Here is a 55,049-nt window from a genome sequence, read left to right as displayed (position 1 = left end):
ACGCTAGGACGGACAGTCGATAAACTCCAATGAGATAAATTCAGTATTCGATAACTTGCGGTTATTACCTGTGCGAGGCGTGTTCATGTCAGATCTGTCCTTCTCCAGTTTCTGCGGTTGGCTCAAGTTCAGGCATTTGCTGCTGATCGACACGTTGGGGCGCACCCGTAACATGCACCTGGCGGCGCAACAGATGAACCTCAGCCAGCCGGCCATCAGCAAGATGCTCAAAGAGATCGAAAGCCTGCTCGGTTTCGCCTTGTTCGAGCGCCAACCACGGGCCATGCCGCCCACGGCGCTGGGCGAGCATGTGCTGCGCTATGCGCAAATTGCCTTGAACGATGCGCGCTCGTTCGTCGAGCAAATCAGCAGCCTGCGCGAAGGGGGGCACGGTCACCTCAAGGTCGGCGGAATATTTGCCGCTACGGCGGTGGCCCTGCCCGAGGCGATCTTGCAGATCAAACAGCGTTGGCCATTGCTGTCGATCGAGGTGGTGGAGCAAACCAGTAACCACCTGATGGAAATGCTTGAAGAGAAGAAGCTGGACCTGGCCATCGCCCGTTTCACCGATCAGAGCCAGCAACAGCGGTACGACTTTCAACCGCTGGCTCCCGAACCGTTCTGCATTGTGGTCAACGACCGGCACCCGCTGGCAGGTGTCGGCCCCATCTCGTTGGAGCAACTGGTGGACTTGCCATGGATTCTTTACCCGGTGGGTACGCCGATTCGCGGGCGCATGGAACTCGCGTTCGCCGAAGCCGGCGTGGGCATGCCCCGCAACACCGTCGACACCATTTCGATGCAGACCTTCCTCCAGGTGCTGCAGCGTGGGCCGATGATCGGGATGCTGCCCAATGCCATGGTCAACCCACTGCTCGAAAGCGGTCAGCTCAAGACGCTGGATACGCCTTTGCATTTGGTCCCGCAGGACTACGGCATCCTCACCCGCAAGGGCGAGCAACTGGTGGGAGCGGCTCTGGAGTTTGCCGAAATACTCAAGGACAACGCCCGTTTGAACAACGATTCGGCGAGTTAAATACGATGGGGTTTATCGGTCATTTCGATAACGGATCGTTATCGGTTAATCCAAAAATGCCATTGGGAAAGAATCGATTCGCGACAGTACAGTAGCGACCAGCTTTCAATCAGGGTCAGGAGACTGTCATGCCCGAACTGTCCGGACACAATTTCATCGCGGGAGGCCGCAGCGCCGCCGGATCGGTGGTGTTGCACAGCGTTGATGCGACGACCGGGCAACCTTTGCCCACGGCCTTCATTCAGGCCACGGTCGAGGAAGTGGACGCCGCGGCAACGGCCGCCGCCCAGGCCTATCCGGTTTATCGCAATCTGCCGGCCGCCCGTCGTGCCGAGTTCCTTGAGGCCATTGCCACAGAGCTGGATGCACTGGGCGATGATTTCGTTGCCCTGGTCTGCCAGGAAACCGCTTTGCCAGCGGCACGCATCCAGGGCGAACGCGCTCGCACCAGCGGCCAGATGCGCCTGTTCGCCCAGACCCTGCGTCGCGGTGACTTCTACGGTGCACGCATCGATCTGCCACTCCCGGCACGCCAACCCTTGCCGCGCGTCGATCTGCGTCAGTGTCGCCTGGGTGTCGGCCCGGTGGCGGTGTTCGGCGCCAGTAACTTTCCGTTGGCATTTTCTACCGCTGGAGGTGACACCGCGGCTGCGCTCGCTGCCGGTTGCCCGGTGGTGTTCAAAGCCCACAGCGGACACATGGCGACCGCCGAACGAGTGGCCGAAGCCATCGTTCGCGCCGCCGAGCATACCAGCATGCCCGAGGGCGTGTTCAACATGATCTTCGGGGCTGGTGTGGGTGAAACGCTGGTCAAGCATCCGCTGATTCAGGCCGTCGGTTTCACCGGTTCACTCAAGGGCGGCAGGGCGCTGTGCGACATGGCCGCCGCCCGCCCGCAACCGATCCCGGTATTTGCCGAGATGAGCAGCATCAACCCGGTACTGGTCCTGCCCGAGGCACTGCAAGTGCGCGGCGAGCGCATCGCTACCGAACTGGCGGCGTCGGTGGTCATGGGCGCGGGGCAGTTCTGCACCAATCCCGGTCTGGTCATCGGCATTCGCTCACCGGCCTTCAGCCACTTTGTGCAGACGCTCAGTGCCTTGATGGCTGATCAGCCCGCGCAAACCATGCTCAATGCGGGCGGCCTGCGCAGTTACGTTCACGGTTGCGAAACGTTGCTGGCGCATCCGCAGATCATTCATCTGGCAGGGCCGGCTCAGCAGGGTAACAAGGCGCAGGCGCAATTGTTCCAGGCCGATGCCAGCCTGCTGCTGACGGGCAACGAGTTGCTGCAGGAAGAAATCTTCGGTCCGGCCACCGTGGTGGTCGAGGTGGCCGATCGGGCCGAACTGTTGGCGGCCTTGCACGGTTTACGCGGCCAACTGACCGCGACCTTGCTGGGGGAGCCGGCAGAGCTGGAACAGTCCGCCGACCTGGTGGCGCTGCTTGAGCAAAAAGTCGGTCGCGTACTGGTCAATGGTTACCCCACCGGTGTGGAAGTCTGCGATGCCATGGTCCACGGCGGTCCTTGGCCGGCGACATCCGATGCCCGTGGCACCTCGGTTGGCACATTGGCCATCGATCGCTTCCTGCGTCCGGTGTGCTACCAGAACTTCCCGGACGCCTTGCTTCCTGACGCGCTGAAAAACCGCAATCCATTGGGACTGACGCGCCTGGTCAACGGAGAAAAAACCACCGAAGCACTCTAGTCATTGCGCTATGCCGAGTGAACGGTTCACTCGGCCTGACCCATTCGATAAAAACAATCAGGCATGTCCACATGCCCAGGGGTTACCTCATGCAAACGATATCCGAGCAATTGCCCGCGCAGGCGCAGGCCAGCGCACTCGAATTTGAAGACCGGACCTACCGCAAGGTGATCTGGCGAATTCTTCCTGTCCTGCTCCTGTGTTACATGGCGGCTTACCTGGACCGGGTCAATATCGGCTTTGCCAAGCTCGACATGCTCAACGAGCTGCAGTTCAGCAACACCGTCTATGCCTTGGGCGCCAGTATGTTCTTCTGGGGCTACTTCCTGTTTGAAGTGCCAAGCAACCTGTTGCTTCATCGCTACGGCGCGCGCTTCTGGATTGCCCGGATCATGTTGACCTGGGCCGTGATCTCCATGGCCGTGGCGTTCACCGTACCGCTGGCGGGTTTCTTCCACATCGAATCGAGCACGATGTTCTACGTGCTGCGCTTCTTGTTGGGCATCTGTGAAGCCGGCTTTTTCCCGGGTGTGATTCTGTACCTCAACTACTGGTTTCCGACCCATCGGCAAAGCCGGGTGATGTCCGGGTTCCTGATGGCATTGCCGGTCAGCCTGACCCTGGGCGGGATCCTTTCCGGTTGGTTGATGAGCAGCATGCAAGGCGTGCAGGGCATGTCCGGATGGCAATGGATGCTGATCATCGAAGGCATTCCCTCGATCATCATGGCGTTCGTCGTCATCGTCTGCCTGGCCAACAACATCGACTCCGCCAAATGGCTGTCCGCTGCGGAGAAAGCCTTGCTCAAGGCCAATCTGCAAACCGATAACCAGGGCAAGGCTTCGCGCCTGAGCGAGGTGTTTTTCAATCCGCGGGTGTGGTTGCTGGTGCTCATTCTGCTGACCTTCAACACCGGCTTCTACGGCCTGGCGTTCTGGATGCCTTCGATCATCAAGAGCACGGGCATCACCAACAGCTTGCACATTGGCCTCCTGACCGCCATTCCCTATTCGATTGCCACGGTTGCGATGCTGCTCAACGCACGGCACTCCAACCGGACCGGTGAGCGTCGTATGCACGCGGCGATTCCGGCCTTCATCGGTGGTTTGGGGTTGATTCTGAGCGCGTATTTCGCCGACAACCTGGTGTTGTCCGTGTTGTTCCTCAGCGTATCTGCCTCGGGGATCCTCAGCCTGATGCCGATTTACTGGACCCTGCCAGGGACCGTGCTTTCCGGCGTCGCCGCTGCGGCGGGTATCGGCATGATCAACGCCTTCGGCAACCTCTCCGGTTTCACCGGCTCGATGATCACCGCCGTCGCTGAAAACCTGACCGGCAATATCAACAACGGCACCTACGTTCTGGCGCTGTGCTTGTTCGTCAGCGGCGGGCTGATCCTCGCCATTCCCGCGTCGATGCTCGGCAGAACCCCTAAAACAGCACCCCTCACCGCGAAGCTGGAGGCTGCATGAACCTGCAGAACAAACGGGTGCTGATCACGGCGGCGGGGCAGGGTATCGGCATGGCCAGCGCCATTGCCTTTGCCCGGGCCGGTGCCGAAGTGTTTGCCACGGACCTCGATATCAGCAGGCTGGAAGGGCTTGAAGGCATAACGGCGATTACCCTGGACGTGACCTCGACCACCGCCATCAGCGAAATCAGTGAGCGCATCGGCGCACTGGACGTGCTGTTCAACTGCGCGGGCTACGTGCACAGTGGCAACATTCTCGAATGCGATGAAGCGGACTGGGCGCGGTCGATGGACATCAACGTCACCGCCATGTACCGCATGATCCGCGCGTTCCTGCCGGGCATGCTGGAACGCGGAGGTGGATCAGTCATCAACATGTCATCGGTGGTTTCCAGCATCAAGGGCGTGCCCAACCGTTTTGCCTATGCTGCCAGCAAAGCGGCGGTGGTAGGGCTGACCAAGGCGGTTGCCGCCGACTTCATCAGTCAGGGCATTCGCTGCAACGCCATTTGCCCCGGTACCGTGGAATCGCCGTCGCTGCGTCAGCGCATTGCCGCACAGGCTGCACAACAAGGCGTCGACGAAGCACGGGTCTACCAGCAATTCCTTGACCGCCAACCCATGGGTCGCATCGGCAGTGCCGACGAGATCGCCCAGTTGGCTTTGTACCTGGGCAGCGATGCGTCCGCCTATACCACAGGCGGTGTGCATGTCATCGATGGCGGCATGAGCATCTGAAACCCGCTTCGCACTTTCGGTTTGAGCAGGAGAACTAAATGAAACTGTTGCGTTATGGCGAAAAAGGTTCGGAAAAACCGGGCCTGCTGGATGCCGATAATCAGATCCGCGACCTCTCGGCGCATGTACCGGATATCGCCGGACTGGCCCTGAGCCCGGAAAGCCTGGCAACGCTTGCCGCCATCGATCCGTCCAGCCTGCCCATCGTTGCCGGTAAGCCACGGATAGGCGCCTGCGTCGGCCAGGTCGGCAAATTCGTCTGCATTGGTCTGAACTACGCCGACCATGCGGCCGAGTCGAACATGGAAGTGCCGAAAGAGCCGATCATCTTCAACAAATGGACCAGTGCCATCTGTGGTCCGAACGACAACATCGAGATCCCGCGCGGTTCAAAGAAGACCGATTGGGAAGTCGAACTCGGCGTGGTCATCGGCAAAGGCGGGCGCAACATCGATGAAGCCAACGCCATGGAGCATGTCGCCGGCTACTGCGTGATCAACGATGTCTCTGAGCGCGAATGGCAACTGGAGCGGGGCGGCACCTGGGACAAGGGCAAAGGCTTCGACACCTTCGGTCCGCTCGGCCCGTGGCTGGTAACCCGCGATGAAATCGCCGATCCGCATGCGCTGGACCTGTGGCTCGATGTCGACGGACACCGCTACCAGCAAGGGAATACGCGGACGCTGATCTTCAACGTGCCGCAACTGATTGCTTACCTGAGTCGTTGCATGAGCCTGCAACCTGGCGATGTGATTTCGACGGGTACGCCACCGGGCGTTGGGCTGGGCATCAAGCCACAGCCGGTTTTCCTGCGTCCGGGGCAGACCATTCGCCTGGGCATCGCGGGGTTGGGTGAACAGCAGCAAGTCACCGTGCAGGCGGATTGAGGCAAGCAAATGCCGGGCGATTGCTGAACTCGTTTCCTTTCTGATGAGCGGCGTGGGCTGGCAGCTTTCCCAAACACCAGAAATGACAAAGCCCCGAGCAATCGGGGCTTTGTCGTTTTTCTCGCCGGTTACATCGCAGATGTCTCTCAGGAAAACGCATCCTCGACAAATGCCTCCAGCGCCTTTTCTTCCAGAATTTCGATAGAGAAATGCCCGAAGCGCTTGGGTAGCCAGATGATGCGAGCCCCGGACGGGGATTGCAGGTTTGCGCGGGCCAATGGCTGTCCGTTTTCGTCTTCAGGCTGAACACCGGCGACCATCAATTCGTCATAGGCTTTCTCGATGTCCGGTGTCGAGTAGCAGTGGCGATAAATCATCCCTTCGCCCGAGGCGTCCAATAGCTCTTTCAGGTTTCCCGCCAACGGCTGTACCAGCATGAAGCGCTCTTGACCGATCAGCGCAATCGCGTAGCGCACGTGCAGACCACCGCGCTCCCAGACGAGCGTTCTGGAGATTCTGGCTTTCAGTATGTGTGCGTAGTACGTGCAGGCTTCATCGAGATTGTTGACGAGTACATCGACGTGGCTGAATTTCAATTCCATTGCATGCCTCCTTCCGAACCGGCCTCCATGATAATCACCGTATCCTCGGAATTCGAGGGGGTGTCATGAGGCGTTGTCGCAGTGGCGTCTATTGAGCAATGGCTGAGAAAATGGGGTGATCTGAATCTTGAACCCAATTGCGATCTTTTAATGCGTTACCCGTATTCGTCCATCCTGTAAGACTGGTTTCAGGTTATTCAACCTTAAAAGACTGTTCAATATGGTGGCAAAGCTGATCCTGAAGAGATCGATAGTGAGATTCCAGGCGTTCAATTTCGCCCATTTTCGAAAGCCAGACATCATCGCAGGCATTGGCAAACAGACTGGCCGTATTCTGCCAGTTCTCTCTGGCGATCTTTATTTCCTTCACCAAGTTCAAGATGGTTGTATCTGCTGAATGTGATGTCGTTCCATCCGGAAATCTCGGCATTCAATCGATCTTCACTGTTCGAATTGGACTTTAATGTACTGGGTTGGAATCGGTTGGCGATATACGACCAATGGCTAATGCAGGGAATCAAGTTCGGATCGATATCTATCTGGTCGCTTTCTTGCGCCTATATCAGTGAGTCGGAGTAATTATGTTTGGCTGGATTAGCAATGTCCGTGTCGGGGCGAAACTTGGGTTGGGCTTTGGTGCTGTATTAGTAGCTGCGTTGCTATTGGTTGCGGCCGGTTGGCATGCCCTTGATACCCTGATTGATCGCGGTATTAAAGTTAAGGAAATTACCCTGGTAAGTGATGATACGCGGGACCTGCGAATCCAGCGCTTGCGTTTAGGCTCAAACAGGCAAGCTGAGTCATTACAGTCTCTTCAGCAAATACTAGATCGAATGGCCGAGCACCTCGCGAATCTTAAGGGAAGTTTAGCTTCAGCCTATGATCTCGAGTTAGTTGAACGGCAGATTAAGTCGGCTGAGCACTATCAACGTATCCTCCGGGAACTAAGCATTCCGGATGCCAATGTGGGGCCTCTGTATGAGCAGATGGCTCAGTTGGGCGATGATTTGCTTAATACCGCTCAAAAATTAATCGACTCTCAGGACACTAAGCGCAATGCAGATGCGAACTCTGCTAAAGCATTGTTGAGTTTTGTAGCGGCCATAGCATTTTTAATGGGGGCGCTGATTGCTTGGGTTATTTACCAACAAATCGTCACGCCGTTGCGACAGACGCTCAAAGTCATGGAGGCACTTGCGAAGGGGGATTTGAGCCAGGATTTAGTCGTTGAACGGCGTGACGAACTAGGCCAGCTGCAGTCAGGCCTGAAGCAGCTGATACTCAGCCTTCGCGAATTGATTGGCGGTATTCACACGGGTGTTGTTCAGGTTGCCAGCGCTGCTGAACAGTTGTCGGCGGTCACTGAGCAGACAAGTGCAGGCGTCAATAATCAGAAATCGGAGACCGATCGCGTTGCAACAGCGATGCATGAAATGGCCGCAACCGTGCAGGATGTTGCTCGAAATGCCGAAGAAGCTGCGCAGGCAGCCGCGACTACCGATCAACATGCTCAAGCAGGAGAAAAAGTGGTTGCAGACGCTATTGTCCAGATTCAGCACCTTGCTCTGGAAGTCGGTCACTCCGCGGACGCGGTCGGAAAATTGAAGGAGCAAAGCGATAAGATCGGCGGTGTGTTGGACGTTATCAAGGCGGTAGCGCAGCAAACTAACCTGCTCGCGTTGAACGCTGCGATAGAGGCTGCCCGAGCGGGGGAAGCCGGGAGAGGTTTTGCTGTAGTGGCGGATGAAGTGCGCAACCTCGCTTTGCGCACTCAGCAATCCACTGAAGAAATTGAAAGCCTTGTAGTGGGCATTCAAACCAGTACGAATACAGTTTTCCTTAGCATGGAAAGCAGCCTTGAAATGAGTAAAAGTAGCGTCGAATTTACACGCAGTGCGGTCAGCTCGTTGGAGGATATTACTCGCTCGGTATCCACTATTCAGTTGATGAATCAACAGATTGCCGCAGCATCAGAACAGCAAAGTGCGGTGGCCGAAGAAATAAATCGAAGTGTAATCAATGTGCGTGATATATCCGATCAAACCGCTGAAGCGAGCGAAGAAACTGCGTCTTCGAGTGTCGAGCTGGCTCGTCTTGGGCACGAGTTAGAGGGGCTTGTTACACGCTTCAAGTTGTGAATCGATTAGGGTTTGTCTGGCGTTCGCAACCATTACGCTGTCGCAGTGCATGTAGGTAAGTATTGTGGCGAATTGCAACAGGGAGCGCTCCCGGATAGGGGCCGCTCCCTTGCGCCCCAACCGGTCTTGCTAATTCAAACTCAACTTAGCGAGGACAAATCACTAACGTCGCACGGGTCCCCGTTGGCGTTCGATTTTCCAGCTTGATTTCCCCTCCCGTACGATCTGCGATTGCCTTGACGATGGCCAGCCCCAGGCCTGCCCCTTGGCCATTGCCACGGCTGTAAAAACGCTCAAGGAGCCGATTGCGCTCCGACTCTTCGATTCCCGGGCCTTCGTCCTCGACGGATAACTCATAGCGATCTTCTTTTCTTTCCAGGCGCACGCTGATCAAACCGTGAGCCGGTGAAAAGTTTGCTGCATTCGTCACTAAATTGTTCAAGGCAATATGGATGTCGGCCGAATCGATCCTGACCGGGCCGATGTCATCATCCGCATCGAAAACCAGTTCAAGTCCTTTGCTCAAAAGCCAGGGAGTCAACTGCACCAGGCTTTCTCGAACGGTGGCTGTCAGGTCAATGGGGGGCGGGATTTTGGCTCCCGTTTTCGGTTCGAGACGCGCCATGGTCAGCAATTGGTTGACCAGCCGGCTGGTACGATCGACGCCGGCGATCAGGTGTTCAAGTGATTCGCGTCGGTCATTTTCGGTGCCGGCCTCCAGCAGGTTTTGTGCGTGCACCCGCAAGACGGCCAAGGGCGTGCGCATTTCGTGGGCGGCGTCGGCAATGAAGCGCCGCTCACGTCCGAGTACGTCCTGAATTTGCGCAAGCATACGGTTGAGTGCCGCCTGCATCGGTTCCAGTTCGCTGGGCAGCGGTGTCATTTGCAGCGGCTCCAGCGAGCCGCTATGGCGTGCGCGCAGGGTCGCGGCCATATCGGCTAACGGCTTGAGCCCCCAGCCGATTGCCAGCCAAACCATCGCCGCGAGGATCAGGCTGCCCAGCATGTTCGGCCACAGGGTGTGGCGGACGATGCGATCGACCAGATCCGCCCGCACATCGTCGCGTTCACCGACCCAGATACGCAGGCCATTTTGTTTGTCTTCAAGGACAAAGGCACGCCAGTGACGATTGTTCAAATCCACCACGTCACTGAAACCGGGTGTGTTCGGTGGAGTGCCGAACGAGGGCGCACTGGCGGTGTGCACCAGCACTTCACCTTTGGGATTCCACACCTGAAAGGCGATTTTCCTTTCGTACGGATGACCATCGCCGCGAGGCACTGCCTCGCCCAGCGCCGCATTGAACGCCTGGTACAGATCCGCATGTTCCTGACTCGCCAAAGGCATGCGCATCACGCCTTGCAGCAGGCGGGCATTCTGCGCCAGCTGCGCATCGTAGACCTCGGCGATTTCGTGGTTGCTGTCGTGCACGTTAAACAGGCTGATCACCGCCAGCCCGGCGAGCATCAAGCCGATGATCAGCGTCAGCGTACGGCGACGGATCGACGTCATTGACGTTCCTCTACCAGGTAGCCCACACCACGAACGGTGCGGATCAAGTCGGTGGAGAATTTCTTGCGCAGGTGATGGATGTGCACTTCCAGGGTGTTGCTTTCCGCTTCTTCATTCCAGCCGTACAGCAATTGCATCAAATGATCGCGGGTCATGACGCGACCCGGTGGCGAGAGCAATTCGTGCAACAACTGGTATTCCTTGGGTGTCAGCCCCACGGGCTGGCCAAGATAGCTGACCTGCTGCGTGCCGGGGTTGAGGCTGATGCCGGCGTGCTCGATCAGCATTTGAGCGCGTCCGGCGCTGCGCCGCAGCAGGGCGCGCAACCGGGCTTTGAGTTCGGCCAGGTCGAACGGTTTGATCAAATAGTCATCGGCGCCGGCATCCAGCCCGGCGATGCGGTCTTCGGTGGCATCGCGGGCGGTGAGTATCAGCACCGGCAAGTTGGAGCCGCTGTCGCGCAGGCGTCGCAGCACTTCGAGACCGTCCATGCGCGGCAGGCCGAGATCAAGCACGGCCAGGTCGAAGGTTTCACTGAGCAGGGCATGCAGGGCGCTGCTGCCGTCCTTGATCCAGTCGACGGTGTAGCCTTCGCGCCCGAGGGCCTGGTGAATGCCTTCGCCGAGGGCGACGTCATCCTCGATCAGTAATAAACGCACGCGAACTCCTGTCAGTCGAGTTTTCTGTTTACGTCCACCAGCAACGTCTCGATCTCTTTGCGGCGCCCGGCGTCGGCCGTTTCGCGGTTGGGGCGAGGGGCGGCCAGCAGCGCCTTTTGCAACGCTGCCTTGGCCTCAGAGTAGCGCTTTTGACGGTAAAGGTGATCGCCCCAAAAGTACAGGCTGTCGATGCCATTGGGGTTCATCTGCAAGGCAAGCTTGAGCAGTTGTTCGGCCTTGTCTGAATCACCAAAACCGATGGGCCAGCCGGGTACGCGGTCATACAGTGCGCCGAGGCTGGTGTAAGCCGAGCCTTGCAGGGCTTTGGGGTCCAGAGTCAGGGATTTTTCCAGGTCAGCCTTGGCGTCTTTGGCTTTGCCCAATGCTCCGAGTCCGCCTTGGGCGCCGGCCCAACTGCTGGTGACAATGCCTTTCCAGATCCACGCTTCGGCCACGGCCGGGCGTTCCTGGCTGAAGGCGGAGGCTTGCGCGGCCAGTTGTTCGAAGGCTTGCTCGCGTTGTTTTTCCGGCATTTCGTATTGAATGTGCGCCCAACTCTGCTGGAGGGCAGAGAGGCGTTGCTGGTCGGCGCTGTCGAGGGCCCAGGTGATCTGGCTGAAGGCGCCTATCAAAAGGCAGGCAAAGATTTTTTTCATGGTTTTTGCTCGTTCTCGGGTTTGTGGCTCAGACGGCGGATCAGTGGCAATTGCTTGCGCAGGCCTCGATCCACCAGGTTGGGCAACAGGCTGTTGAGACGCACGAAAAAACGTTCCGGCCAGCCCAGGTAAAGGTCGCGGTGGTCGCCGGCGATTGCGTGGAGGACGGCCGAGGCCACGGTTTTCGGGTCGTCGACATTGGTCTTGAGGGCATCGTTCAGGGCTTGGGCCGCCGCGCTGTTCATCGATGTGCGGGTGGCGCGGGGTGCCACGTACAGAACACTGACCCGGGTATCCGCCAATTCCCGGCGCAGGGCTTCGGAAAAACCGCGCAGGGCAAACTTGGTGGCGCAGTAACTGGCATAACCGGGGTAGCCGATCGAACCGTAGGTCGAGCCGACATTCACCACCATGGCACTGTCGGCTTGCTTGAGCTGCGGCAACAGCAGCTTGGTCATGCAAATCGGTGCACTGACGTTGACCGCCAACATGGCGTTGATGTCGCTGTCATCGAGCTGTTCCAGCATGGCGAAATGATTGACGCCGGCGGCATTGATCAACAGGTTGATGCCGCCGATGGCCTCAACGGCGGCCAGTACCTTGTGCCGGTCAAAGGGCAACGTCAGGTCGGCGGCCACCCAGTGCATGTTCTGCGGATAGCGCGCGAGCAGCGGCAGCAGTGACTCCTGGTGACGAGCCACGGCCAGGACCCGGGCACCGGCGGCGCACAGTGCGCTGGCGATCTCCATGCCGATACCGCCACTCGCGCCGGTCAGGACCACACGGGCCTCATGCAGCTGCATGTTGGACTTCCAGGCGGCCCGGCAAACCGCGGAACATGTCGGCGTAAAGCCGGTACACCACTTTCGAGGCATGGATCACGGCGGCCTGGTCAGCGCTGTCGTCGAGTTGATTCATGAGCCGGCGATAGGTCTGCATATGCTCGATGTCCAGCGAACCGTGGGAGCTCAAATAACTGAAGGCGCTTTCCGGCAAGGCCAAGTGCTCACGGATGCTGCCTGCCGCGTGAGTCGCCAGGGCGATGCTGGTGCCTTCCAGCACGTTGACCATGCCGAACAGCCCCACCGGGTTGCCCCGGGCAATCAGGTCATAGAGAAAACCGACCATCAGTTCAATCGGCAGCGAGGGCTGGCCGTTGCGCACCGCTTCGCGATCACCGCCACAGGCGGCTATGTCGTCGAGCACCCACTGTTCGTGGCCGTATTCATCCTCGATGTATTCACACACCGCCTTGCGCAGCCATTCCAGGCGTGTGGGCAGGCGCGCGCCGCACGCCATCATCAGCGGCACGGTATGGCGCACGTGGTAGTACGCCTGAGCGAGAAACGCCCGATAGCTTTCAAGACTGACCTGGCCTTGCAGCGCATCGAGGATGATCGGCAGGTTGAACAGTTCGTGGCGCTCTTGTTGAGTGGCTTCTTGCAGAGTGTCGAAAAACGTCATGATGCGGGCTCCTCGGAATGGGGGAATTCGGTCAGTTGTGCGCGGTATAACGCGACGATGGCGTCCCGGCGCGGGCGGCCATTGGCGGTCAGCAGGCCATTGGCGGCAGTGAAGGGTTCATTCAGGCGCGTCCAGTGATGCACCTGGGCATAATCGGGTAACGCGTCGTTGGCTTCGGCAACGGCAGCAGCCAGTTGTTCGTCCGTGCAGTCCGGGCGGTTGGGCCACAGCAGTGCGTGATTTCGCGGCAGGGCCTCGCCATACACAAAAGCCTGGGCGATGTGTTGGCGTTGGGTGAGTTCCGCTTCGACCCATTCCGGGTTGACGTTGCGCCCGTAGCTGGTGATGAATTGATGCTTTTTGCGACCGTTGAGGAAGAGGAAACCCTGCGCGTCGAACTCCCCCAGATCGCCGCTGTGCCACCACTCGTCGGTGTAGGCCGGCTCACCCAGGTAACCGAGCAAGAGCGAGCCCTTGATCAGTACCTCACCGTCTTCGGCCAGTTTCACTTCGACGTGGGGCAGGGGCCGGCCGACGCTACCTGCACGGTACGCTGCAGGGCGATTGAGGCAGACGACCGAAGCGCATTCGGACAGGCCGTAACCTTCATAGACCGGTAGGCCGACGTGCCGGGCGCGTTGCAATAAGTCCTTAGAGACCCGTGCGCCACCGACGGCGGCAAAGCGCAGTGTTTGCGGATTGAACGCGTTCTGTTCGGTTGCGCTGACCAGCATCAGCAGCAGTTGCGGCACCAGAATCAGGCTCTCGGGCGAACGACTGGCCAGGCAACCGAGCAGGCGTGGTACATCGACGCCGCTGGCGCCCCGGATGCCCAGGGTTTTCTGGCTCGGCAGGCTCAGGGTGGCACCGGCGTAAAGCGCGGCGTAGCAGCCCAGGTTTTCCAGCAGGATCGCCAGCGGCAACAGCGCCAGGTGATGCTGTGGTTCAGTGGGTTTGCTGGCCTGATCCAGTTCCCGCGCTACCCGCAACAAGCTGTCGGCGCTCAGGCACACGCCTTTGGGAGTCCCGGTGGTGCCGGAGGTGAAGGTCAGTTTGGCCGTGCCGGGGTGCATCGGGCTTGGGCCGGCAAACGGGCGTCGCCAGAACTCGGCGCTTTTCTCATACCCGGCAACGAGCAGTTCGGCTTCGAATTCCGGTTCGGCAATCACTCGCTCTGCCTGGCTCTGTTCCAGGCAGTGGGCACGTTGTGCGGGGCTGAAGAAGGGGGGCAAGGTCACGCAAGCAAGGCCTTCGAACAGCGCGGCCAAGTCCCAGAGTATGGCCTCGACGCCGTTGTCCAGAGCCAGGGCGATGACGCTTGCCTGTTCATCGCGCAGACGTTGCTGGCGGTACTTCACTTCAGCGTACAGCGTGGCGTAATCGATTTTCAGGGTGTCGCCCCACAGGGCAATGACGTTGCTCTTGCGCTCGGCATGGCTGCGCAAGGCCTGCTCGAATCGTTGGCATTCAGGCGACATGGCAGGCTCCGTCAAGGGACGATGGCAAGCCCAGCCGGCTGAACAGACCGATGTTGCGCAAATGAATGAAGCCGGCGCGGATGTTGCCGACGTGAACCCAGGGTTTGCTTTCGTAGTAGCTGCCCCAACTGTGCCGGTCGTCGCCCAGCCGCTGCGGGTCGGCGGCGCAGAGGGTCACCGGTTTCAGGCCCAGTCGGTGAAAGCTGTTGACCAGGCCCATGTTGCCGGTGAAGGCCACCCATTCCAGCCCGCCCATGGCCAGCAGGTAGGTGATGGCAATGATGCTCATCCGGGCATTGCCGGTGTCGGTGGCGGCCAGATTGCCGACCTCGACAATGCCGGCAGGGTCCACCGGACGCTCCACCACGGCGCTGATCAATGTCTGGATCGGTTTGTCCAGATAACGCTCCAGAAACAACGGCTCGTCACGGCCCAGGCGTACCCCGGCGACCGCGCACAGTTCGCCGTCGCTGCTGCTTATGCCGAACAACTGCGGCATGAAATGACGAATGTCTGCACCGTGAACCTTGCGAAAGCGTTGCTGGATAAAGTTCTCGAATACCGGTCTCTGTTCATCGCCCGGTAAGGCGCGGGACAGGACAATCTGTGGCGTTTCTGCCTGGCCGAAGTGCAGCGGCAATGCAATGTTCCAGTCGAAATCGGGCATGGGCGGAACGCCTCCCTCTGTAAGTTTGAGGGGAGTATCCAAGGCATTTCTTAATGAAGTCTGAAGGTGGAAAAAGGTTCGTTGAGCGCTGTTCTTCAGACTGTCTTAAGTTTTGACCGACAGGCTGCGTGCCGCCGGTTCAAAGCAACCGCTCAGAGGCTGTCGCACGGCAGTCGTCCCAAAATTTGATGAGGCGTGTTTATGACCCGCGAGATAGTCACAGATCGTTATGCAAAGCTGTCGATCACCCTGCACTGGCTGATGTTGGCGCTGTTCGTCGGCGTGTATGCGTGCATTGAGATCAAAGGACTGCTGCCGCGCGGCAGCGACGCACGAGCTCTGTTCCTGGGGTTGCATGGGCTGTTTGGGATAAGCATTTTTGCTCTGGTCTGGGTTCGCCTGCTCGGGCGTCTGACGCCGCGTCCGCCGATCACTCCCACGCCGCCGGCCTGGCAGACCGGCCTGTCACACCTGATGCACCTGGCGCTGTATGGCTTGATGATTGTGACGCCACTGATGGCCTGGTTGATGCTGGCTGCGGGGGGCAAGCCCTTGCCGTATTTCGACTTCTATCTGTCGGCACCGGTGTCGGTGGATCCGGATCTGGCCAAGCGATTCAAGTACTGGCACGAATGGCTTGGCAGCAGCGGCTATTGGCTGATCGGCCTGCATGCGCTCGCTGGCCTGTTCCATCACTATTGGGTCGGTGATAACACCCTTGCCCGGATGTTGTCTGGACGAAGCAGGTCATGAATTCAGTGGGCTCTTGACCCTGACGGCGTCCTGGAGAGACACGAGTCAGTCAGCCCAGTACTTCTGGCGAAACCACCCAGACGCTGCAGGGAATCTTGTACAGCAGATGTTCCACGGTGCTGCCGACTAATCGCTCCATGGCGCGGTGACCTATGCGCCCCATGACAATCACATCGGTGTCATAAGCCTCGGCATAGCTGGAAAGCACTTTGGCCGGATTGCCCATGATCATGTGCTGGTGCTCCGGCGCAATACCGTTGCGCTCCGAAAGCTCGCGGAACGCGTCCGCTTGCGCGTCGAACAGGGTCTTGGCTTTGCTCGAAGAAAAAAATGCCGAACCATTGCTGAAACCGAATTCATCTGCACTGATGGATGAAAGGTCATGGGCGTAGATCACTTCGAGTTCGGCGTTGCAGGTAGTGGCCAGTTTTGACGCCTCGCGCAAAATCCTGTCGTTGAAACCTTTGTATTGGTCATCACAGTGGAAAGGGTCGACGGCGGCGACGATTTTTCGTGGCAAAGCATGGTGCATATGGCTGACAAAATGCAGCGGTACAGGGCATTCACGTAGCAGATGGATATCCAGCGGGGTAAACATCAGGCGTGATAGCAGGGATTCGTGTTCTAGCGCCTTGATCAATACGGCCATCGGCTGTTCTTTGAGATGAACGAGGATTTCCTGCAACGGCCGCTCCACCCAGACCACTTCAGTAGTGACGTGAACCCCGATTTTGCGCAACGGTCTAGCCTGGTCTTCAAGCCATTGACGATGGCGCTCGACATAGCCCAGCCGCATCTGTTCCAGCGCTTGTTCGTTGACCATTCCAGCCGTCGCCAGGCCTTCGAGGTAATCGAACGCCACGATGTGCAGTGCCGCGTCTGCAGCCTTGGCCAGTGCGGCGGCCCGGTCGAAGGCGGGGCTATTTTCCATCAACGGCGAGACGATCAGCATGAAACGTGATTGATCAGACATGACAACTCTCCGGTAGGTAATCGCGCTGTTTCTTGCCCCAATGGCTGAGGCATTGGGCAGTGAAGCCTTGCACTTATCCTGCTGTGGAACGGTGCATCGGGTTTGATCTTTGTCAAATGAAGGAGAGACCGACGATGTGGTCCGACGTGCGGTTGTCCGGGGCTTGTCCAGTCACGAAATTGTTGACCATTATCAATCTTTCGTCCGTCAACCCAGCGCAGTCTTTGGACTCGAACTGAACGTTGGCTCGGCATAAGAGGGATCACCATGGGAACCATGAAAGCGGCTGTTTTCGTTGAGCAGAACCGGATCGTGCTGGAAGACAAACCCATCCCTGAAGTCGGGCCGCAGGATGCATTGATCCGTATCACCACCACGACCATTTGTGGCACCGACGTGCATATCCTGCGTGGTGAGTATCCAGTGGCCAAGGGCCTGACCGTGGGCCACGAGCCGGTGGGCATCATTGAACGCTTGGGTTCCCAGGTGCGTGGCTTTGTTGAAGGCCAGCGGGTGATTGCCGGTGCCATTACGCCCAGCGGACAGAGTTATGCCTGTCTCTGTGGTTGCGGTTCACAGGACGGCCCGGACACCCGCCATGGTTTTCGCGCCATCGGGGGTTGGAAGTTCGGCAACATTATTGACGGCTGCCAGGCCGAGTACGTGCTGGTACCGGACGCCATTGCCAATTTGTGCCCGATTCCCGACGGGCTTAGTGACGAGCAGGTGTTGATGTGCCCGGACATTATGTCCACCGGATTTTCCGGGGCAGAGCGGGGTGAAGTGACCATCGGCGATACAGTTGCCGTGTTTGCCCTTGGGCCAATAGGCCTCTGCGCGGTGGCTGGTGCACGCCTCAAAGGCGCGACGACGATCATTGGCGTCGATGCCGTGGCCGAGCGGATGAGCGTCGCGCGACGGTTGGGCGCGACCCATGTCGTCAATTTCAAGGACGGTAACGTGGTCGAGCAGATCATGGCCTTGACCGATGGTCGGGGTGTCGATGTGTCTATCGAGGCACTGGGGACCCAGGGGACGTTCGAGTCCGCACTGCGGGTGCTACGTCCGGGCGGTCGACTGTCCAGCCTCGGCGTTTACTCCAGCGATCTGCGCATCCCCCTCGATGCCTTTGCTGCAGGGTTGGGGGACTACAGCATCGTCACCACCCTGTGCCCCGGCGGCAAGGAGCGCATGCGCCGCTTGATGGCGGTGGTGCAAAGCGGTGGTGTGGACCTGTCACCGCTCGTGACACACCGTTTCAAGCTCGATGATATCGAGGCGGCTTATGAGTTGTTTGCCCACCAACAGGACGGTGTGATGAAGATCGCGATTACGCCGTGAGGCTGTCCGGCTTTATTCTCGAAGTAGAACGGAGGTATCTATGATCATTGATATCACGGAGAAACCGGCAAGCCATTGCTGGGTCGTGTGCATGGATGCCCTGGAAGTGAACTTCAATAGCCTGAGCGAAGCGCAGGCTTTCGTTGGCCAACTCAAGGCCCGTATCGAAGCGCCGCACGCCTGGCCGATTCCCCCTGGCCCGGCAGCTTTTACCAGACGGATGCCCGACCCTCGAACGGACTGTCCCAAGGGCGAACAGGTTCGCGCCGACCTCGTGGAGTAACGCTTTGGGCCAGCACCGGGCGGGCTTCGTGCGAATGACAACCCAATGAACGAAACCATTGGGCTGACAGGTGCAGCTGCGGCGCTGGGAATTGGCATGCTCATCGGTCTTGAACGCGAACGGCACAAGGGGCAGGGGGAAACCCGCGCTTGTGCCGGTTTACGGACGTACGCGATTACGGCGTTGTTGGGTTATGTGACGATGCAGGTCGGTGGCAGCCTGCTGGTGGGCATCATGGCGATCGCCTTGGGGTTACTCGTCACCGTGGCGTATTGGCGAAGCCTGAGCGACGACCCCGGCGTGACCAGCGAGGTGGCGTTATTTACGGTGTTGGTACTGGGCGCGTTGTGTGGCACGAACCCCGAGCTGGCGATTGCCATCGGCGTGGTGATCGCGGGCTGCTGGCCTATCGAAAGAAGCTGCATTACTTTGCCCGTAGCCAATTGACCGAAGCGGAATTGGGTGACGGCCTGATCCTGCTGACTGCTGCGCTGGTCGTGCTGCCCTTGGCGCCGGACCGCTTTATCGGCCCCTACGCGGCCATCAATTTTCGTACCATTTGCACCCTGACCGTATTGCTTATGGCCGTGGGGGCGATTGGACACATTGCTGTTCGTACCTTGGGCACCCGTTACGGTTACGCCATTAGCGCCATTGCCTCCGGGTTTGCCTCCAGCACCGTAACGATTGCCGCCATGGGCCACCTCGTCGCCCGACAGCCCGACAACATAAAGCTCCTGAGCGCGGCCGCGATCCTGTCCAATATGGCCACTGTCACTCAGGTCGGCCTGATCCTGGGGGCGGTCGATCCCGGTTTGCTCCACCACATGTGGGGGCCGCTGGTATCCGGAGCCGCCGTCACAGCATTGTATGGCGTGTGCCTGATGTTTCCCAAGACCGCTTCCGGGGCTAACGAGTCAATCAAGGTCGGTGGTGCGTTCAAGCTCAAACTGGCCCTGATCGTCACGTTGACCATGACCGGCATCACTTTTGTTTCGTCCATGATGCTCAGCCATTTCGGCCAGTTGGGGGTAATGCTGACGGCCACGTTCAGCGGTTTTGCCGATGCGCATGCCTCGACGGCGTCGATTGCTACGTTGGCCAAGTCCGGCCAATTGCCGTTCGATGCCGTTGTCGGCCCTGTGCTGATTGCGATCAGCAGCAACTCCGTCAGCAAATGCGTGGTGGCGTGGGTCAGCGGCGGGCGACGGTTTGCCGCTTATGTGATTCCCGGCCAAGTGTTGCTGACACTGGCAATGTGGGCGGGCATGGGGGTGTCCTGACGGACATCGCGCGAGTAACTGATAAAAATCAAGTGGTCGGAACGGGGAGCAATCAATCTGTGGTTCTACTCCTGGATTGAAATGGCCGCGTGCCGAGGTGTCCCATGTCGCAGACTCAACGTTTACTCTTGATCGCTCCTTCAGCCATGACTCGGACACCGGCATTCGACCGGGCCGCTGCGTTGGCGCTGGCGATGCAATTGCCGTTGCACATCGTGGCGTTCGACTATTCACAAGCTCTGGCGGTGGCGGGGCTTTTCGCCCCGGAACAATTCAGTCTGGCCCGGGACGGCTATCTGCAAACCCATCGGCAATGGCTCGCCGATCAGGCCGGATTGATGAGCAAGCACGGCGTCGAGGTCTCCAGCGAGGTGGTGTGGGTACAGCATCCTTACGAAGAGATCCTGAACTTCATCAATGAGATGCCGCTGACGCTGATCATCAAGGACGCCCAGGAAGAGTCGGTGCTGAAACGTGTGTTTTTCACGCCGCTGGATTGGCAGCTGCTGCGTGATTGTCCGGTACCGGTGCATCTGGTGACCACGCCTCTAAATCCCCGGCCGCGCAACGTACTGGCCATTATTGATGTGTTGCGCGATGAGGATCAGGACCATGTGTTCAATGACCAGATTATCGACGCAGCAACGAAACTGGCTGCGGTCTGTGATGCCAGTCTTGAACTGCTGCATGTGTATGACTGGACGGTTGTATACGCTCAGGACATGGGCTTTGCCGCCTTACCGCTGGCCACCGGTCTATATGAAATGTTGGGAACGGCTCAGCATGACGCGTTTGCGGCCATCGCTGAACGCCATGGCGTGCCTCCGGAGCGTCGTCACTTTTACGAGGGGTCACCTGTGCCGCGTATTTGTGAGTTCGTCTCGGACCACAATACCGATGTCATCGTCATGGGCACTGTGCAGCACAAAGGCTTGAGAAAACTTCTAGGAACCACGGCCGAGCAACTCTTGCATCGGGCGCCGTGCAGTGTGCTGGCGATCAAGCCGGGACGAATGCTGTAATCCTGAGGACTGGATCGCCCCGCGATGGACCGTTGGCCGGAACATCGCGGGGTGATTTTTTACAGGTAAAGACGATGGATGACCTGACGGGTGTCGTTGGGGTCATTGTTCGTCGCGAAACCCAATGCCTTGGCCAGGTCGCGCATGGGCGCATTGTTGGCGGCGTCCACCGAATACATATGGCGAAAACCGTTCTTGCGGGCGGCCTTGATTAAATGCTCCATCAGCAACGTACCCAGCCCCAGGTGCGTCCATTCATCGGCGACCGTGACGGCGCATTCACATTCATGTTCGCCGGTGGCCGCGTAACGACTGATGCCGATCTCGATCAGTTGACCATTGTCGTGGACCAGGGCGATGTAGGCCACGCGTTGTTTGTTGTCTGTGTCCATCAACTGATCGAGCATCGCAGCGCCGGGCTCGTTGATCTGCGCGAGAAAGCGCATGTGCCGGGACTCCGGAGACAGCCGCTTGATGAAGGCATATTCACGGTCGCGATCCTTTTTCGCCAGCGGCCGGATCAGCACGTGGCGGCCGTCCCTGAGCGCTTCGATCCAGTATTGGCCGTCGACCGCGGCATACGCGGCCGCGGCTCGATCATTGTGGTCTTTGACGGTGAGCATGGGGTATTCCTCCAGTACGGTTTGAAGGGGGACGAGTCAGAAAAAGCAACCGCGTTTGATGCCTTTCTACGCCGCTGTCTACGCTGGAGTTTGATCTGGATCAGAGACTGGTGCCGGAGGCGTCAATTCACCTGTGTTTGATGTAAATCAACTCGCACGAGGTACCAGAGCGCAGTGTTGAAGCATGCCGGCACGTGAAGACCGGGGTCGAACGGAGGTGTGTGATGAGTCAATATCAACGGTTGCTACTGATCGTCGATAAAAGCCTTCAGCAGTCGCCCGCCATGCAGCGCGCCGTCGCTCTGGCTGGGGCCACAGGGGCAGTTCTGGATGTGCGGGCCTTTGTTGAGCCAACACCGGTGGTGCATTTGTGGGAGGAAAAAATCGACGACGCAGAGCAGCAGCGCTATTTGCGTCGCTATCGCCGCTGGGAGGCCGAAGAATTCGATCGGCTCAGCGACCTGGATTTGGAGGTCACGGTCAAAGCCGTCTTCACCACCCATCCGTTACTGGACATTTTGAGGACGGTCGAAGATCTGAAGCCTGATCTGCTGATCAAGGATGTAACCCTTGAACCCGCGCTCAAGCGAGTGTTCATTACTCCGCTCGATTGTCACTTGTTGCGTGAATGCCCAATCCCCATGCACTTGGTCAACCACGTCCGTTACAGCTTGCCACACCGGATCGTGGCAGCAGTGGACCCGTTCGATTCGTCGACACAAATCAGTGGTTTGAACGACACCATCATTCAGACGGCCAATACCCTGGCTCTTCAATGCGATGCGCCGTTACACCTGCTGTACGCCTATGACTTGTCGCCCGTCTTCAACAGCGATGCGCCACTGGCCGGGGGCGGTTGGGGCGTGGACTATATTGAGGAGCTGCGTCAATCCTTGCATGAAGCGTTTATTACTCTGGCGGAGCGCCACGGCGTGCCGCCAGAACGACGCCATTTCGTTATGGGGCTGCCGGTGCCTGTGATCAGTGGATTCGTCGAGGAGTACTTGGCCGACGTGGTGGTAATGGGTGCTGTGCATCGGGAGGGAATCGACCGGCTTATCGGCAGCAATACTGAGCGGGCGCTGTACTCGGTGCCGGGGAGTCTTCTGGCCGTCAGGCAGCGCGTCAGGGAGTGAGCACGATTGCGCCGTTGAACTGCCCGTTCCGTAACCGTTTCAGCGCCTGATTGGCATCGAGCAGGTGTCGCGGAGGCTGATCCGAAGCCCCGGCCAATTCGGCACCCGGTGATCAGGCATAAGCCTGACCCTCGCTGTCGTCTGGACGGGTGCCGGATGGTGGGCGTCCTTGACCATTTGCAGGGCCCGAAAGCTGTAACGGCTGGCCGGGGCGATTCAGGACCATGGCACGCCTGAAGACGCTCCAGACGTCAGGTTTCACCTCAAGTGGCGATGGCAGCCCACGATCAGTTGCTTGAGCCCGTCCAGATCCATGATGTTAACGTCGCGGCCGGTTATTTCCACCAACCCCTGGTCACGCAAGTGTGCGATGCCCCGACAGATGGTTTCGAGGCGAAGGCCTAGGTAAGAGCCGATTTCCTCCCGACGCATTTTCAGCACAAAGTTGCTGGACGAATATCCGCGCGTATTCAAGCGTTGCGACATATTCATCAGAAAAGCGGCCAAGCGTTCATCCGAGTTCATGTTGCCCAGCATCATCAGCATGTCGTGATCGCGAACGATTTCCCGGCTGAGGATTTTGTTCAGGTTGTGCTGCAGTGAAGGCAGTTCTCGGGCCAGTTTTTCCAGGTGGGAAAAATGAATGGGGCAGACCTCGCTGTCCTCCAGAGCAACCGCATTGCATGCATGCAATGCGGTGCTGATGGCGTCCAGGCCGAGCATTTCGCCGGGTATCTGGAACCCTGTGACTTGTTCGCGACCATCGACCGAAACCACGCTGGTCTTGAACGAACCGATTCGCACGGCGTAAAGCGAGCGCAACGGATCGCCTGCGCGGTAGAGTGCCGCGCCTTTTTTGACCTTGAATCTTTGCACGATCAGCGTGTCCAGACGTTCGATCTCCAGGACCGTCAGGCCAAGCGGAAGGCACAATTCCAATACACTGCAGTTGGAGCATGCAGCTTTAAGGTATTGAACTTGAAGCGGGCGGGCTTCCGGCATGTGGAGGCTACCTTTCCAAAAGTGTACTAAGCATAGGTCTTGCGTCGAAGTGCGGGCCTTTCATTCATGCATTTATCGGTATCGCCGATGAGTGGAAAAGAGCGGTTCAACATTCATCCTGGGCAGCGGTTATAGCTATTGATGTAGATCAAGTCATGAGCGCATCGGACTTGCAGAATCGACTTATGAATCAGCGTGCAGCCGCTGGTGCAGAAGGCTGCGGACAGCGGGTCATTGGCGCCCAGCCGGAAGATGGCTTGCATTGGATACTCACCTGACTGGAGGCCATCATGAGCCAGTATCAACGCCTGTTACTGATCATCAACCCGGCCCTGCGCCATTCCCCTGCCATGAACCATGCTGCGGCGCTGGCGAAGGCCAGTGGCGCGAGTTTGCATATCGCGGCGCTAACGTCCTCGTTCAAATGGTTATCACTACTTGAAGAAGGCGAACGGGAACCCGCTCGGGAACGCTACCTGCAGGACCATCGCGACTGGCTCAAGGCTCAGGCCGAAAATCTGCGCGGCAGAGGAATAGAGGTCACCACTGAGGCAGCCTGGGCTGAGGACATCAAGCAGGACATCCTTGATCACGTCACGGACATGCAGCCCGATTTATTGATCAAGGAGGTTCAGCATGAATCCACGCTCAAGCGGGCCTTCTTCACCCCGTTGGACTGGCATCTTTTGCGCCACTGTCCGGTACCGGTTTATCTGGTAGGCGGAAGTGGCTACGTATTGCCACGAAAGGTTGTAGCGGCGGTCGAGGTAACGGATATCGAGTCAGCCGACAATGAGCTGAACGACCGTATCATTAAGCAGGCATGCAGCCTTGCGATGCAGTGTAATGCCGACCTTCATTTGCTGTACGCGTGCGATATTACGGCCGCTTTTCTGGCGGACATGGGCGGCCTGACCCTCGCTGACCTCACCAAAGTGCTTCGCAGTGACCTGGAGAGTTCTTTTTTGAGGTTGGCAGATCGGTTCGGAGTGCCCTCTGATCGTCGACATTTCATTGAGGGGCATCCGGTCAAGGCATTGAGTGAGTTCGCTAATGAACACAAGGTGGATGTGATCGTGATGGGCAGGGTCCAGTCCCATGGAGTGGACAAGCTTCTGGGCAGCACAACCGAACATATTCTGTATCAGGTGCCATGCAGCGTTCTGGCGGTTTAGCGAATCGTCAGTTGGACAGCTTTTCGATGGCCCGTACTTATCGGTCGACAGCTGAGTCTGATATGAGTGGGAGAGACGCAACAGACACTCGTAATGGATCACTACGGAGATGGTCACCACCGTCGTATTGATCCGCGTGTCTGCGAGCATGGCAAGTCTCAAGCGATGGCGGGCTTCAATTCAAGCTTGTCCAGTCTGGATTTACGTAAGCTCAAGGCACTCCTGATGACGTTCTCGGTGTGAATGCCTGTCAGTGTTTTCTACGCCTGATACCGGGGAAACCGTTGAGGTTTTTCAGCAATGCTTTCATGAGCTGAAAGGGGATTGCGCTGCCAGTGATTGCCTCCAATTTAGTTGATAAAAATCATGGCTCCCGCCGAATAACGCCAGATACTCGAACAACGAACGCACCAGGCGGATGCCGCAGAAGGCCAATCGCAAGTAACAAGTGTTTGCCTGAAGCCTGACGAAAGGAAGTCCGGGTTGCGATCAGGCAGATAAATGGTTTCAGGGAGGGGTACGTGATGCTCAAACTCAAACGCATTTTATTGATAGCCCCCAGCGAAATGACCCTTAGCCCGGCGTTTGAACGTGCGTATGCCTTGGCTTGTGCGACGGGTGCGTTATTGCACATTGTCGCGTTCGATTATGTCCCGGCACTGGCGGTGGCCGGTTTGCTGAACCACGATGCGATGGCACAGGCTCGGGAAGGTTATCTGCAGGTGCACCGGCATTGGCTGGAGCAGCAAGCCCGGTTTGAACGATGTATCGGAATACAGGTGACCACTGAAGTGGTCTGGGCCCGATCGAGTCTGGCGCATCTGCTTGAGTACGTGAATGACTTTATTCCGGACCTGGTGATCAAGGATACCCATTACGTGCCGGCACTCGACCGGGCCTTTCACCGACCTTTGGACTGGCACTTGTTGCGCGAGTGTCCGGCCCACTTGCACTTGGTGACCAGTGCCGCAAATCCCAAACCAATGAAAATTCTCGCGGCAATTGATCTGTCCCATCTGGAAGAGCTTACTCAGGGATTGAATGACCGAGTACTCGATCTGGCCTCTACGCTGGCGGTCAGTTGTGGTGCCTCGCTGCACTTGCTCAATGTCAGTCGTTGGTCCGTGATGAGTGATACGCCGATGAGTGTGCCGACAAGCAGTTTTGATGACAGTTTGAGGGACGCGATTCAGGATGCCCAGCAAGAGGCCTTGGATGTGCTTGCGGAGCGCTATTGCATCAAAAATACACGTCGACATTCGCTGACGGGTAACCCCCAAAAGGTCATCGGACTTTTCGCTCAGCAGAATGCTTTTGACATGATTGTGTTGGGCACGGTTTATCACCATGGGTACGATCGGTTTATTGGCAGTACTGCCGAGTCTGTATTGAACCGAGCACCGTGCAGTCTGATGATCGTCAAACCACTGCCCCCGCCCGATTGAGAGGAGCACCGTCGAGCTTGCAGTTGATAAAAGTCAACTGGCCTTGAGTCAAAAGGAGCGATCAATAGCATTCCCCTGAATGCTCAAGGAAATTGGCCATGCGAATCACATTTCTAGGTGCCGCGGGCACAGTCACGGGCAGCAAGTACTTACTGGAACATCGTAACCAACATGTGCTGATTGATTGCGGTTTATTCCAGGGCTACAAGCAACTGCGATTACACAACAGGGATCCGTTGCAATTTCCGGTCAGCGACCTCAACGCCATTGTCCTGACCCATGCGCATCTCGATCACAGCGGTTATTTACCCGTACTGGTGCGCAATGGTTATCGCGGCCCGGTTTACGCCACTCCAGCTACCTGTGAGCTGGTAAAAATTCTGCTGCTAGACAGTGGCCGCTTGCAGGAAGAAGAGGCAGAGTTCGTGAATCGGCATGGCTTCTCAAAGCACAACCCGGCGTTGCCGCTTTACACCGAGCAAGATGCCAAAAAAGCACTAAAGCTGTTGCGACCAGTAGAGCTGCACCACAAGGTGGAAATTGTCACGGATATGACCATCCAGCTTCGTTGCTCCGGGCATATCTTGGGTGCAGCTACGGTGGAGGTGATCGCCAACGGCCTGGCCTTGGTGTTTTCAGGGGATTTGGGGCGGCTCGATGATCCTTTGATGTTCGCTCCGGAAACCGTCGAACACGCGGATTACCTGCTGGTAGAGTCGACCTATGGTGATCGTAAACATCCAGTCGAGTCGCCGCAGGAACAATTGGCTGAGGTCATTACCCGTACCGCGCTACGCCGAGGGATAACCTTAGTGCCATCGTTCGCGGTAGGACGTGCCCAACTGTTGATGTATCACCTATATCAGTTGAAACGGAAAAGGGCGATTCCCGATATTCCAATTTACCTCAACAGCCCGATGGCCACCGACGTCACGAGCTTGTACCAGCGTTTTCGTAGCGAGCACAGATTATCTCTAGAGGACTGCGAAGGCATGTGCCATGTTGCGCAATTCGTGCGTACTGTCAAAGATTCGATCGAGCTGGATCAGCAAACTACCCCGGCGGTGATTATCGCCGCCAGCGGCATGGCCACGGGAGGACGGGTTGTCCATCACCTCAAGGCGCTGGCCCCCAAGCCGATTAACACGCTGCTAATGCCAGGCTTCCAGGCTGGTGGCACCCGTGGCGCGCAGATTGTCGCGTGCGCTCCTTCCGTTCGTATCCACGGAAAAGACGTGCCGATCCGCGCCGAAGTCGTGTCGATGCAAACACTGTCCGCACACGCCGACGCCGATGAGATCATTCAGTGGTTGCGTGGGTTCAAGCGACCTCCAAAACACACATTTGTGGTGCATGGGGAACCTAACGCCTCCGATGTACTGCGTCGACGAATCAGTCTGGAGCTGGGCTGGTCGGTTTCGGTGCCGGAGTATCGCGATAGTGTCGAACTCTCCAGTCTTGATCCTTCTCCAACTTCAACAACGTGACAATACAGGCGACCAAGGTGTATCGCTTTGGCTTTCAGGTCTTAAAGCGTCATCGGTGAGATAGCTGCCTTTGTTTTTCGCTCGGCCAGGAAATACGGAGCATGGAGCATAGGTTGGTCACCCTGTTGATCAGCCAGCCTCGGCGCACGTTGAAGGGCTTAGATGATGGGTTCGGCTAGCCGTGTAAATGACCCGGGAGCAGGGTTGGGGTTGACCATCGTCCAGGCCATTGCAGTTCGCTTGGTGGGTAAACTCGGTTAGAAAACGTCTGTCTGGTGACTTACGCGCGACATTGTAGATTTGCCGTTTTTAAGCTCCCATTCATGTTTCAAGTGACTGCTTCTGGCCGAGAGCACTCCCCAGGCGCCATCAACACGGCGAGCGACGGGCGAGTTGGTTTTCGTTGATCTTGTACAGCAGCGAAGGCAGCAGGTCTGAGTTCGGTATAGCAATTCCTACTTGGTAGATGGCAGCGTAACAAGGGAGAACTGAACCGAAGAGGTGGTTTCAGGTTGGAAAAATGCCGGCGCGGGGGGTAAGGGGAATGAGTGCCAAAGATTTCTGGGGGGCGGAAATAGCCTAAAAGATGCGGAAACAAGCACTCAGATTTCACAGCCGATTCTCAAACCCCAGAAACGACAAAGCCCCGAATAATCAGGGCTTTGTCGTACATAAGATGGCGGAGGCGATGGGATTCGAACTCATGGACCTGTTACAGTCGACGGTTTTCAAGACCGTTGCCTTAAACCACTCGGCCACACCTCCGTTTGCGTTGCGGGCGCCATAATACCTGAATGAAACACACTGTCAAACTCTGTGCATGGCTTGTTACAGAGCGTCTGTTATGATCTTTGCGACTGAACGTTTCAAACCAACAGGAGTGTCGCCATGCGCGAACAGGATTACGCAGTTAATAACAGCGTGCAGGCTGAGCAGCTAGAGGTTAGCCGCGTCCTGCGCAACACATACGGCTTGCTCGCTCTCACCCTCGCATTCAGCGGCGTGATGGCGTTCGTCGCCCAGCAGATGCGAGTTGGCTACCCGAATATCTTCGTGGTGCTGATCGGTTTCTACGGCCTTTTCTTCCTAACCAACAAACTCCGTGATTCCGCGTGGGGCCTGGTGTCGGCGTTTGCCTTGACCGGTTTCATGGGTTTCCTGCTCGGCCCGATCCTCAACCGTTACCTGGGCATGCAGGGCGGCGCGGAAGTAGTGAGCTCGGCCTTCGCGATGACGGCGCTGGTGTTTGGCGGTCTGTCGGCTTACGTGCTGATCACCCGTAAGGACATGAGCTTCCTCGGTGGCTTCATCACCGCAGGTTTCTTCGTGCTGCTGGGTGCGACGCTGGCGAGCTTCTTCTTCCAGGTCAGCGGTCTGCAACTGGCGATCAGCGCAGGTTTTGTGCTGTTCTCCTCGGTCTGCATTCTGTTCCAGACCAGCGCCATCATTCACGGCGGTGAGCGTAACTACATCATGGCGACCATCAGCCTGTATGTGTCGATCTACAACCTGTTCATCAGCTTGTTGCAGATCTTCGGCATCATGAGCCGCGATGATTAATCGTCGTCCATGAGTAAAAAACCCGCTTCGGCGGGTTTTTTCTTGCCTGCGATTTGGCTGAAGGCTTACGCCATGGGCGGTAATCGGCGTTTGACCGGGGTTTTCTTGACGATGGCGGTGTTGGTTTCTGCATGGGTGTTGAGGCGGTCGAGGAGGGTGTCCAGCTGTTCCATCGAGCGCACGTGCAGGCGGGCGATGAAGCAGTCGTCGCCGGTGACCTTGTCGCACTCGGTGAATTCGGGAATCGCCTGGATTTGCCGCTCCACCTCTTGCAGCTGGCCCGGCAACGGGCGGATTCGCACGATGGCCTGGAGTTGATAGCCGAAACACTTGGGATCAATCTCGACGGTGTAGCCCTTGAGCACGCCACGTTCTTCGAGGCGGCGCAAACGCTCGGCGACGCTTGGTGAGGACAGGCCGCTGAGGTTTGCCAGCGCCTTGAGCGAACGCCGTGAGTCTTCCATCAACGCTGTAATCAGCACCTGGTCGATATCGTCAGTCATGGCGCAACCCCTGTAAGGCAATTAATCGAAACCGCCTTGATAAAAAAGGCAGATGTCGAGTCTAGCCTGCTTTTTGCGCTGGAGAAGCCCCAGGCTGGATGGGCATACTTTGGGCTCAATCACAGGAGTCTGATGATGGACAAAACACTTCGTCGCGGGTCATTCGAGATGACTGCCGCCATGCTGATTTCCGGGACCATCGGCTGGTTCGTGCTGGTGTCCGGGCAACCGGTGCTGGACGTGGTGTTCTGGCGTTGCGTGTTCGGCGCCGGCACCTTGTTGCTGATTTGCTCGGCTTTCGGCTTCCTGCGCCCCGGCATTCTGACCCGCACCACGTTCCTGCTGGCCGTGCTCAGCGGCGTGGCGATTGTCGGCAACTGGGTGCTGTTGTTTGCCTCTTACTCCCGCGCTTCGATTGCCATTGGCACCGCGGTATATAACGTTCAGCCGTTTATGCTGGTCGGCTTGGCCGCGCTGTTCCTCAACGAAAAAATCACCCTGCAGAAACTGTTCTGGCTGGGTGTTTCGTTTCTGGGGATGCTGGCGATTGTCAGCGCACACGGGCAACAGGGCGAGGGCGGCAACGATTACCTGATGGGCATTGTGCTGGCGCTCGGGGCCGCTTTCCTTTATGCGATTGCGGCGTTGATCATCAAACGCCTGACCGGCACGCCACCGCACCTGATCGCGCTTATTCAGGTCAGCACCGGCGTGTTGTTGCTCGCGCCATTCGCGCACTTCTCGGCGTTGCCGCAAGCACCGAGCGCCTGGGCCAGCCTGGTGACTCTCGGCATTGTTCACACCGGCGTGATGTACGTGTTGCTGTACGGCGCGATCCAGAAATTGCCGACGGCACTGACCGGTGCGTTGTCGTTCATTTACCCGATTGCAGCGATTTTCGTCGACTGGTTTGCCTTCGGTCATCGTCTGGAAATGCTGCAATGGATCGGTGTCGCTGCGATTCTGCTGGCCGCCGCGGGCATGCAACAAGGCTGGAGCCTGAAGTTTCGGCGGACAGTTACACAATAATCAGATGTTCCAACACGGCGCGGTCTTGGCCAGGCGCTGGCGCATTTCGCCAATGTTGCTGGCCAGCTGCCGGATCAATAGCCGGTAGCCGTCCAGCGGGTTATAGACCGGTGCGTCCAGGCTTGAATCCGCCGGCAGTTCGACGGGTCGATTCAGCCGTTGGGAGGCGCCGGATTTCAGCGCCCGCGCCATTCCCACCCATTGCACGCGAATCAGCCGATGCTCCGCTTTCAACGCCGATTGCAGATGCGCCATGGCGTCGGGGTCATTGGCATCGGGTCGGGTGTTGCCGAGGATTTCCAGGGTGCTGACACACATGCGCAAATGGCGCTGGATGGCATCGAGCTCGGTCATTGAAATCTTCACTTCCTTGGACACCGACGGCATCAGCGAGCGCTGTTGCACCATCACCGTGTTCAGGCGATTCATCAACTTCACGTGCTCGTCATCAGTGACGGGTTGGCCATTGATGATGCGCCCGTAAATCGTCGCGCAATCGCGCAGCGCATCGGCCAGGTTGTAGCGCCAGGAGTAAACCGCGTACAGCGGCAGGGCAAAGGAAAATGCCAGGGCCAGGGCAATGCCGATCAGGATATCCACCCCGCGCCACAGTCCGTCGGTCACCGGATTATCGCCATGCCCGGCGACGATAAACACGGTGATCGCCGACAATAGCGCCGTGTAACCGCCCTTGCCGATGGCATGGTATGAGAAGAATCCGCAGACCACCGACATCGCAAAATAGGTCAGCCACGGCATCCCGAGCCAGGCTTGTTGCGCCACCAGCAACAGGCCGACACCAGCGCCGATCAAGGTGCCGATGGCGCGCTCGGCGGCCTTTTTGCCAATGTTGCCGTGGTGCTGCAAACCGCCAATCACCACCAGCATTGTCACCGACGCCCACTCACCGTGGGGCAGGTGGATGCCGGTGGTCAGCAGGATCGTCGCCAGCAACCCCAGCGATACACGCACGGCGTGAATCAATCTGGCGTGGCGATAGCGCCGGTACGGGTCCAGTAACGGACGCAGTCCCCGGCGCAACAGTGGTGGTAGTCGATGGGCTCTGAAGGTGCTCAGGCTCGTGGTCCTCAGAAAATGTAGTCGGTGGTCAGGAAACTCGAACTGCGGCCGCTGATGATCTCGCTGATGAGGTCCTTGTTGGTCTCCTGGAACTTGGTCGCGACCAGCGTGCGAATAGAGAACACCCGCAACGCATCATGCACCGACAAAGTGCCCTCGGCCGAGTTCTTGCGACCATTGAACGGATAGGTGTCCGGGCCGCGCTGGCACTGGGCGTTGAGGTTGATCCGCCCGACCTGGTTGGCGAAGGTGTCGACCAGACGGCCAACCGCCACCGGGTTGGTGCCGAAGATGCTCAGTTGCTGGCCGAAGTCCGACTCCAGGACGTAATCGATCACTGTGTCCAGATGCCGGTAAGGCACGATTGGCACCACCGGGCCGAACTGTTCTTCCTGATAGACACGCATCTGCGGCGTCACCGGGAACAACACTGCCGGATAGAAGAAGGACGCGCGGGCTTCACCGCCATTCGGGTTGACCACACGGGCACCTTTGCTCACGGCATCCGCAACCAGTCCGTGCAGATAATCGACCTTGCCCGACTCCGGCAGCGGCGTCAGGGCTACGCCGCTTTCCCACGGCATGCCGGGTTTGAGGCTGGCGAGTTTGGCGTTGAATTTGTCGATGAACGCCTCGACCACGTCTTCGTGGACGAAGAGGATTTTCAGCGCGGTGCAGCGCTGGCCATTGAACGACAGCGAACCGGTGACCGCTTCGTTCACGGCGTTGTCCAGGTCCACCTCAGGCAAAACGATGCCGGGGTTTTTCGCATCCAGGCCCAGCGCTGCGCGCAAACGGTGCGGTTTCGGGTGGAGTTTTTTCAGGTCGCTGGCGGCCTTGTTGGTGCCGATGAACGCGAAGATATCGATCTTGCCGCTGGCCATCAGTGCGCTGACCGTCTCGCGGCCGCTCCCGTAAATGACGTTGATCACACCAGTCGGGAAGCTGTCGCGAAACGCTTCCAGCAGCGGACGAATCAGCAACACGCCGAGCTTGGCCGGTTTGAACACCACGGTGTTGCCCATGATCAGCGCCGGAATCAGCGTGGTGAAGGTTTCGTTCAGCGGGTAGTTGTAAGGTCCCATGCACAGCGCCACGCCCAGCGGTACGCGGCGGATCTGCCCGAGCGTGTCCTGTTCCAGCTCGAATCGACTGGAGCGGCGGTCGAGTTCCTTGAGGGCGTTGATGGTGTCGACGATGTAGTCGCAGGTGCGGTCGAACTCTTTTTCCGAGTCCTTGAGGTTTTTGCCGATCTCCCACATCAGCAACTTGACCACGGCTTCGCGCTGTTCGCGCATACGCCCGAGAAACGCTTCGACGTGCTGGATGCGTTCGGCCACGCGCATGGTCGGCCACAAACCCTGGCCCCGGTCATAGGCGCGGACGGCGGCGTCGAGCGCGGTCAGCGCCGTGTCGGCATCGAGCAGCGGCGTGCTGCCGAGGATCACTTGTTCGTCGCCATTTTCGCCGGTCAGGTACACCGGGCTGCGGACTTGGGCGAGGGGGCCGGCCCAGGTTTTCAGTTCGCCATCGACCAGGTATTCACGTTGCTCGGTCTGGCCGTCGAGGCGGTACTTTTCCGGGATGTCGCTGGCGTCGGGAAACAGGTTGCCGAGGATGTGTGCTGTGGTCATGTCGCTACTCCATGTGATGTAAGCCATGCGCTGGCGGCTTGCAGTTCAGAATTCACTTCAAAGGTTATACGCCTTATTGCCTCGACTTTTTAAGTGCCGGGGTCAAGATCCGGCGATCTTTTGACCTGAGAACACACAACGGCCGACGCTGCGGGTAAACTTCATGCTCTTTATTAAGGAGTTCATATGAGTTACTACCAGCCGGGCATCCTCGCCACCCCCGTTCCACCTCAAGCCCGTCATATGTTCTTCGCGCTGGAATCCGTCGATGCTCTGCCGGCCGCGCTCGAAAAATTGATGCTGCTGGTGGACGGGAAGTCGGCGGTGGCCGGTTTCGGTGAATCCCTGGTCAAGGCGCTGCACGTGCAGATCGACGGGCTGCGGCCGTTTCCGGCACTGACTGGCGTTGGCGTCGACAACCCGTCGACCCAGCACGCGCTGTGGTGCTGGTTGCATGGTGTCGACCGTGGCGAGTTGCTCAATCGCGCCACCGCCATCGAAGCCGCGCTGGCGCCGGCCCTGCGCCTGGTGCAGATGAACGAAACGTTCCGCCACCTCACCGGCCACGACCTGACCGGTTACGAAGATGGCACCGAAAACCCACACGACGAAGCCGCCGTGGCTGCCGCGCTGGTCGGTGAGGGCGCTGACGGTGTGGTCGGTGGCAGCTTTGCCGCGATCCAGCAGTGGCAGCACGACCTGAAGGGCTTCCACGCGATGCCGTCCGAAGAAAAGGACAACATCATGGGCCGTCGCTTGAGCGACAACGAAGAAATCGATGACGCGCCGATCTCCGCCCACGTCAAACGCACCGCCCAGGAAAGCTTCGCCCCCGAAGCGTTCGTGGTCCGCCGCTCGATGCCGTGGATCGAAGGTGATCGCGCCGGTCTGATGTTCCTCGCGTTCGGTTTCTCCCTCGACGCCTTCGAAGCCCAACTGCGGCGCATGAGCGGTCTGGAAGATGGCATCACCGACGGCTTATACCGCATCAGTCGCCCGATCACCGGCGGCTACTACTGGTGCCCACCGCTGAAGGACGGTCGACTGGATTTGCGCGCACTGCGCGTCGGTTGATCTGTAGGCGCACGGCTTACCGGTGATGGCGCACGGGAAATCGCCATCGCCAGCAAGCTGGCTCCTACAGGGGGGTGTGTCTGTTCAGGATTTCGTGTCAGCTTTGGGCAATCAGGCTCTGCCGGCAATCGAGCACCAACCGTGCGCCGCCCGATTCGCTGTCAGCCACTTCAAGCGTAAACCCATGCAGGCTGACAATCGCCGCGACGATCGATAAGCCCAGCCCGAAGCCGCTTTGCTGATTGCCGCCCTCGGCGCGATAGAAGCGCTGAAACACCGCCTCGCGCTCGGCCAGCGCAATGCCGGGGCCGGAGTCGAGCACTTCGATCCGCGTATGCCCACCTTCGTTGATCCCGCGCAAAATCACCTCGCCCCCCGGCGGCGTGAATTTGATCGAGTTACTCAACAGGTTGGCCACCGCCTCGAACAGCAACGCCCGGTCGCCGTTCAGCGGCGGCAGAGTGTCAGGCAATTGCAGCTTGAACGTCAGCTCGCCTTCTTCCGCCAATGGCAGATAAAAGTCGTGCAGCTCCTGCAACAAGGGCACTGGATCCAGCTGCACAAAACCGGAACGCCGCTGGCGATCCTCCAGCTCGGAGATCCGCAGTAACCCGCGAAAACGCGCCATCAGCGTATCCGCTTCGGCGAGCACCGAATCGAGTTGCGTCGCTTCTGCCGACCCTTCGCCGGCCTGTTGCTGCATGCGGTACAACTGCGCCCGCAAGCGGGTCAGCGGCGTGCGCAAGTCGTGGGCGATGTTGTCGCATACACCCTTGACCTCGTTCATCAAACGCTCGATGCGTTCGAGCATGGCGTTGACGATGGCGGCGAGCATGTCCAGTTCGTCGCGGCGATTGGACAGCGGCAAGCGTCGGGTCAGGTCGCCAGCTACGATGGCCTCGGCGCTGGCCTGAATCCCGCGAATGCGTCGCAACGGTCGACGGCGCAACAGGTGCCATCCGACGATGCCCGGCAAAATAGTCAGGGTCACACCCCAGAACAACGCGTGCAGAATGATGCGGGTCACGGCGAACAGCGAACCGTTGTCGCGCACCAGAATCAGCCAGCGACCGTCCCGTGTCTGGGTCGCCACGGCGTCGCAACTGTCGGCGGGCAGCGTCGGGTCATCGGAGTCGGCGCAGTCGCTGAGCATGTGAATCTTGCCGTCCAGCGGCAAACCTTTAGGAATGTGGCGCAGGGCACCGTTGAGGTAGCGATGCTCGGCATCGAACAGGCCGTAGGCGTCGATGCCGCGAATATCGAAAGTCATGCTGACGGCGAGGGCGTCCAGCAGTTGCTCGCCGGAAAAACGCGAGAACAAATGCTGACGTTGCATCAGCGAGTGCTTGGCCAGGTTGTCCAGGTAGGCGGACACCTCGTAATACATGACCCCCATGAGAATCCCGCTCCAGAGCACAAACAGCGAACTGTAGAGCGCCAGCAACCGGCTGCTGGAAGAACGCCAGCCTTTAGAGGGGTTCGGCAATGACATAACCCGAGCCTCGCACGGTCCGAATCAGTGGGACATTGCCGGGCGGGTCGATCTTCTTGCGCAGGCGGCCGATGTGCACGTCGATCAGGTTGGTGCCGGGGTCGAAGTGATAACCCCAGACCTCTTCGAAAATCATCATCCGCGACAGAATCTGCCCGGTGTTGCGCATCAGGAATTCCAACAACTTGTACTCGGTGGGCAACAGCGTCAGCAACTGGCCGTCGCGGCTGGCTTCGTGGCTGATCAGGTTCAGTTCCAGATCCGCGACCCGCAGCGTGGTGGCCTGGGCGGTCACGGTGTTCTGCCGGCGCAGCAGCACTTCGACACGGGCGGCCATTTCATCGGTGGCAAACGGCTTGGTCAGGTAATCGTCACCGCCGGCGCGCAAACCGCGCACGCGTTCATCGACATCGGAAAGGGCGCTGATCATCAGGATCGGCGTCGCCACGCCCATGGTCCGCAGCGTCGTGACGATCGCCAGGCCATCGAGCTCGGGCAACATGCGGTCGAGGGTGATCAAGTCATAGTTGCCATTGACCGCGCGCTCCAGACCTTCACGGCCATTGTCGACCCAATCCACGTCGAGTCCGTGGCTGCTCAATTCGGCGACGATCTCCCGAGCGGTCACGGCGTCGTCTTCGATGGTCAAGATGCGGGTCATAGGGCGGACCTGATAGTCAGTTCAAGGCAAGTGTGTGGGCATTCTGCCAAGAAATGCCGGCGACTTTTTAAATTAACTTTCATGTGGCTCATGGGACGGCCCGGAACGTTGATATCATCTGGCCATACTTTGAAAGGGAGTTCGACTGTGCGCACTTTGATTCGCCGTGGCGGGATGTCGATTGTTGTGTTGTTGCTGTGTGTCATCAGCGGGAGTGCCTGGGCGGGAAACACTCCGTGTTCGGGGAAGAAGGGCGGTATCGATCGCTGTGATGGCGACCTGTTCCTGTGTAATGACGGCTCTATCAGCGCCTCGAAGAAAAGCTGCTCGGCACTTTATGGCGGTTCAAGCCAGGCTCGCCCGCAAACCTTATTGCAGAGCTCCGATGGCTGCACTTGCGGCTCAGGTTCGTTTTGCACCGGCCCACGAGGCGGGGTGTATTGCCTGACACCCAGCGGTAATAAGAGCTACAAACGCAAGTAGCTCCTGTGCAATGCATAAAAAATCGCGAGCAGGCTCGCTCCTACAGTAGACCGCGTTCTCCTGCTGTCAGGTGCAACACTATTCGATCGGTGTACTCATGAATGCCTCAAGCCCCTCGGCATACTCGGTAAACGCACTGATCCGCGGAAATTGCCAGGCATCCACCTGATCTGGCACTACCAGGCAGGTAAAGCTCCAGGCCACCGCCAATGTAATCCCGTCCTGATCAATCGAACCGTCAGTCTTCAACGGTTGCAGTTCCAGCTCCCGCTCCAGTGCCGAATACGCGGCCGCCAATTGCCCCTCGACCCGTTCCACCCACGGCTCGAATTGAATTTCCGCGGGCCGCAGGTTGCGTTCGTAATAAAGTTGCACCGACTTCTCGCAGGCTGCCAACGCCAGGCCGATCAAGCGCAAAGAGCGCAGGCGTTGGTTCAGGTCCTCTGGCATCAGGCTGTTACCCGGTCCGGCCAGTGCCTCCAGGTAATCGATGATCAACGTCGAGTCGATCAACACCTCGCCGTCATCCAGCACCAGCGTAGGCGCCTTGACCACCGGGTTGATCTGCTGGAACTGCTCGAAGTGCCGAAACACCGAAACCGACTGATGATCGAGGTCGATGCCCAGGCGTTTGGCGGAAATGGCAACGCGTCGCACGTAGGGCGAATCCAGCATGCCGATCAACTTCATTGAACCTCTCCTCAAGATTTGCCATTTCGGGAGGACAACCTTAGCTGAGGTTCATTGCCCTGCAAATGTGCTTGGTAAACACCACCGTTGAGGCCATTTGTCTTCTATATACAGCCGCTCGGTTGAATTTCTTGCTATAAACGCACTCCGATAACCACCGTAAAGGCTGACATAGAGCACTTTCGGGGCTTTGTCGGACAAATTCGCTGTCTTTTCAGTTGCTGAGGCCTCAAGTCGGCCTTAGACTGCCGCCCCTCGTAAATTGAGTGCCGGGTGGCGCTTGGAATAAACGGCGCCTTTCCGATGGCCAGACCAGGTCCGCCGGAACGCTCCCTAATTCGCCTTAATGCACGTTTTTTTATAGAGATATCAATGACAAAGGACAAGTTGCTGGCCATGCCGGCGGATGACTACATGAATGCCGAGCAACATGCTTTTTTCTCTGAGCTGTTGCAGAACATGAAAGTCGAAACCCATGAGCGCATCGAACAGAATCGCATCGCCATCGAAAGCCTGGACACCCCGGCCGATCCGGCTGACGCAGCTTCTGTCGAAGAAGAGCGCACCTGGCTGGTGAACGCGATCGATCGCGACCAGCGCATGCTGCCTCAGTTGGAACAGGCGCTGGAGCGCATCAAGGAAGACAGCTTCGGCTGGTGCGACGACAGCGGCGAGGCCATTGGCCTGAAGCGTCTGCTGATCAGCCCGACCACCAAGTACTGCATCGAAGCGCAAGAGCGTCACGAACAGATCGACAAGCACCAGCGTCAGGCCTGATTTCGTAGCGCCCCGCATCGCGGGCAAGCCTCACTCCTGAAGGAGCAAGGCTTGCCCGCGATGCTTTTTTTCGTCTGCGAAAAACCTCGCGCACTTCTATTGATCTGCTGCAACGACCACTACTAATGGACCATGGATAATGGCCCTCTAGTGGCGTTTAATGCAGTCACAACAATTAGAAGACGCATGGGGTGACGAAGATGACGAGAGACGGATCTCTGGTTGGGGCATTGCCTGCACCAGTGTTTGCACCGAAGACCCGCTGGCTGACGCCGACGCTGCAAAGCATCGCCCTGATGCTCTTGCTGTGCGGCATGACGTTGGGTGGCTGGCCGCTTTACGTTGGCTTGCCGTTGACCGTCCTGATTATCTGGTTACCTCGGCTACGTTCTCGTGCCATTCCCGAAGAACCATCTGCCGACAACTCCAGCGCCATCGCCGAACTGACTCGCGATCTTTCCTACACCACCAGTCATAACGCCTTGTCGGCCGCCGGCGTGGCCTTTTCGGTCAAGCAACTGGCCGACAAACTGCAATCGCAACTCGGTGCCGCGGCACAGATTGTCAGCAACGCTGAAGTGATGATCGCCACCGAACAAGCCACCTCGACACTCAGTCGAACGGCCCTCAGTGCCGCCAGCGAAGCGCATCAGAGCAGCGCGGCAGGGCGCACGGAGCTGGTTGAATCCATCACCCGCATGCATCAACTCAGTCAGCGCGCCAGCAACAGCCGTGAGCTGATCGAAGCCCTGAGCCTGCGCAGCGACGATATCCAGCGGGTCACGCTGGTGATCCAGTCCATTGCCAGCCAGACCAATCTGCTGGCATTGAACGCGGCCATCGAAGCGGCCCGGGCCGGGGAGCACGGTCGCGGGTTCGCGGTGGTCGCCGACGAGGTTCGCGGCCTGGCTGCGCGCACAGCGACGGCGACCGGCGAAGTCGGCGAGATGGTCGCTGATATCCAGCAACGCACCGCGCAAGTGGTGGAGCAAATCCGGCAGCTGTCCAGCGACCTCGACATTGGTGTCCAGCAGGTCGAGCACACCGGCCAGCACTTGGAAAACATTGCCCGCCTGGCGGCAGGCGTCGAAAGTCAGGTCGGCGATATTGCCAAGGGGGCCGACACCAACCGCGAACAACTCGACAGCCTGTTTCACGCCATCGAACAGATGCGCAGCGATCTGGCGATCAGCGATCAACAGACTCAGCGTCTGGCGCAAGCCGCGGTGCAAATGGAAGGTCAGGCTGAAACCATCAGCGAGCGTCTGGCCGAGGTCGGACTGGATGACTATCACCAGCGGATTTATGACTTGGCCCGCGAAGGCGCGCGTCAGATTACGGCACGCTTCGAGGCGGATATCGACCAGGGGCTTGTCAGTCTCGATGACTTGTTCGACCGCAGTTATCAGGCCATTCCTGACACCAGTCCGGCCAAGTACCAGACCCGTTTCGACCGCTACACCGATAAGGTTTTGCCGGCGATTCAGGAACCGTTGCTGCCGCGCCATGAAGGCCTGGTGTTTGCCATCGCCTGCACGCAGCAAGGTTATGTGCCGACCCATAACAAGGTTTTCAGTCAGCCACTGACTGGTGATGTGCAGGTCGATACGCTGCAAAACCGCACTAAACGCAAATTTGCCGACCGCACCGGGATTCGTTGTGGCAGCCATCAACAGGCTGTTTTGTTGCAAACCTATACGCGGGACACGGGGGAGTTGATGCACGATCTTTCGGTGCCGATCATGCTCAAGGGGCGGCATTGGGGTGGTTTGCGGTTGGGGTATAAGCCGCAGGGTGCTCGTTGATAGGCATTGTTTTAGGGGCGTGTGTATATCCGTTTCTGCGGTAATGGCCACTTTTGGTTTCGCCCTTACGGCGAGTCACTTTGGAAAAGCCCCAAAGTAACCAAAGGGCTCTTGCCCCTTTCGTTCGGTGCCTCGCCTAGGCTCGGCATGCCCTCGCTCCGGTCCTGCTCCGTGGGCCCGCCGCGATCGGCCATCCTTGGCCGTGCGCGGCTAACCCGGCATCCATGCCGGGTTGCCCACTGCGCAGAACCTCCACTCAGCCTCTCGAGGGGGCGACTACCGCCACAGCCGCCGAGGCGGCCTGAAAGCCGACCTGGCTCTTCAGTTGTCCGCGTTCTCCTTCACTGCTGCGCCACTCATTCCAGAGATGTACACCGATCCCCTGTAGGAGCCGGCTTGCTGGCGATAGCGTCCGCCCAGCCAATACAAACGTCGACTGACCCACCACCATCGTCGGAACGCCGCCCGCAGCAAGCCGGCTCCTACAGGGGATTGTATTTCTCCAGACACCTATGCATTTCCCCTGTAGGAGCCAGCTTGCTGGCGATGGACGTCAACGATAACGCGTACTGTCTGAATGAACGCGTCGCCCAGACGCTTTTCGCCGGCAAGCCGGCTCCTACAGGGAATCGCGTTTGCTTTTGATTTTCACCACTCATCAGGCCGAGCGTTAGCTCGCCTTCCGCTTTTGATCTGAGCGTCCCCTCGAGAGGCCGAGCGCAGGTTCTGCGCAGTGGGCAACCCGGCATGGATGCCGGGTTAGCCGCGCACGGCCAAGGATGGCCGATCGCGGCGGGCCCACGGAGCAGGACCGGAGCGAGGGCATGGCGAGCATTAGCGAGCCACCGAACGAAAGGGGCAAGAGCGCTTGGTTACTTGGCGCTTCTCCAAGTGACCCGCTGTAAGAGCGGAACCAATAGAAGCCGTTACCGCAGCAACGGATATGCACCCCAACCCCCAACATTATTGCGATTCCAGCAACTAATCTATGCAACACAGTTGCTGTTTCCTCTCACATGAACTCATTACCATACCTTCATAGTTAGGTTGCTAATGAAGTCAAAGAGGTCAGCATGCAAAGCAAAGTCGATGTCGCCGTCATGATCGGCAGCGGTGTGCCCGCCAGCTTACGGGCGCAGGGGCAGAGCGTCTGCTGGGTCGTGCTGCTGAACGGCGAACGCCGGGGGACGGCATTCTCCCGTCGCGATGAAGCGGAGGAGTGCAAGGCTGCCTGGTTGGCCCAATTAAGCGCCGAAGCCCCCGACAGCCTGCATTGACTAGTGAACCTGATGCATGCGCAGATTCAGGTCATCGACCACCCGCGCCCAATCGGCATCTTCACGCAATTGCTCTTTCAGGAAACCGGCCTGCTGCGGTGTCCAGAACTCGGCATCGATAAGCTTTTTATCGTCGGGCATAGGCGAATGACTGGCGATGAAATCGTCGATGGCTTTTTCGCTGGATTCCATGCCTAGCTGGTCGAACAAGCCTTTCAAGTCGTGTATAGGTGAATCCATTTTCATCTCCTTGCTGGTCGCGCAGGTGCGAGATCTGAGGTGCGGCGGCATTGCATCTGAGGGCGCCGCGCTTCAGGCGTTCGATAGCGATGTTCGAAAGCAGGAATGAGCATAGACTGCGAACCGGCTGATCAGGCTTTCAAGGCACCTTGATCGACGGCGAGCTTCAGGGCCTGGGCCGCTTCACGGGCGGCGACGGCAGCAACGTCCGAGGTCTTGAACCAGCGATCCTTCTCGACCTGGTGATACGTCACCGTGGTCAGCGGTGGTTTGGCGCGCATGACAATGACCGCCTGGAATTCGCCTTCGATTTCTCTGGCTTCGCCCCGGATAAAAAATTCACCGATATCAAATTCCGTCACGTAGCAGCCTTCCCCTGGAAATGTCCTGTTGTGTTGAACGCCGTCCGACTTGGGAACGGGTTTCATTGGTTCGGCAGTATGGCAGTAGTTGCCTGCCGACGGCTGAGTTAAGTCGTCGGCATGACGAAACGTCTATGAGAAGGGACTGAGCGAAGCGCTCAGCGATGCAATTCGAGCTGGCGGGCGAGAGCACATGCTTCGTTGTGATCGCTGCGGAATCCTCTGACACGGCCAGTGGAAATTTCTTTGATGTGGAAGAACGCATTACCGGCCAGAACAACCTGAAAACGCGGTGTGGCAAGCGTTTCAGGGTCAAGTTCTGGTGTTGAAACCCCGCCGCGTACAGCGTCGACGGGTTGCTTGAGTAAGGCGCGAGGGGACGGGCGAAGTGTGTCAGGGTGCACATATGAAGTCCTTTTCGTTATTTTGCCGACGTGTGTACATCGTTTTGGGTAGTCTCGATGAGCATCGCTGCTCTAGAATCACCCTCACTGGTGGGCGATTGATGGTTATCTAAAGCAATTTTTTGCCGGCGATATGTCGGAAAAGTGCTTTTTTTAAAGAGTTTTTTCCCTAAGGTTGGTAATCCGTTTTTTCTGGCAGTCAGAAGGGCTTTTTCCTTCAACCTCTGACGAACTCCAGGCAAGACGACGCGAGTGACTTTCCATTAGTCTTTTTACGCCTCGCGATGAATGAGCCCTCTGCTCGTTTCAGGATTTCAACACGGGTCATTTGGCGACACCTTCGGCATTGCCGCTTTTTTCTGCTGTGCGCTGTTTGCAGGCGTGCGGCATCATTTTCAGATGTGGGGATGTTTCCTTGGCAGTAAGTAATCTCGATATGCATGCTTTGTTCGTGCTGGGTGATTTGCGCGCAAAGCTGGTCAAGCAGTTCCAGTCACGTTTTGTTTACATCACCGAACAGAACGCCGAAGGCATTTACATTGCCGAGATCGACACCGAATCAGCACTGGTGGTGGACGACAAGCCAGGCCTGAAACTTAAAGTCGGCGATCATTTCAGCGCTTCGGTTTTGCCCAGTCGCGAAGGTGGCAAGCTGGACATCAAGTTCCGCGAAATCAAACTGACGGTGTATGGCCTGGGCGATTACGCGTTCGTGACCACTGCCGACGGTCACGGGATCGTGTTCAAGGAAGGTCACAGCGTGGTGATGGTATTTGCCGCCCACCAACAATTGCAGGAAGGCCTGACCAAAACCCTGAAAGCCGTCACGGCCAAGGCCGCCAAGTGGCGCAAGGGTGAACTGGTGACCTTCAAGGCCAGCGAGTAATGCCCCTGACCCGCGCCGATTTTCACATACAGAACCAGGCCAGCGCCCAGGTGGAGGCCCAGCGACTGTTCGAGCAGAAGGCCATCTTGCAAGGGGCCTGGCTGGGGTGGGTGGCGTCGCAGATCTACACATTGCGCCCGGCGGAATACGCCAGCATGGTCAGAAGAGAGCTGGCGCGCTTGCAGGAAATTTCCGAAAAATAATCCTCGCCCCTCGAAAGCAGGAACCTCTACTACAGTCAGTTGACTGAGTATTTTGAGGCTTGCGGTCTTTATCAGGCCATCCTGCTATTGCTGTGAACAGCACGAGGTGCAAAAGCATGAACGGATTTCGACGGTTGCTGGCCACTGTTCTGGTCGCTTTCGGTCTGGGTTCGCCCATTCCGGTATTCGCCGCCCAGGCGCCGATCCACTTCGCCGACCTGAACTGGGAAAGCGGCAGTCTGATCACCGATATCCTGCGGATCATTGTCGAGAAGGGCTACGGGCTGCAGACCGATACCTTGCCGGGAACGACCATCACCCTGGAAACCGCCCTGGCCAACAATGACATTCAGGTCATTGGCGAAGAATGGGCCGGTCGCAGCCCGGTCTGGGTCAAGGCTGAAGCCGAAGGTAAAGTCGCGAGCCTTGGCGATACGGTGAAGGGCGCCACCGAAGGCTGGTGGGTGCCCGAATACGTGATCAAGGGCGATCCGGCCAAGGGTATCAAGCCGCTGGCACCCGGCTTGCGCAGTGTCAGTGACCTGCCGAAATACAAGGACGTGTTCAGTGACCCGGAAAGCCCGGGCAAGGGGCGCTTCCTCAACAGCCCGATCGGCTGGACCTCGGAGGTGGTCAACAAGCAGAAGCTCACGGCCTATGGTCTGAACGACAGCTATGTGAATTTCCGCAGCGGCTCCGGAGCGGCGCTGGATGCGGAAATCAGTTCGTCGATCCGTCGTGGCAAGCCGGTCCTGTTCTATTACTGGTCGCCTACGCCCTTGCTTGGGCGCTTCAAACTGGTTCAGCTGGAAGAGCCGCCGTTCGACGCTGAAGCCTGGAAAACCCTGACCGACGCCGACAACCCCAATCCGAAACCGACGCGCTCACTGCCCTCGAAACTGTCGATTGGCGTGTCCACACCGTTCCAGAAACAGTATCCGCAGATTGCCGAGTTCTTCAGCAAGGTCGATTTCCCCATCGGCCCGTTGAACAAGGCGCTGGCTGATATGAGCGAGAAACACACTCCACCGCGCCAGGCGGCGGAGGCGTTCATGAAGGCACACCCGGATGTGTGGCAGGCGTGGGTGCCGAAGGACGTGGCGGATAAAGTCTCCGCCGAGTTGAAATGATGGGTGCCGCTGATATCACCGGACTGTAAGAGCCGGCTTGCTGGTGATGGCGGCCTTCAAATCGATGCAGAACGCTCGGGCCTCATCGCCAGCAAGCCGGCTCCTACAGTGGATCGTGTTGTTCACCTTATTCAGGCCTGCCACAACACCCCTTGTAGGAGCCGGCTTGCTAGCGATGGCGGCCTCCAATTCGATGCAGAACGCTCGGGCCTCATCGCCAGCAAACCGGCTCCTACAGTGGATTGTGTTGTTCACCTTATTCAGGCCTGCCACAACACCCCTTGTAGGAGCCAGCTTGCTGGCGATGGCGACCTCCAATTTGATGCAGAACGCTCGGGCCTCATCGCCGGCAAGCCGGCTCCTACAGGGGGCGTGGATCGAGCACTAAAACCGGGTTTGCACCGCCAGCTCGAAAGTCCGCGGTGTACCCAGGTAATACGCCGGCGACACGTGCGCAAACTCGGCATACACCTCGTTGGTCAGGTTGCGTACCCGGCCAGTGACGGTGGTGTGCCGATCAACCTTGTAGCTGAGAAACGTGCCGTAGAGCGTATAAGACGGCACGGTCATCGTGTTGGCGCTGTCGGCAAACACCGAGGCGACGTACCGCGCATCGACGCCCCCTTGCCATTGCGGCGAAAAATCATAGGTCAGCCACAGATTGCCGACCCGGTCCGGCACGTTGGTCGGTGTGTTGCCCTTGCGTGACACCACCACACCCGCGGCATTCTTCTCGGTGAACTCATCGTACTGAGCGTCAACCCAAGCAAAGTTGCCTTCGGCCAACAGCTTGTCGGTGATCCGCAGCGAACTGGCCAGCTCGATGCCTTTGGACGTCTGCTGGCCCACTGGAATGCTTAGCGTCGGGTCCTGCGGATCGGTCACCGCGAAGTCTTTGCGCTCAATCGTGTACGCCGCCAGCGTCGCCGAACCGCGACCGTCCAGGTAGTCGAATTTGCTGCCGACTTCCCATTGCTTGCCGGTCGAGACATCAAAATCCTGCGTGCCGTTGGGTTGTTCGGCGGCGGTGCTGTATTGCACGTAGACGTTGGCGTCCGGGATGAACTGGTAGGTCAGACCGACGCGACCAGTCACAGGCTCCCAGCTACGTTTGAGATGACGTGGATTGCTGGCGGTCACTTCCCGGTGGTTGGTCACGTCCAGATCGATGTCGTCGCAACGCAGGCCGGTCAGCAACGACAATTTATCGGTCAGCGCCAGGCGGTTCTCGGCGAACAGCGCCTTGGTGGTGACTTCGTTGGTCTTGTCGCTGACAAACCCCGGCCGGGTGCCAGGAATGTCGTAGAAATGCCCCGGCTGAAAGTTGTTCGGGTCGACCGTGCTTGCGCCTTTGACGTTCAGCGGCGAATTGGTGGTCTGGTTGACCTTGTGCTCGAAACCGCCGGACCAAGTGGTGTCCAGGCCAAACAGCGTGTTGTCGTGACGCAGTTCGAACTGGTTGCCGTTCTGCTCGCCCTGATGCCGAACCTGGTACGCCGTGGAGCGGTTCACCGCGCGGTTGTTGGCACTGTACTGATAGGTTTCCAGGTTGCGGTAATCGCGCTGACTGTCGAGGTGATAAAGCGTGTTGCGCAGGGTGGTGCTGTCGTTGATCCGGTAATCGATGATCGAGCGCACCCAGATCGTACGCTGCTCGTAACGGCCGTCCTCGACGTTGTAGTTGTTGAAGCGGTTGTGCTTGTCGATCTTCAATTCACCGGCCTTGGGATTCAGCACTGGCGTGCCCCAGTACGGACTGTCTTCGTGTTCATCCTGATATTCCAGGGCCAGGGTGTGGGACAGGTTTGGCGTCAGGTCACTGAGCAGCGAAAACGCCACGCTCCACGCATCGCGTTCCTGGCGATCGATGTAGCCGTTGCCGGTGTTGTGGCTGACATCCAGCCGCGCGTAATGCTGCACATCCGCGCCGGCTTCACTGAGCGCGTGATTAAGGCCGAACGCGGTCTCGGTGGTGTCGTAACTGCCGTAGCTGACCCGGCCTTCGACCGCTTGCTCTTCACGGGTCGCCAGTTTGGTCACGTAGTTCAGCGAACCGCCCACGGAGCCGGCGCCATTGATCAGCGAAGACGGGCCGCCCACCAGTTCCACCCGATCATAGATCCACGCATCCACGGGCCGGGCAAGGCCGCCGGAGACGTTCACGCCATTGAACATCTGGGTGATCTGGCTGCTGGTGAAACCACGGTAGGAAACGAACCCGCCGAAACCCGGCGGCGCACTGGCATTCACACCGGGCAAGGTGTTGGCGGCGTCCTGGAAGTTCTGCGCGCCGTGGCGTTCGATGTCGTTGCGGTTGGCAATCGCCACCGACGCCGGGGTTTCACGCACGCTCAGCCCCAGGCGCGAGGCCATGCCGCTGGATTGGTCCAGGCTCAGACCCGGCTCGGCAGGTGCTTCGCCATCAATGGTGATTGGTGCGAGGTCCACTGTGGATTGTGCCCAGGCGTTAACGGACAGGCAGCCGAACAGGCTGGCCAGCAAAGGAATGGTTTTCATCGATGAATCCTGAATGCTTGCTAGGAAACAGCGCACAGGCGAACGCCTCGCGTTGGCGAAGTGAGCTGATTGAATGGCGAAGGATTCAGGCGAACGGCGGGGCGCGGGGGTTGGCCGAAGGCCAGGTGAAGCGGGCAGGGAGGTCAGCGTTGGCGACGACCGCCAAGGGTGGACTGTGTGTTTGCGGGAGGATCGCCAGGGTCAGGCTGGAATTGAGCGCCGGGCCCATGCCGCCGGTGGAGCACAACGGGCAGCCGAAGGCTTTCGACAGGGTCGGCAGTTGCTCTTCGGAAGTGTTTGAGGACGCGGGTGCCTGAGTGCGCGGGTCAACCGTACAGAACTGGCCACCGAGGCCGTTGAGCTGTACCCCGACCATTTGCCCGTGACCGATGCTGCAGGCGAACACATTGAACAGGACGCAGCAATAAAGCATCCATGCAATGAGTGAGCGATCGGTCCGGGCGAGTTTCATGGGGTGGCACTTTACCACCGTTGATCAGCCGCGCACTTCTAAAAATGCCGACTAGGATGATTCTGTTAATTCACTATCAAGGATCCTCGACATGACGTTTGTGTTGGCTCAATCGCTGGTGACGATCTTCGCGATGATCAGTCTGATACATGTCTACTGGGCGCTGGGGGGGCAGTGGGCTTTCGTGGCGGCCGTGCCGCAAGTGCCGGGGGAGGACGGCGCGCAATCGCGACCCGCATTCAAGCCTTCGAGGTGGCTGACGTTATTGGTGGCTTTCGGATTGCTGCTGATTGCAGCGCTGGTGTGTTTGCGCGTTGGCTGGTGGGTGCCGGCGGTGTCCCATCAATCGCTGCAATGGGTGATCAGCGCCATCGCCATGCTGATGTTCGCCCGGGCGATCGGCGATTCGAACCTGGTGGGGTTTTTCAAGCAGGTCAAGGGATCGGAATTTGCCCGCCTGGATACGTGGGTGTATTCGCCGTTGTGTGTGGTGTTGGGGGCGGGGTTGCTGGTCGTCGCGTGGATTTGAAAAGCATCGCCGGCAAGCCGGCTCCTACAGGTGAACACAAACCCTTTGTAGGAGCCGGCTTGCCGGCGATGAGGCCCGAACAATCAACACAAATCCCCGGACTTAACTCCCACTCTCAGTCCGCCGACTACTCACCTCGGCCGGCACATCATCCCCCGCCATGCGCTTGCGGAACAACGCCGCCCGCGCCAGCAGCAACGTGGTCACCGGCACCGTAATCGCCAGCAGGATCGGGATCAGCCAGGCATGCAGCACCGGCCCGGACTTGAGCGCCGAAAAGTAGATGATCGACCCCAGCGCCACGCACCACGCACCCAATGTCGAGGCCAGTGCCGGCGGGTGCATGCGCTGGAAGTAATCCTTCATACGCACCAGCCCGATCGCCCCGATCAGCGCAAAAACACTGCTGAGTACCAGCAGGATCGCCACCGGGATTTCCACCCACAGAGACAGTTCAGCGTTCATTCGATCACCTCGCCACGCAGCAGGAATTTCGCCAGGGCAAACGAGCCGACGAAGCCGAACAGCGCGATCAGCAGCGCCGCTTCGAAGTAGGTGTCACTGGCATAACGAATACCCAGTGTCAGCATCATCAGCATCGCGATGATGTACAGGTAATCCAGCGCCAGAACCCGGTCCTGCGCCGACGGCCCTTTGAACAGGCGGATCAGGGTCAGGACCATCGCCAGCGAAAAAATGAACAGGCTCAGCAGAACCGCATTCGACAGCAACGGGCTCATTCGAAAATCTCCATCAACGGGCGTTCGTAGGTCACCTTGAAATGCTCGATGAACAGCGCTTCGTCATCCAGATCGAAGACGTGCAGCAACAAAATGCTGCGGTCCAGCGCCAGTTCGGACCAGACCGTACCGGGCACCACCGTGCAGATCATCGCTAGTGCTGCCAGGCCGTTGGCGTCGCGCAAATCCAGCGGCACCTTGATGAATCGCGAGCGCGGCGGGCGCCGACCGGCGTTCAAGACACCCCAGGCCACAGCAAGGTTGGAGACCAGCACGTCGCGACCGACGATCAAGAACAAACGCAGAATCACGCCGGGACGCCGAATGCGGATCGGCAGGGGGCGCAACTTGCGCATCATCAACGGCGCGCAAAACCCGAGCACGGCGCCCAGTAGCAGATTGCCGGGGCTTATCGACAGGTTCAGCACCAGCCACAACAACCACAGCGCCAGCGACAACCAAGGTGCAGGAAACAGACGCTTCATGGTTGCACCTCCGCGAGTGCGGCTTTGGCTTCCGGGCTTGGAACTGCGCGAGTCCCAAGCACCGCCATCACGTATTGCTGCGGATTGTTCAAGGTCTGTGCGGCGGCCTGGGTGTAACGCAGCAACGGCTCGGCCTTGAAGGTCAGCAGAATGCTCAGGCCCAACAGTGCAATGATCGGCACACATTCGAGCCGTCGCAGCAAGGGTGATGGCCGTTCTTCAGGCGTCCAGAAACGCTGGATGCCCAGGCGCGAGAAGGCAATCAACGACGCCAGCCCGGAGAGAATCAGCAACGCCAACAAACCCCACGCGGCGTTCGACACCGGTTCATCCGCGCCATTGCCCAGGCCCAGCGGGTTGAGCAGGGCGTGCAGTAAACCAAGTTTGCCGATGAAACCGGACAGCGGCGGCATGCCGATGATCAGCAACGCGCAGGCGATGAAGCTCAAGCCGAGAAACGCCATGGTCCAGGGAATCACCTGGCCGACCACGGCTTTCTGTTCATCGTCGAGGTTGATCCCTTTGAGCGGTTGCAGGGGTTCCAGCGGCCGCGCAATCAGGTCGGCGTCATCGAACAGCGGCATTTCGTTGGCCGAACGCGAACGTTCGATCAACTCGGCCAGCAAGAACAACGCGCTCAACGCCAGGGTCGAGCTGACGAGATAGAACAGCGCCGCGCCGATCAGGTTCGGCTGGGCGAAACCGATGGCCGACAGCAGAATCCCGGCCGACACCAGAATGCTCAGGCTGGCCATGCGCTCCAGACGTTGCGCGGCGAGAATCGCCACGGCGGCGCAGACGATGGTTGCCATGCCGCCGTAGATCAGCCAGTCGCCGCCAAAATACGCCGACGCGCCGGCCTGACCGGAGAACAGCAAGGTCCACAGGCGCAGCAAGGTGTAGACGCCGACCTTGGTCATGATCGCGAACATCGCCGCCACCGGCGCGCTGGCCGAGGAATAGGCCGGCACCAGCCAGAAATTCAGCGGCCACATCCCGGCCTTGGCCAGGAACGCCACGGCGAGAATCGCCGCGCCGGCATGCAGCAAGCCGCGATCGGCTTCCGGCACCAACGGGATTTTCAGCGCCAGGTCAGCCATGTTCAGTGTGCCGGTGACGCCGTAGATCAGCGCCGCGCCAATCAGGAACAGCGAAGAGGCCAGCAGATTGATCGAGATGTAATGCAACCCCGACGACACCCGCGCCCGGCCCGAACCGTGGAGCATCAGGCCGTAAGAGGCCGCCAGCAGCACCTCGAAAAACACGAACAGGTTGAACAGGTCCGCCGTCAGGAACGCGCCATACAAACCCATCATCTGAATCTGGAACAGCGCGTGGAAACTCGAACCGGCGCCGTCCCATCGGGCCATCGCGAACAGCAGGGCGCTGACGCCGATGATCCCGGTCAGCACCAGCATCAGCGCGGACAGGCGATCGACCACCAGCACGATCCCGAACGGCACTTGCCAGTTGCCCGGCAGGTAGACGCCGATGGAGCCGGGCACATCAGTGGTTTGCGTCCATTGCAGCAACAGCACGGCGATGCCCAGCCCCAAGAGGCTGGAGAGCAGGTTGATTTTAGCCTTCAGCGGGCGGTGCTTCTCGCCCAGCATCAGCATGATGGCGGCGGTCAGCAGCGGCAATAGAATCGGTGCGGCGATCAGGTGCGTCATCGCATTCATTCTTTAGGCTCCCGGCCATCCACATGGTCGGTGCCGGTCAAGCCACGCGAAGCCAGAAGCACGACGAGAAACAGCGCGGTCATGGCGAAGCTGATCACGATGGCGGTCAGCACCAGCGCTTGTGGCAGCGGGTCGGTGTAATGCAACAGATCTTGCGGCACGCCGTCCTTGATGTTCGGCTCTTTGCCGATGAACAGACTGCCCATGCTGAAGATGAACAGATTGACGCCGTACGACAGCAGGCACAGGCCCATGACCACCTGGAACGTCCGTGGCCGTAGCACTAGCCAGACACCGGACGCGGCCAGTACGCCGATGGCGATTGCGATGACTTCTTCCATCAGACGGCTCCTTTCGTGGCGACGGATCTGGGCTGGGCAGCGGTTTTATGGCCGCGTACCGATTGGTGGCCGAGGGCGGTGAGGATCAACAGCGTCGAGCCGACCACAACCGAGTACACGCCGATGTCGAAGAACAGTGCGCTGGCGATGTGAATGTCGCCTAACACTGGCAGTTCGGCATGCCAGGTGTGGGTGGTCAGGAACGGATAACCGACCGCCATCGCCCCGAGCCCGGTGACCGTGGCGAACAGCAAACCGGTGCCCATCCAGCGCAGTGGGCGCAGGCTCATTTGTGCCTCGACCCACTGCGTGCCGGCGACCATGTATTGCAGGATGAACGCCACCGACATCACCAGCCCCGCGACAAACCCGCCGCCCGGCTGGTTGTGGCCGCGCATGAACAGGTAGATCGAGACCACGAACGCAATCGGCAACAGCATGCGCACCAGCACCGCCGGCACCATCATGAAGCCGAGTGCGGTGTCGCTGGCGTGACGCGGGTTGACCAGATCGGTGACCACGTCGGGCGCGAGCAAGCGCTGTTGCGCCGGCAGTTGCAGGCTTTCTTTCGGCGGGCGGAAGCGTCGCAACAGCGCGAACACAGTCAGCGCCACGGCCACCAGCACGGTGATTTCGCCGAGGGTATCGAAGCCACGGAAGTCCACCAGCATCACGTTGACCACGTTGCTGCCGCCACCTTCCGGCAGGGCTCGGCTGAGGTAGAACGAGGAAATATCGTTGGGTGTCTGGCGCGTCAGCATTGCGTACGACAGCAACGCCATGCCGCCCCCGACGGCGATCGACAGCAGCAAGTCGCGCAGACGCCGGATGCGTGCCTTGCGCAGGCTGCTCGGCAGCGGCGAAACCTCTTCGATCCGTCGCGGCAACCAACGCAGGCCCAGCAGGATCAGCACCGTGGTCACCACTTCAACCACCAGTTGCGTCAGCGCCAGGTCTGGCGCCGAGAACCAGACAAACGTGATGCACGTCATCAAGCCGCAAACACTGACCATGGTCAGGGCCGCGAGCCGGTGATACTTGGCTTGCCACGCCGCGCCGAGGGCACAGGCAATCGCCAGCAGCCACAAGGTCACGAACACGATCGAGCCCGGAATCTTCGGCCGGTCACCCCAGCTCAGGCTGCTGTGCAGCATCGGGATCAACCCGGCCAGCACGGCGGCGAGCACCATCAGGAACAATTGGGTTTGCAGGCGTCTGGTGCTGATCCGTCGCTCCAGACGACGGGCTAGGCGCATCATGATCACCAGGCTGCGCTCGAACAGGCGCTTGCCGTTGAGCAGGCCAATCACCGGCGGGTATTTGAAACGCCCGTGCTTGAACTGGTTGCGCAGCAGCAGGTAGAGCACGATGCCGCCGGACATGGCGATCAGGCTCATGATCATCGGCGCGTTCCAGCCGTGCCAGATCGCCAGGCTGTATTCAGGCAAGGTGCCGCCGACGACGGGCAGGGCAGCGGCAGCCAGTAACGAGCCGACCACTTGCGCCGGGAAAATCCCCACGATCAGGCAGGTGAACACCAGCAATTCCACCGGCGCACGCATCCAGCGTGGCGGTTCGTGCGGGGTGTGCGGCAGGTCGGTGGCGGTCGGGCCGAAGAACACATCAACCGTGAAGCGCAGCGAATAGGCGACGCTGAACGTGCCGGCGATGGTCGCGACGATGGGCAGGGTCAACTCGATCCAGGCGGTCGCGTTGATGAACACGGTTTCGGCGAAGAACATCTCTTTCGACAGGAAACCGTTGAGCAACGGCACGCCAGCCATCGAGGCACTGGCGACCATGGCCAGCGTCGCGGTGAACGGAATCAGTTTGATCAGGCCGCTGAGTTTGCGAATGTCGCGTGTGCCGCTTTCGTGGTCGATGATCCCGGCGGCCATGAACAGCGATGCCTTGAAGGTGGCGTGGTTGAGGATGTGAAACACGGCGGCCACGGCAGCCAGCGGACTGTTCAGGCCCAGCAGCAGGGTGATCAGGCCGAGGTGGCTGATGGTCGAGTACGCGAGCAGGCCTTTGAGGTCGTTCTGGAACATCGCGCAGTACGCGCCGAGTAACAGGGTGCAGGCACCGGCGCCGCTGACGATGTAGAACCATTCCTCGCTGCCGGACAACGACGGCCACAGCCGCGCCAGCAGAAACACCCCGGCCTTGACCATGGTCGCCGAGTGCAGATACGCAGAGACCGGTGTCGGCGCCGCCATCGCGTGGGGCAACCAGAAGTGGAAGGGGAATTGCGCGCTTTTACTCAGGGCGCCGATCAGAATCAGGGGAAGCAGAAGAGGGTAGAGGGCATGTGCGCGAATCAGATCGCCGGCGGCCAGGACCTTGTCCAGGTCATAGCTGCCGACCACATGGCCAAGCAGCATGACCCCCGCCAACAGGCACAAACCGCCCGCGCCAGTGACCATCAGCGCCATGTAAGCGCCGCGTCGCGCATCGGCGCGGTGGTGCCAATAGCCGATCAACAGGAATGAAAAGAGGCTGGTCAACTCCCAGAAAAACACGATCTGGATCAGGTTTCCGGAAATCACCAGGCCGAGCATGGCGCCCATGAACGCCAGGAAAAACGCGAAGAACCGTGGCACCGGATCATCCGGCGACATGTAATAGCGGGCATACAAGGACACCAGCGTGCCGATGCCCAGCACCAGCATCGAGAACAGCCAGGCAAATCCGTCCATGCGCAGAACAAAGTTCAGGCCGAGGCTGGGTAGCCAGAAAAACTCTTCGCGAATGACGCCACCATGGGCGATCTGCGGGTACAGGAGTGCGACCTGGACGGTGCCTATAAGGGCAACGACGCCAGCCAACAAAGATTCAGTGTTACGCGCGTTGTGCGGCAGCACGGCTGCCAGACAGCTGCCAACAAAGGGCAGAAGCAGTAGAACTATCAGGGACATAGGCTTCTAATCTGCGGAAGTTTGTGAAGCATCATACGTGCCAGTCCCCGGATCACCAAACGGCAAGCTGTGGCAGAATCCTACAAGGTAGACGGAAAATGCCTGATTCACATTGTTTCAGAGGGCTGTGTTCAACGGGGCTGGACCCTTTGTGAGCCGGCTTGCTCCCACAGGTTAAGGCGAGGTTTTGCGGATACATCCGATCCCTTGTAGGAGCCGGCTTGCTGCGGGCGGCGTTCCGACGATGGCGTCCTAATGGCCGGCGTGTTTCTTTGATGGTGTACATATCCATTGCTGCGGTAACGGCCACTTATGGTTTCGCCCTTACGGCGAGTCACTTGGAAGAGCCCCAAGTAACCAAGGGCTCTTACCCCTTTCGTTCGGTGCCTCGCCCAGGCTCGGCATGGCCTCGCTCCGGTCCTGCTCCGTGGGCCCGCCGCCATCGGCCATCCATGGCCGGGGGCGGCTAACCCGGCATCCATGCCGGGTTGCCCACTGCGCAGAACCTCCACTCGGCCTCTCGAGGGGGCGCTC

54 protein-coding genes, 1 tRNA gene and 2 pseudogenes are annotated in these 55,049 nt (G+C 58.9%); 26 read left to right on the top strand and 31 right to left on the bottom strand.

What is annotated here, in order from left to right; genetic code table 11:
- The first annotated feature begins 85 nt into the window (after positions 1–85).
- From KGB24_RS00920 to KGB24_RS00900, 5 genes are all read left to right on the top strand, one after another.
- Entirely contained in the window at positions 86–1,036 is a 951-nt protein-coding gene (locus KGB24_RS00920; protein WP_008024779.1) for a LysR family transcriptional regulator, read from the top strand.
- 128 nt (positions 1,037–1,164) lie between these two features.
- Positions 1,165–2,745: an aldehyde dehydrogenase (NADP(+)) gene (locus KGB24_RS00915; protein WP_223414822.1), complete on the top strand. Its 1,581-nt coding sequence runs from the start codon at positions 1,165–1,167 to the stop codon at positions 2,743–2,745.
- Positions 2,746–2,834: 89 nt separating this feature from the next.
- Positions 2,835–4,217 carry an MFS transporter gene (locus KGB24_RS00910; protein WP_032832480.1) on the top strand — a complete coding sequence of 461 codons (1,383 nt, stop codon included), beginning with the start codon at positions 2,835–2,837 and terminating at the stop codon, positions 4,215–4,217.
- Complete coding sequence (locus KGB24_RS00905; RefSeq protein ID WP_223414821.1) at positions 4,214–4,954, top strand: SDR family oxidoreductase; 741 nt, start codon at positions 4,214–4,216, stop codon at positions 4,952–4,954. The genes KGB24_RS00910 and KGB24_RS00905 overlap by 4 nt, the downstream gene beginning before the upstream one ends.
- Positions 4,955–4,992: 38 nt before the next feature.
- A complete protein-coding gene (locus KGB24_RS00900; protein ID WP_223414820.1) occupies positions 4,993–5,841 on the top strand; it encodes an ureidoglycolate lyase in 849 nt (282 codons plus the stop codon).
- Between the two features lie 146 nt (positions 5,842–5,987).
- Here KGB24_RS00900 and KGB24_RS00895 read toward each other — a convergent pair whose 3' ends face one another.
- Together KGB24_RS00895 and KGB24_RS00890 are read right to left on the bottom strand one after the other, a co-directional pair.
- Positions 5,988–6,443 carry a VOC family protein gene (locus KGB24_RS00895; RefSeq protein ID WP_223414818.1) on the bottom strand — a complete coding sequence of 152 codons (456 nt, stop codon included), beginning with the start codon at positions 6,441–6,443 and terminating at the stop codon, positions 5,988–5,990.
- Positions 6,444–6,636: 193 nt separating this feature from the next.
- A complete protein-coding gene (locus KGB24_RS00890) occupies positions 6,637–6,873 on the bottom strand; it encodes a hypothetical protein (RefSeq protein WP_223414815.1) in 237 nt (78 codons plus the stop codon).
- Positions 6,874–7,024: 151 nt separating this feature from the next.
- Here KGB24_RS00890 and KGB24_RS00885 point away from each other — a divergent pair, with 151 nt between their 5' ends.
- On the top strand, positions 7,025–8,581 hold the full coding sequence (locus KGB24_RS00885; RefSeq protein ID WP_223414814.1) for a methyl-accepting chemotaxis protein: 1,557 nt from the start codon (positions 7,025–7,027) through the stop codon (positions 8,579–8,581).
- Between the two features lie 145 nt (positions 8,582–8,726).
- Here KGB24_RS00885 and KGB24_RS00880 read toward each other — a convergent pair whose 3' ends face one another.
- Genes KGB24_RS00880 through KGB24_RS00850 form a run of 7 tightly spaced genes read right to left on the bottom strand, consistent with a single transcriptional unit; the run spans position 8,727 to position 15,018 of the window.
- A complete protein-coding gene (locus KGB24_RS00880) occupies positions 8,727–10,094 on the bottom strand; it encodes a sensor histidine kinase (RefSeq protein ID WP_223414811.1) in 1,368 nt (455 codons plus the stop codon).
- Complete coding sequence (locus KGB24_RS00875; protein WP_223414809.1) at positions 10,091–10,753, bottom strand: response regulator; 663 nt, start codon at positions 10,751–10,753, stop codon at positions 10,091–10,093. Before KGB24_RS00875 ends, KGB24_RS00880 begins: the two co-directional genes overlap by 4 nt.
- An 11-nt stretch (positions 10,754–10,764) precedes the next feature.
- On the bottom strand, positions 10,765–11,409 hold the full coding sequence (locus KGB24_RS00870; protein ID WP_223414807.1) for a tetratricopeptide repeat protein: 645 nt from the start codon (positions 11,407–11,409) through the stop codon (positions 10,765–10,767).
- Positions 11,406–12,212 (bottom strand): SDR family oxidoreductase, encoded by an 807-nt coding sequence (locus KGB24_RS00865; RefSeq protein WP_223414805.1) that lies wholly within the window; start codon positions 12,210–12,212, stop codon positions 11,406–11,408. The genes KGB24_RS00870 and KGB24_RS00865 overlap by 4 nt, the downstream gene beginning before the upstream one ends.
- Positions 12,199–12,873 carry a TenA family transcriptional regulator gene (locus KGB24_RS00860; protein ID WP_008028063.1) on the bottom strand — a complete coding sequence of 225 codons (675 nt, stop codon included), beginning with the start codon at positions 12,871–12,873 and terminating at the stop codon, positions 12,199–12,201. Before KGB24_RS00860 ends, KGB24_RS00865 begins: the two co-directional genes overlap by 14 nt.
- A complete protein-coding gene (locus KGB24_RS00855; RefSeq protein ID WP_223414803.1) occupies positions 12,870–14,351 on the bottom strand; it encodes an AMP-binding protein in 1,482 nt (493 codons plus the stop codon). The genes KGB24_RS00860 and KGB24_RS00855 overlap by 4 nt, the downstream gene beginning before the upstream one ends.
- Positions 14,341–15,018, bottom strand: coding sequence for a thermostable hemolysin (locus tag KGB24_RS00850; RefSeq protein WP_008028066.1), 678 nt, complete (start codon positions 15,016–15,018; stop codon positions 14,341–14,343). The genes KGB24_RS00855 and KGB24_RS00850 overlap by 11 nt, the downstream gene beginning before the upstream one ends.
- A gap of 201 nt (positions 15,019–15,219) precedes the next feature.
- Between KGB24_RS00850 and KGB24_RS00845 the strand changes: the two genes are divergently transcribed.
- A complete protein-coding gene (locus KGB24_RS00845; protein WP_223414845.1) occupies positions 15,220–15,771 on the top strand; it encodes a cytochrome b in 552 nt (183 codons plus the stop codon).
- A 49-nt stretch (positions 15,772–15,820) separates the two neighbouring features.
- Here the strand turns inward: KGB24_RS00845 and KGB24_RS00840 are convergent, their stop codons facing one another.
- A complete protein-coding gene (locus tag KGB24_RS00840) occupies positions 15,821–16,744 on the bottom strand; it encodes a universal stress protein (RefSeq protein ID WP_223414801.1) in 924 nt (307 codons plus the stop codon).
- Between the two features lie 267 nt (positions 16,745–17,011).
- Between KGB24_RS00840 and KGB24_RS00835 the strand changes: the two genes are divergently transcribed.
- The 4 genes and pseudogenes from KGB24_RS00835 (at position 17,012) to KGB24_RS00820 (ending at position 20,673) form a co-directional block, all read left to right on the top strand.
- On the top strand, positions 17,012–18,085 hold the full coding sequence (locus tag KGB24_RS00835) for an NAD(P)-dependent alcohol dehydrogenase (RefSeq protein WP_008028074.1): 1,074 nt from the start codon (positions 17,012–17,014) through the stop codon (positions 18,083–18,085).
- A gap of 40 nt (positions 18,086–18,125) precedes the next feature.
- Positions 18,126–18,368, top strand: coding sequence for a hypothetical protein (locus KGB24_RS00830; RefSeq protein WP_008028076.1), 243 nt, complete (start codon positions 18,126–18,128; stop codon positions 18,366–18,368).
- Between the two features lie 45 nt (positions 18,369–18,413).
- Positions 18,414–19,651: pseudogene (locus KGB24_RS00825) on the top strand (MgtC/SapB family protein).
- Positions 19,652–19,755: 104 nt separating this feature from the next.
- Complete coding sequence (locus KGB24_RS00820; RefSeq protein ID WP_008028080.1) at positions 19,756–20,673, top strand: universal stress protein; 918 nt, start codon at positions 19,756–19,758, stop codon at positions 20,671–20,673.
- A 59-nt stretch (positions 20,674–20,732) separates the two neighbouring features.
- On the opposite strand, the gene KGB24_RS00815 is transcribed toward KGB24_RS00820, so the two are convergent.
- Positions 20,733–21,296, bottom strand: coding sequence for a GNAT family N-acetyltransferase (locus tag KGB24_RS00815; protein WP_008028083.1), 564 nt, complete (start codon positions 21,294–21,296; stop codon positions 20,733–20,735).
- A 224-nt stretch (positions 21,297–21,520) separates the two neighbouring features.
- On the opposite strand from KGB24_RS00815, the gene KGB24_RS00810 reads away from it, so the two are divergent.
- On the top strand, positions 21,521–22,432 hold the full coding sequence (locus KGB24_RS00810; RefSeq protein WP_223414798.1) for a universal stress protein: 912 nt from the start codon (positions 21,521–21,523) through the stop codon (positions 22,430–22,432).
- 258 nt (positions 22,433–22,690) lie between these two features.
- Here the strand turns inward: KGB24_RS00810 and fnr are convergent, their stop codons facing one another.
- A complete protein-coding gene (gene fnr, locus KGB24_RS00805; protein ID WP_223414795.1) occupies positions 22,691–23,434 on the bottom strand; it encodes a fumarate/nitrate reduction transcriptional regulator Fnr in 744 nt (247 codons plus the stop codon).
- Between the two features lie 113 nt (positions 23,435–23,547).
- Entirely contained in the window at positions 23,548–23,697 is a 150-nt protein-coding gene (locus tag KGB24_RS00800) for a hypothetical protein (protein ID WP_008028089.1), read from the bottom strand.
- Positions 23,698–23,724: 27 nt separating this feature from the next.
- Between KGB24_RS00800 and KGB24_RS00795 the strand changes: the two genes are divergently transcribed.
- The 3 genes from KGB24_RS00795 to KGB24_RS00785 all read left to right on the top strand — a co-directional run bounded on the left by KGB24_RS00795 (position 23,725) and on the right by KGB24_RS00785 (position 27,541).
- A complete protein-coding gene (locus KGB24_RS00795; RefSeq protein WP_223414794.1) occupies positions 23,725–24,609 on the top strand; it encodes a universal stress protein in 885 nt (294 codons plus the stop codon).
- A 524-nt stretch (positions 24,610–25,133) separates the two neighbouring features.
- Positions 25,134–26,054 (top strand): universal stress protein, encoded by a 921-nt coding sequence (locus KGB24_RS00790; RefSeq protein ID WP_223414792.1) that lies wholly within the window; start codon positions 25,134–25,136, stop codon positions 26,052–26,054.
- Positions 26,055–26,152: 98 nt separating this feature from the next.
- Positions 26,153–27,541 carry an MBL fold metallo-hydrolase RNA specificity domain-containing protein gene (locus tag KGB24_RS00785; RefSeq protein WP_223414790.1) on the top strand — a complete coding sequence of 463 codons (1,389 nt, stop codon included), beginning with the start codon at positions 26,153–26,155 and terminating at the stop codon, positions 27,539–27,541.
- 677 nt (positions 27,542–28,218) lie between these two features.
- On the opposite strand, the gene KGB24_RS00780 is transcribed toward KGB24_RS00785, so the two are convergent.
- A tRNA-Ser gene (locus KGB24_RS00780) sits at positions 28,219–28,306 on the bottom strand.
- A gap of 123 nt (positions 28,307–28,429) precedes the next feature.
- On the opposite strand from KGB24_RS00780, the gene KGB24_RS00775 reads away from it, so the two are divergent.
- Complete coding sequence (locus KGB24_RS00775) at positions 28,430–29,101, top strand: Bax inhibitor-1/YccA family protein (protein WP_007915443.1); 672 nt, start codon at positions 28,430–28,432, stop codon at positions 29,099–29,101.
- Between the two features lie 65 nt (positions 29,102–29,166).
- Here KGB24_RS00775 and KGB24_RS00770 read toward each other — a convergent pair whose 3' ends face one another.
- Positions 29,167–29,604 (bottom strand): Lrp/AsnC family transcriptional regulator, encoded by a 438-nt coding sequence (locus KGB24_RS00770; RefSeq protein ID WP_008028095.1) that lies wholly within the window; start codon positions 29,602–29,604, stop codon positions 29,167–29,169.
- Between the two features lie 135 nt (positions 29,605–29,739).
- Here KGB24_RS00770 and KGB24_RS00765 point away from each other — a divergent pair, with 135 nt between their 5' ends.
- Positions 29,740–30,633 (top strand): DMT family transporter, encoded by an 894-nt coding sequence (locus KGB24_RS00765; protein ID WP_223414789.1) that lies wholly within the window; start codon positions 29,740–29,742, stop codon positions 30,631–30,633.
- On the opposite strand, the gene KGB24_RS00760 is transcribed toward KGB24_RS00765, so the two are convergent.
- Both KGB24_RS00760 and KGB24_RS00755 read right to left on the bottom strand, forming a co-directional pair.
- On the bottom strand, positions 30,634–31,674 hold the full coding sequence (locus tag KGB24_RS00760) for an FUSC family protein (protein WP_223414785.1): 1,041 nt from the start codon (positions 31,672–31,674) through the stop codon (positions 30,634–30,636).
- A 47-nt stretch (positions 31,675–31,721) separates the two neighbouring features.
- Entirely contained in the window at positions 31,722–33,347 is a 1,626-nt protein-coding gene (locus KGB24_RS00755) for an NADP-dependent glyceraldehyde-3-phosphate dehydrogenase (RefSeq protein WP_223414783.1), read from the bottom strand.
- A gap of 186 nt (positions 33,348–33,533) precedes the next feature.
- Between KGB24_RS00755 and KGB24_RS00750 the strand changes: the two genes are divergently transcribed.
- Complete coding sequence (locus tag KGB24_RS00750; RefSeq protein WP_223414781.1) at positions 33,534–34,421, top strand: Dyp-type peroxidase; 888 nt, start codon at positions 33,534–33,536, stop codon at positions 34,419–34,421.
- 97 nt (positions 34,422–34,518) lie between these two features.
- On the opposite strand, the gene KGB24_RS00745 is transcribed toward KGB24_RS00750, so the two are convergent.
- Both KGB24_RS00745 and KGB24_RS00740 read right to left on the bottom strand, forming a co-directional pair.
- Positions 34,519–35,913, bottom strand: coding sequence for a sensor histidine kinase (locus KGB24_RS00745; RefSeq protein ID WP_223414779.1), 1,395 nt, complete (start codon positions 35,911–35,913; stop codon positions 34,519–34,521).
- Positions 35,891–36,574 (bottom strand): response regulator transcription factor, encoded by a 684-nt coding sequence (locus KGB24_RS00740; protein ID WP_008028105.1) that lies wholly within the window; start codon positions 36,572–36,574, stop codon positions 35,891–35,893. The genes KGB24_RS00745 and KGB24_RS00740 overlap by 23 nt, the downstream gene beginning before the upstream one ends.
- Before the next feature lie 174 nt (positions 36,575–36,748).
- On the opposite strand from KGB24_RS00740, the gene KGB24_RS00735 reads away from it, so the two are divergent.
- A complete protein-coding gene (locus tag KGB24_RS00735) occupies positions 36,749–37,057 on the top strand; it encodes a hypothetical protein (protein WP_223414843.1) in 309 nt (102 codons plus the stop codon).
- 78 nt (positions 37,058–37,135) lie between these two features.
- Here the strand turns inward: KGB24_RS00735 and KGB24_RS00730 are convergent, their stop codons facing one another.
- Positions 37,136–37,747, bottom strand: a complete 612-nt coding sequence (locus KGB24_RS00730) for a glutathione S-transferase family protein (protein ID WP_223414777.1) — start codon at positions 37,745–37,747, stop codon at positions 37,136–37,138.
- A gap of 372 nt (positions 37,748–38,119) precedes the next feature.
- Between KGB24_RS00730 and KGB24_RS00725 the strand changes: the two genes are divergently transcribed.
- The 3 genes from KGB24_RS00725 to KGB24_RS00715 all read left to right on the top strand — a co-directional run bounded on the left by KGB24_RS00725 (position 38,120) and on the right by KGB24_RS00715 (position 41,606).
- On the top strand, positions 38,120–38,524 hold the full coding sequence (locus KGB24_RS00725) for a TraR/DksA family transcriptional regulator (protein WP_007907888.1): 405 nt from the start codon (positions 38,120–38,122) through the stop codon (positions 38,522–38,524).
- A gap of 200 nt (positions 38,525–38,724) precedes the next feature.
- Positions 38,725–40,329, top strand: a complete 1,605-nt coding sequence (locus tag KGB24_RS00720) for a methyl-accepting chemotaxis protein (protein ID WP_223414775.1) — start codon at positions 38,725–38,727, stop codon at positions 40,327–40,329.
- Between the two features lie 1,073 nt (positions 40,330–41,402).
- Complete coding sequence (locus KGB24_RS00715) at positions 41,403–41,606, top strand: hypothetical protein (protein WP_008035852.1); 204 nt, start codon at positions 41,403–41,405, stop codon at positions 41,604–41,606.
- Here KGB24_RS00715 and KGB24_RS00710 read toward each other — a convergent pair whose 3' ends face one another.
- The 3 genes and pseudogenes from KGB24_RS00710 to KGB24_RS00700 form a co-directional block, all read right to left on the bottom strand.
- The gene (locus tag KGB24_RS00710) at positions 41,607–41,846 is read right to left on the bottom strand and encodes a DUF2789 domain-containing protein (RefSeq protein WP_223414774.1); all 240 of its coding nucleotides are present in this window, start codon (positions 41,844–41,846) and stop codon (positions 41,607–41,609) included. It abuts the gene before it with no gap.
- Between the two features lie 131 nt (positions 41,847–41,977).
- On the bottom strand, positions 41,978–42,208 hold the full coding sequence (locus KGB24_RS00705) for a hypothetical protein (protein ID WP_008035849.1): 231 nt from the start codon (positions 42,206–42,208) through the stop codon (positions 41,978–41,980).
- A 158-nt stretch (positions 42,209–42,366) separates the two neighbouring features.
- A pseudogene (locus tag KGB24_RS00700) lies at positions 42,367–42,614 on the bottom strand (hypothetical protein).
- Between the two features lie 413 nt (positions 42,615–43,027).
- On the opposite strand from KGB24_RS00700, the gene KGB24_RS00695 reads away from it, so the two are divergent.
- From KGB24_RS00695 to KGB24_RS00685, 3 genes are all read left to right on the top strand, one after another.
- Positions 43,028–43,498 (top strand): hypothetical protein, encoded by a 471-nt coding sequence (locus KGB24_RS00695; protein ID WP_008035847.1) that lies wholly within the window; start codon positions 43,028–43,030, stop codon positions 43,496–43,498.
- Positions 43,498–43,701, top strand: coding sequence for a hypothetical protein (locus KGB24_RS00690; protein ID WP_008035846.1), 204 nt, complete (start codon positions 43,498–43,500; stop codon positions 43,699–43,701). Before KGB24_RS00695 ends, KGB24_RS00690 begins: the two co-directional genes overlap by 1 nt.
- 116 nt (positions 43,702–43,817) lie before the next feature.
- Entirely contained in the window at positions 43,818–44,831 is a 1,014-nt protein-coding gene (locus tag KGB24_RS00685; protein ID WP_008035842.1) for an ABC transporter substrate-binding protein, read from the top strand.
- 384 nt (positions 44,832–45,215) lie between these two features.
- Here KGB24_RS00685 and KGB24_RS00680 read toward each other — a convergent pair whose 3' ends face one another.
- Together KGB24_RS00680 and KGB24_RS00675 are read right to left on the bottom strand one after the other, a co-directional pair.
- The gene (locus KGB24_RS00680) at positions 45,216–47,348 is read right to left on the bottom strand and encodes a TonB-dependent receptor (protein ID WP_223414772.1); all 2,133 of its coding nucleotides are present in this window, start codon (positions 47,346–47,348) and stop codon (positions 45,216–45,218) included.
- An 85-nt stretch (positions 47,349–47,433) separates the two neighbouring features.
- Entirely contained in the window at positions 47,434–47,820 is a 387-nt protein-coding gene (locus KGB24_RS00675) for a DUF2946 domain-containing protein (RefSeq protein WP_223414770.1), read from the bottom strand.
- A gap of 91 nt (positions 47,821–47,911) precedes the next feature.
- Between KGB24_RS00675 and KGB24_RS00670 the strand changes: the two genes are divergently transcribed.
- Positions 47,912–48,349, top strand: a complete 438-nt coding sequence (locus KGB24_RS00670) for a DUF3995 domain-containing protein (protein WP_223414769.1) — start codon at positions 47,912–47,914, stop codon at positions 48,347–48,349.
- Between the two features lie 102 nt (positions 48,350–48,451).
- On the opposite strand, the gene KGB24_RS00665 is transcribed toward KGB24_RS00670, so the two are convergent.
- The 6 genes from KGB24_RS00665 to KGB24_RS00640 are packed head-to-tail and all read right to left on the bottom strand — an operon-like array spanning position 48,452 to position 54,515.
- Positions 48,452–48,814: a Na+/H+ antiporter subunit G gene (locus KGB24_RS00665; RefSeq protein ID WP_008029177.1), complete on the bottom strand. Its 363-nt coding sequence runs from the start codon at positions 48,812–48,814 to the stop codon at positions 48,452–48,454.
- Complete coding sequence (locus tag KGB24_RS00660; protein WP_008029179.1) at positions 48,811–49,089, bottom strand: K+/H+ antiporter subunit F; 279 nt, start codon at positions 49,087–49,089, stop codon at positions 48,811–48,813. Before KGB24_RS00660 ends, KGB24_RS00665 begins: the two co-directional genes overlap by 4 nt.
- Complete coding sequence (locus KGB24_RS00655) at positions 49,086–49,574, bottom strand: Na+/H+ antiporter subunit E (RefSeq protein ID WP_207286266.1); 489 nt, start codon at positions 49,572–49,574, stop codon at positions 49,086–49,088. Before KGB24_RS00655 ends, KGB24_RS00660 begins: the two co-directional genes overlap by 4 nt.
- Entirely contained in the window at positions 49,571–51,256 is a 1,686-nt protein-coding gene (locus KGB24_RS00650; RefSeq protein WP_223414768.1) for a monovalent cation/H+ antiporter subunit D, read from the bottom strand. The genes KGB24_RS00655 and KGB24_RS00650 overlap by 4 nt, the downstream gene beginning before the upstream one ends.
- Positions 51,253–51,597 (bottom strand): Na+/H+ antiporter subunit C, encoded by a 345-nt coding sequence (locus KGB24_RS00645; RefSeq protein ID WP_008029186.1) that lies wholly within the window; start codon positions 51,595–51,597, stop codon positions 51,253–51,255. Before KGB24_RS00645 ends, KGB24_RS00650 begins: the two co-directional genes overlap by 4 nt.
- Positions 51,597–54,515 (bottom strand): monovalent cation/H+ antiporter subunit A, encoded by a 2,919-nt coding sequence (locus KGB24_RS00640; protein ID WP_223414767.1) that lies wholly within the window; start codon positions 54,513–54,515, stop codon positions 51,597–51,599. Before KGB24_RS00640 ends, KGB24_RS00645 begins: the two co-directional genes overlap by 1 nt.
- Between the last annotated feature and the right edge of the window lie 534 nt (positions 54,516–55,049).

The organism is Pseudomonas sp. BF-RE-25, assembly GCF_019956105.1.
Taxonomy (GTDB): Bacteria; Pseudomonadota; Gammaproteobacteria; order Pseudomonadales; family Pseudomonadaceae; genus Aquipseudomonas; species Aquipseudomonas migulae.
The sequence above is the reverse complement of the archived record's forward strand: the minus strand, read 5'-3'. Positions and strand labels throughout refer to the sequence as shown.

What these genes read in the sequence shown, in the direction of transcription:
- KGB24_RS00710 (WP_223414774.1), bottom strand. Translation starts at nt 41,846, where the DNA reads ATGGATTCACCTATACACGACTTGAAAGGCTTGTTCGACCAGCTAGGC.
- KGB24_RS00730 (WP_223414777.1), bottom strand. Translation starts at nt 37,747, where the DNA reads ATGAAGTTGATCGGCATGCTGGATTCGCCCTACGTGCGACGCGTTGCC.
- KGB24_RS00685 (WP_008035842.1), top strand. Translation starts at nt 43,818, where the DNA reads ATGAACGGATTTCGACGGTTGCTGGCCACTGTTCTGGTCGCTTTCGGT.
- KGB24_RS00920 (WP_008024779.1), top strand. Translation starts at nt 86, where the DNA reads ATGTCAGATCTGTCCTTCTCCAGTTTCTGCGGTTGGCTCAAGTTCAGG.
- KGB24_RS00680 (WP_223414772.1), bottom strand. Translation starts at nt 47,348, where the DNA reads ATGAAAACCATTCCTTTGCTGGCCAGCCTGTTCGGCTGCCTGTCCGTT.
- KGB24_RS00840 (WP_223414801.1), bottom strand. Translation starts at nt 16,744, where the DNA reads ATGTCTGATCAATCACGTTTCATGCTGATCGTCTCGCCGTTGATGGAA.
- KGB24_RS00850 (WP_008028066.1), bottom strand. Translation starts at nt 15,018, where the DNA reads ATGCCCGATTTCGACTGGAACATTGCATTGCCGCTGCACTTCGGCCAG.
- KGB24_RS00645 (WP_008029186.1), bottom strand. Translation starts at nt 51,597, where the DNA reads ATGGAAGAAGTCATCGCAATCGCCATCGGCGTACTGGCCGCGTCCGGT.
- KGB24_RS00765 (WP_223414789.1), top strand. Translation starts at nt 29,740, where the DNA reads ATGGACAAAACACTTCGTCGCGGGTCATTCGAGATGACTGCCGCCATG.
- KGB24_RS00735 (WP_223414843.1), top strand. Translation starts at nt 36,749, where the DNA reads ATGTCGATTGTTGTGTTGTTGCTGTGTGTCATCAGCGGGAGTGCCTGG.
- KGB24_RS00665 (WP_008029177.1), bottom strand. Translation starts at nt 48,814, where the DNA reads ATGAACGCTGAACTGTCTCTGTGGGTGGAAATCCCGGTGGCGATCCTG.
- KGB24_RS00745 (WP_223414779.1), bottom strand. Translation starts at nt 35,913, where the DNA reads ATGTCATTGCCGAACCCCTCTAAAGGCTGGCGTTCTTCCAGCAGCCGG.
- KGB24_RS00755 (WP_223414783.1), bottom strand. Translation starts at nt 33,347, where the DNA reads ATGACCACAGCACACATCCTCGGCAACCTGTTTCCCGACGCCAGCGAC.
- KGB24_RS00860 (WP_008028063.1), bottom strand. Translation starts at nt 12,873, where the DNA reads ATGACGTTTTTCGACACTCTGCAAGAAGCCACTCAACAAGAGCGCCAC.
- KGB24_RS00855 (WP_223414803.1), bottom strand. Translation starts at nt 14,351, where the DNA reads ATGTCGCCTGAATGCCAACGATTCGAGCAGGCCTTGCGCAGCCATGCC.
- KGB24_RS00815 (WP_008028083.1), bottom strand. Translation starts at nt 21,296, where the DNA reads ATGCTCACCGTCAAAGACCACAATGATCGAGCCGCGGCCGCGTATGCC.
- KGB24_RS00720 (WP_223414775.1), top strand. Translation starts at nt 38,725, where the DNA reads ATGACGAGAGACGGATCTCTGGTTGGGGCATTGCCTGCACCAGTGTTT.
- KGB24_RS00785 (WP_223414790.1), top strand. Translation starts at nt 26,153, where the DNA reads ATGCGAATCACATTTCTAGGTGCCGCGGGCACAGTCACGGGCAGCAAG.
- KGB24_RS00895 (WP_223414818.1), bottom strand. Translation starts at nt 6,443, where the DNA reads ATGGAATTGAAATTCAGCCACGTCGATGTACTCGTCAACAATCTCGAT.
- KGB24_RS00880 (WP_223414811.1), bottom strand. Translation starts at nt 10,094, where the DNA reads ATGACGTCGATCCGTCGCCGTACGCTGACGCTGATCATCGGCTTGATG.
- KGB24_RS00775 (WP_007915443.1), top strand. Translation starts at nt 28,430, where the DNA reads ATGCGCGAACAGGATTACGCAGTTAATAACAGCGTGCAGGCTGAGCAG.
- KGB24_RS00640 (WP_223414767.1), bottom strand. Translation starts at nt 54,515, where the DNA reads ATGTCCCTGATAGTTCTACTGCTTCTGCCCTTTGTTGGCAGCTGTCTG.
- KGB24_RS00660 (WP_008029179.1), bottom strand. Translation starts at nt 49,089, where the DNA reads ATGAGCCCGTTGCTGTCGAATGCGGTTCTGCTGAGCCTGTTCATTTTT.
- KGB24_RS00770 (WP_008028095.1), bottom strand. Translation starts at nt 29,604, where the DNA reads ATGACTGACGATATCGACCAGGTGCTGATTACAGCGTTGATGGAAGAC.
- KGB24_RS00890 (WP_223414815.1), bottom strand. Translation starts at nt 6,873, where the DNA reads ATGCCGAGATTTCCGGATGGAACGACATCACATTCAGCAGATACAACC.
- KGB24_RS00835 (WP_008028074.1), top strand. Translation starts at nt 17,012, where the DNA reads ATGGGAACCATGAAAGCGGCTGTTTTCGTTGAGCAGAACCGGATCGTG.
- KGB24_RS00820 (WP_008028080.1), top strand. Translation starts at nt 19,756, where the DNA reads ATGTCGCAGACTCAACGTTTACTCTTGATCGCTCCTTCAGCCATGACT.
- KGB24_RS00750 (WP_223414781.1), top strand. Translation starts at nt 33,534, where the DNA reads ATGAGTTACTACCAGCCGGGCATCCTCGCCACCCCCGTTCCACCTCAA.
- KGB24_RS00800 (WP_008028089.1), bottom strand. Translation starts at nt 23,697, where the DNA reads ATGCAAGCCATCTTCCGGCTGGGCGCCAATGACCCGCTGTCCGCAGCC.
- KGB24_RS00870 (WP_223414807.1), bottom strand. Translation starts at nt 11,409, where the DNA reads ATGAAAAAAATCTTTGCCTGCCTTTTGATAGGCGCCTTCAGCCAGATC.
- KGB24_RS00900 (WP_223414820.1), top strand. Translation starts at nt 4,993, where the DNA reads ATGAAACTGTTGCGTTATGGCGAAAAAGGTTCGGAAAAACCGGGCCTG.
- KGB24_RS00740 (WP_008028105.1), bottom strand. Translation starts at nt 36,574, where the DNA reads ATGACCCGCATCTTGACCATCGAAGACGACGCCGTGACCGCTCGGGAG.
- KGB24_RS00650 (WP_223414768.1), bottom strand. Translation starts at nt 51,256, where the DNA reads ATGAATGCGATGACGCACCTGATCGCCGCACCGATTCTATTGCCGCTG.
- KGB24_RS00830 (WP_008028076.1), top strand. Translation starts at nt 18,126, where the DNA reads ATGATCATTGATATCACGGAGAAACCGGCAAGCCATTGCTGGGTCGTG.
- KGB24_RS00675 (WP_223414770.1), bottom strand. Translation starts at nt 47,820, where the DNA reads ATGAAACTCGCCCGGACCGATCGCTCACTCATTGCATGGATGCTTTAT.
- KGB24_RS00810 (WP_223414798.1), top strand. Translation starts at nt 21,521, where the DNA reads ATGAGTCAATATCAACGGTTGCTACTGATCGTCGATAAAAGCCTTCAG.
- KGB24_RS00725 (WP_007907888.1), top strand. Translation starts at nt 38,120, where the DNA reads ATGACAAAGGACAAGTTGCTGGCCATGCCGGCGGATGACTACATGAAT.
- KGB24_RS00715 (WP_008035852.1), top strand. Translation starts at nt 41,403, where the DNA reads ATGCAAAGCAAAGTCGATGTCGCCGTCATGATCGGCAGCGGTGTGCCC.
- KGB24_RS00910 (WP_032832480.1), top strand. Translation starts at nt 2,835, where the DNA reads ATGCAAACGATATCCGAGCAATTGCCCGCGCAGGCGCAGGCCAGCGCA.
- KGB24_RS00790 (WP_223414792.1), top strand. Translation starts at nt 25,134, where the DNA reads ATGCTCAAACTCAAACGCATTTTATTGATAGCCCCCAGCGAAATGACC.
- KGB24_RS00865 (WP_223414805.1), bottom strand. Translation starts at nt 12,212, where the DNA reads ATGCAGCTGCATGAGGCCCGTGTGGTCCTGACCGGCGCGAGTGGCGGT.
- KGB24_RS00915 (WP_223414822.1), top strand. Translation starts at nt 1,165, where the DNA reads ATGCCCGAACTGTCCGGACACAATTTCATCGCGGGAGGCCGCAGCGCC.
- KGB24_RS00885 (WP_223414814.1), top strand. Translation starts at nt 7,025, where the DNA reads ATGTTTGGCTGGATTAGCAATGTCCGTGTCGGGGCGAAACTTGGGTTG.
- KGB24_RS00690 (WP_008035846.1), top strand. Translation starts at nt 43,498, where the DNA reads ATGCCCCTGACCCGCGCCGATTTTCACATACAGAACCAGGCCAGCGCC.
- KGB24_RS00670 (WP_223414769.1), top strand. Translation starts at nt 47,912, where the DNA reads ATGACGTTTGTGTTGGCTCAATCGCTGGTGACGATCTTCGCGATGATC.
- KGB24_RS00655 (WP_207286266.1), bottom strand. Translation starts at nt 49,574, where the DNA reads ATGAAGCGTCTGTTTCCTGCACCTTGGTTGTCGCTGGCGCTGTGGTTG.
- KGB24_RS00905 (WP_223414821.1), top strand. Translation starts at nt 4,214, where the DNA reads ATGAACCTGCAGAACAAACGGGTGCTGATCACGGCGGCGGGGCAGGGT.
- fnr (WP_223414795.1), bottom strand. Translation starts at nt 23,434, where the DNA reads ATGCCGGAAGCCCGCCCGCTTCAAGTTCAATACCTTAAAGCTGCATGC.
- KGB24_RS00795 (WP_223414794.1), top strand. Translation starts at nt 23,725, where the DNA reads ATGAGCCAGTATCAACGCCTGTTACTGATCATCAACCCGGCCCTGCGC.
- KGB24_RS00845 (WP_223414845.1), top strand. Translation starts at nt 15,220, where the DNA reads ATGACCCGCGAGATAGTCACAGATCGTTATGCAAAGCTGTCGATCACC.